This is a genomic window from Mucilaginibacter phyllosphaerae, assembly GCF_004378255.1.
GTDB classification, from domain to species: domain Bacteria; phylum Bacteroidota; class Bacteroidia; order Sphingobacteriales; family Sphingobacteriaceae; genus Mucilaginibacter; species Mucilaginibacter phyllosphaerae.
The window spans coordinates 57,672-115,342 of the sequence record NZ_SNQG01000001.1; the positions used below are offsets into that span (position 1 = coordinate 57,672).

Annotated in this window: 55 protein-coding genes (2 of these 55 cut by a window edge); 25 read left to right on the forward strand and 30 right to left on the reverse strand. The window is 42.4% G+C overall.

All coding sequences use genetic code 11. The features are described 5' to 3' along the window. The 4 genes from E2R65_RS00260 to msrB all read left to right on the forward strand — a co-directional run. On the forward strand, nt 1-1,588 hold the 3' portion of the coding sequence (locus tag E2R65_RS00260; protein ID WP_134334472.1) for a penicillin-binding protein 1A. It extends 740 nt beyond the left edge of the window; only the last 1,588 of its 2,328 coding nucleotides appear in the window; the start codon falls outside the window, past its left edge; its stop codon occupies nt 1,586-1,588. Between the two features lie 69 nt (nt 1,589-1,657). Next, a complete protein-coding gene (locus E2R65_RS00265; RefSeq protein ID WP_134334473.1) occupies nt 1,658-4,867 on the forward strand; it encodes a DPP IV N-terminal domain-containing protein in 3,210 nt (1,069 codons plus the stop codon). Between the two features lie 64 nt (nt 4,868-4,931). Then, nucleotides 4,932-6,077 (forward strand): thioredoxin-like domain-containing protein, encoded by a 1,146-nt coding sequence (locus E2R65_RS00270; protein ID WP_134334474.1) that lies wholly within the window; start codon nt 4,932-4,934, stop codon nt 6,075-6,077. Between the two features lie 66 nt (nt 6,078-6,143). After that, nucleotides 6,144-6,635: a peptide-methionine (R)-S-oxide reductase MsrB gene (msrB, locus tag E2R65_RS00275; RefSeq protein ID WP_229704583.1), complete on the forward strand. Its 492-nt coding sequence runs from the start codon at nt 6,144-6,146 to the stop codon at nt 6,633-6,635. Here msrB and E2R65_RS00280 read toward each other — a convergent pair. Beyond that, nucleotides 6,625-6,987, reverse strand: coding sequence for a GIY-YIG nuclease family protein (locus E2R65_RS00280; protein WP_134334475.1), 363 nt, complete (start codon nt 6,985-6,987; stop codon nt 6,625-6,627). The genes msrB and E2R65_RS00280 overlap by 11 nt on opposite strands. Before the next feature lie 85 nt (nt 6,988-7,072). Between E2R65_RS00280 and E2R65_RS00285 the strand changes: the two genes are divergently transcribed. The 7 genes from E2R65_RS00285 to E2R65_RS00315 all read left to right on the forward strand — a co-directional run bounded on the left by E2R65_RS00285 (nt 7,073) and on the right by E2R65_RS00315 (nt 12,612). Continuing rightward, a complete protein-coding gene (locus tag E2R65_RS00285; RefSeq protein WP_134334476.1) occupies nt 7,073-7,849 on the forward strand; it encodes an XRE family transcriptional regulator in 777 nt (258 codons plus the stop codon). Between the two features lie 73 nt (nt 7,850-7,922). After that, complete coding sequence (locus E2R65_RS00290) at nt 7,923-8,273, forward strand: periplasmic heavy metal sensor (protein WP_134334477.1); 351 nt, start codon at nt 7,923-7,925, stop codon at nt 8,271-8,273. A 97-nt stretch (nt 8,274-8,370) separates the two neighbouring features. Beyond that, on the forward strand, nt 8,371-9,477 hold the full coding sequence (locus tag E2R65_RS00295) for an aminotransferase class I/II-fold pyridoxal phosphate-dependent enzyme (protein ID WP_229704584.1): 1,107 nt from the start codon (nt 8,371-8,373) through the stop codon (nt 9,475-9,477). Further along, entirely contained in the window at nt 9,470-10,081 is a 612-nt protein-coding gene (bioD, locus tag E2R65_RS00300) for a dethiobiotin synthase (protein ID WP_134334479.1), read from the forward strand. Before E2R65_RS00295 ends, bioD begins: the two co-directional genes overlap by 8 nt. A gap of 45 nt (nt 10,082-10,126) precedes the next feature. Beyond that, complete coding sequence (locus tag E2R65_RS00305; protein ID WP_134334480.1) at nt 10,127-11,026, forward strand: 3-hydroxybutyryl-CoA dehydrogenase; 900 nt, start codon at nt 10,127-10,129, stop codon at nt 11,024-11,026. Nucleotides 11,027-11,130: 104 nt separating this feature from the next. Beyond that, nucleotides 11,131-11,424 carry a YXWGXW repeat-containing protein gene (locus tag E2R65_RS00310; RefSeq protein WP_134334481.1) on the forward strand — a complete coding sequence of 98 codons (294 nt, stop codon included), beginning with the start codon at nt 11,131-11,133 and terminating at the stop codon, nt 11,422-11,424. A 132-nt stretch (nt 11,425-11,556) separates the two neighbouring features. Next, nucleotides 11,557-12,612, forward strand: a complete 1,056-nt coding sequence (locus E2R65_RS00315) for a proline iminopeptidase-family hydrolase (protein WP_134334482.1) — start codon at nt 11,557-11,559, stop codon at nt 12,610-12,612. On the opposite strand, the gene E2R65_RS00320 is transcribed toward E2R65_RS00315, so the two are convergent. The 10 genes from E2R65_RS00320 to E2R65_RS00365 form a co-directional block, all read right to left on the reverse strand. Then, nucleotides 12,602-13,330 carry a phytanoyl-CoA dioxygenase family protein gene (locus E2R65_RS00320; protein WP_134334483.1) on the reverse strand — a complete coding sequence of 243 codons (729 nt, stop codon included), beginning with the start codon at nt 13,328-13,330 and terminating at the stop codon, nt 12,602-12,604. The two genes, E2R65_RS00315 and E2R65_RS00320, sit on opposite strands and share 11 nt — an antisense overlap. A 64-nt stretch (nt 13,331-13,394) precedes the next feature. Further along, entirely contained in the window at nt 13,395-15,884 is a 2,490-nt protein-coding gene (gene ccsA / locus E2R65_RS00325) for a cytochrome c biogenesis protein CcsA (RefSeq protein WP_134334484.1), read from the reverse strand. Nucleotides 15,885-15,896: 12 nt separating this feature from the next. Next, entirely contained in the window at nt 15,897-16,310 is a 414-nt protein-coding gene (locus E2R65_RS00330; RefSeq protein WP_134334485.1) for a cytochrome c maturation protein CcmE domain-containing protein, read from the reverse strand. Nucleotides 16,311-16,468: 158 nt separating this feature from the next. Beyond that, a complete protein-coding gene (locus tag E2R65_RS00335; RefSeq protein WP_134334486.1) occupies nt 16,469-16,657 on the reverse strand; it encodes a winged helix-turn-helix domain-containing protein in 189 nt (62 codons plus the stop codon). Between the two features lie 503 nt (nt 16,658-17,160). Then, complete coding sequence (locus E2R65_RS00340) at nt 17,161-17,886, reverse strand: XAC2610-related protein (protein ID WP_134334487.1); 726 nt, start codon at nt 17,884-17,886, stop codon at nt 17,161-17,163. A 144-nt stretch (nt 17,887-18,030) separates the two neighbouring features. Then, nucleotides 18,031-19,467 carry a Glu/Leu/Phe/Val family dehydrogenase gene (locus tag E2R65_RS00345; protein WP_134334488.1) on the reverse strand — a complete coding sequence of 479 codons (1,437 nt, stop codon included), beginning with the start codon at nt 19,465-19,467 and terminating at the stop codon, nt 18,031-18,033. A 157-nt stretch (nt 19,468-19,624) separates the two neighbouring features. Beyond that, the gene (locus E2R65_RS00350) at nt 19,625-19,834 is read right to left on the reverse strand and encodes a CcmD family protein (protein WP_134335347.1); all 210 of its coding nucleotides are present in this window, start codon (nt 19,832-19,834) and stop codon (nt 19,625-19,627) included. A gap of 1 nt (nt 19,835) precedes the next feature. Then, entirely contained in the window at nt 19,836-20,510 is a 675-nt protein-coding gene (gene ccsA / locus E2R65_RS00355; RefSeq protein WP_134334489.1) for a cytochrome c biogenesis protein CcsA, read from the reverse strand. Between the two features lie 219 nt (nt 20,511-20,729). Beyond that, the gene (locus E2R65_RS00360; protein ID WP_134334490.1) at nt 20,730-21,935 is read right to left on the reverse strand and encodes a carboxypeptidase-like regulatory domain-containing protein; all 1,206 of its coding nucleotides are present in this window, start codon (nt 21,933-21,935) and stop codon (nt 20,730-20,732) included. Beyond that, a complete protein-coding gene (locus E2R65_RS00365) occupies nt 21,935-22,618 on the reverse strand; it encodes a heme exporter protein CcmB (RefSeq protein ID WP_134334491.1) in 684 nt (227 codons plus the stop codon). Before E2R65_RS00365 ends, E2R65_RS00360 begins: the two co-directional genes overlap by 1 nt. Before the next feature lie 78 nt (nt 22,619-22,696). Here E2R65_RS00365 and E2R65_RS00370 point away from each other — a divergent pair, with 78 nt between their 5' ends. Together E2R65_RS00370 and E2R65_RS00375 are read left to right on the forward strand one after the other, a co-directional pair. Then, nucleotides 22,697-23,509 (forward strand): SDR family NAD(P)-dependent oxidoreductase, encoded by an 813-nt coding sequence (locus E2R65_RS00370; RefSeq protein ID WP_134334492.1) that lies wholly within the window; start codon nt 22,697-22,699, stop codon nt 23,507-23,509. Nucleotides 23,510-23,511: 2 nt separating this feature from the next. After that, nucleotides 23,512-23,997 (forward strand): methylated-DNA--[protein]-cysteine S-methyltransferase, encoded by a 486-nt coding sequence (locus tag E2R65_RS00375; protein WP_134334493.1) that lies wholly within the window; start codon nt 23,512-23,514, stop codon nt 23,995-23,997. Here the strand turns inward: E2R65_RS00375 and E2R65_RS00380 are convergent. The 8 genes from E2R65_RS00380 to E2R65_RS00415 form a co-directional block, all read right to left on the reverse strand. Further along, nucleotides 23,981-25,927, reverse strand: coding sequence for a hybrid sensor histidine kinase/response regulator (locus E2R65_RS00380; protein ID WP_134334494.1), 1,947 nt, complete (start codon nt 25,925-25,927; stop codon nt 23,981-23,983). The two genes, E2R65_RS00375 and E2R65_RS00380, sit on opposite strands and share 17 nt — an antisense overlap. 23 nt (nt 25,928-25,950) lie before the next feature. Then, nucleotides 25,951-26,544: a chemotaxis protein CheB gene (locus E2R65_RS00385; RefSeq protein WP_158285182.1), complete on the reverse strand. Its 594-nt coding sequence runs from the start codon at nt 26,542-26,544 to the stop codon at nt 25,951-25,953. Then, nucleotides 26,534-27,370: a CheR family methyltransferase gene (locus E2R65_RS00390; protein ID WP_134334496.1), complete on the reverse strand. Its 837-nt coding sequence runs from the start codon at nt 27,368-27,370 to the stop codon at nt 26,534-26,536. The genes E2R65_RS00385 and E2R65_RS00390 overlap by 11 nt, the downstream gene beginning before the upstream one ends. Before the next feature lie 2 nt (nt 27,371-27,372). Then, nucleotides 27,373-30,810: a hybrid sensor histidine kinase/response regulator gene (locus E2R65_RS00395; protein ID WP_134334497.1), complete on the reverse strand. Its 3,438-nt coding sequence runs from the start codon at nt 30,808-30,810 to the stop codon at nt 27,373-27,375. 94 nt (nt 30,811-30,904) lie between these two features. Beyond that, complete coding sequence (locus tag E2R65_RS00400; RefSeq protein WP_134334498.1) at nt 30,905-31,321, reverse strand: hypothetical protein; 417 nt, start codon at nt 31,319-31,321, stop codon at nt 30,905-30,907. Between the two features lie 9 nt (nt 31,322-31,330). Beyond that, nucleotides 31,331-31,660, reverse strand: coding sequence for a gliding motility protein GldC (gene gldC, locus E2R65_RS00405; protein WP_134334499.1), 330 nt, complete (start codon nt 31,658-31,660; stop codon nt 31,331-31,333). 86 nt (nt 31,661-31,746) lie between these two features. Next, the gene (locus tag E2R65_RS00410) at nt 31,747-32,058 is read right to left on the reverse strand and encodes a hypothetical protein (RefSeq protein ID WP_134334500.1); all 312 of its coding nucleotides are present in this window, start codon (nt 32,056-32,058) and stop codon (nt 31,747-31,749) included. Next, nucleotides 32,018-33,382 (reverse strand): DEAD/DEAH box helicase, encoded by a 1,365-nt coding sequence (locus E2R65_RS00415; RefSeq protein WP_134334501.1) that lies wholly within the window; start codon nt 33,380-33,382, stop codon nt 32,018-32,020. Before E2R65_RS00415 ends, E2R65_RS00410 begins: the two co-directional genes overlap by 41 nt. 188 nt (nt 33,383-33,570) lie before the next feature. Here E2R65_RS00415 and E2R65_RS00420 point away from each other — a divergent pair, with 188 nt between their 5' ends. Together E2R65_RS00420 and E2R65_RS00425 are read left to right on the forward strand one after the other, a co-directional pair. Continuing rightward, a complete protein-coding gene (locus tag E2R65_RS00420) occupies nt 33,571-34,209 on the forward strand; it encodes an outer membrane beta-barrel protein (protein WP_134334502.1) in 639 nt (212 codons plus the stop codon). 104 nt (nt 34,210-34,313) lie between these two features. Further along, the gene (locus tag E2R65_RS00425; RefSeq protein WP_134334503.1) at nt 34,314-35,648 is read left to right on the forward strand and encodes a dihydroorotase; all 1,335 of its coding nucleotides are present in this window, start codon (nt 34,314-34,316) and stop codon (nt 35,646-35,648) included. A 19-nt stretch (nt 35,649-35,667) separates the two neighbouring features. Here E2R65_RS00425 and E2R65_RS00430 read toward each other — a convergent pair whose 3' ends face one another. Together E2R65_RS00430 and E2R65_RS00435 are read right to left on the reverse strand one after the other, a co-directional pair. Further along, complete coding sequence (locus E2R65_RS00430) at nt 35,668-36,093, reverse strand: SRPBCC family protein (protein WP_134334504.1); 426 nt, start codon at nt 36,091-36,093, stop codon at nt 35,668-35,670. 116 nt (nt 36,094-36,209) lie between these two features. Then, nucleotides 36,210-37,169, reverse strand: a complete 960-nt coding sequence (locus tag E2R65_RS00435) for a helix-turn-helix transcriptional regulator (protein ID WP_134334505.1) — start codon at nt 37,167-37,169, stop codon at nt 36,210-36,212. 51 nt (nt 37,170-37,220) lie between these two features. Between E2R65_RS00435 and E2R65_RS00440 the strand changes: the two genes are divergently transcribed. From E2R65_RS00440 to E2R65_RS00450, 3 genes are all read left to right on the forward strand, one after another. Further along, the gene (locus E2R65_RS00440; RefSeq protein ID WP_134334506.1) at nt 37,221-37,661 is read left to right on the forward strand and encodes a putative signal transducing protein; all 441 of its coding nucleotides are present in this window, start codon (nt 37,221-37,223) and stop codon (nt 37,659-37,661) included. Between the two features lie 147 nt (nt 37,662-37,808). After that, nucleotides 37,809-38,831, forward strand: a complete 1,023-nt coding sequence (locus E2R65_RS00445; protein WP_134334507.1) for a N(4)-(beta-N-acetylglucosaminyl)-L-asparaginase — start codon at nt 37,809-37,811, stop codon at nt 38,829-38,831. A 48-nt stretch (nt 38,832-38,879) separates the two neighbouring features. Then, complete coding sequence (locus tag E2R65_RS00450; protein WP_134334508.1) at nt 38,880-39,641, forward strand: copper homeostasis protein CutC; 762 nt, start codon at nt 38,880-38,882, stop codon at nt 39,639-39,641. A 38-nt stretch (nt 39,642-39,679) separates the two neighbouring features. Here the strand turns inward: E2R65_RS00450 and E2R65_RS00455 are convergent, their stop codons facing one another. Beyond that, nucleotides 39,680-42,496 carry a TolB family protein gene (locus E2R65_RS00455; protein WP_134334509.1) on the reverse strand — a complete coding sequence of 939 codons (2,817 nt, stop codon included), beginning with the start codon at nt 42,494-42,496 and terminating at the stop codon, nt 39,680-39,682. Between the two features lie 188 nt (nt 42,497-42,684). Between E2R65_RS00455 and hscA the strand changes: the two genes are divergently transcribed. Both hscA and E2R65_RS00465 read left to right on the forward strand, forming a co-directional pair. Continuing rightward, nucleotides 42,685-44,541, forward strand: a complete 1,857-nt coding sequence (gene hscA, locus E2R65_RS00460) for a Fe-S protein assembly chaperone HscA (RefSeq protein ID WP_134334510.1) — start codon at nt 42,685-42,687, stop codon at nt 44,539-44,541. Between the two features lie 102 nt (nt 44,542-44,643). After that, nucleotides 44,644-45,627, forward strand: a complete 984-nt coding sequence (locus tag E2R65_RS00465) for a hypothetical protein (RefSeq protein ID WP_221229848.1) — start codon at nt 44,644-44,646, stop codon at nt 45,625-45,627. An 83-nt stretch (nt 45,628-45,710) separates the two neighbouring features. On the opposite strand, the gene E2R65_RS00470 is transcribed toward E2R65_RS00465, so the two are convergent. Continuing rightward, a complete protein-coding gene (locus E2R65_RS00470; RefSeq protein ID WP_134334512.1) occupies nt 45,711-46,001 on the reverse strand; it encodes a hypothetical protein in 291 nt (96 codons plus the stop codon). Between the two features lie 92 nt (nt 46,002-46,093). Here E2R65_RS00470 and E2R65_RS00475 point away from each other — a divergent pair, with 92 nt between their 5' ends. Continuing rightward, on the forward strand, nt 46,094-47,242 hold the full coding sequence (locus tag E2R65_RS00475) for a tetratricopeptide repeat protein (protein WP_134334513.1): 1,149 nt from the start codon (nt 46,094-46,096) through the stop codon (nt 47,240-47,242). A gap of 52 nt (nt 47,243-47,294) precedes the next feature. On the opposite strand, the gene fucP is transcribed toward E2R65_RS00475, so the two are convergent. Beyond that, nucleotides 47,295-48,572, reverse strand: a complete 1,278-nt coding sequence (gene fucP, locus E2R65_RS00480; RefSeq protein ID WP_134334514.1) for an L-fucose:H+ symporter permease — start codon at nt 48,570-48,572, stop codon at nt 47,295-47,297. A gap of 221 nt (nt 48,573-48,793) precedes the next feature. Between fucP and E2R65_RS00485 the strand changes: the two genes are divergently transcribed. Further along, on the forward strand, nt 48,794-50,119 hold the full coding sequence (locus tag E2R65_RS00485; protein ID WP_134334515.1) for a DEAD/DEAH box helicase: 1,326 nt from the start codon (nt 48,794-48,796) through the stop codon (nt 50,117-50,119). A gap of 83 nt (nt 50,120-50,202) precedes the next feature. Here E2R65_RS00485 and E2R65_RS00490 read toward each other — a convergent pair whose 3' ends face one another. From E2R65_RS00490 to E2R65_RS00505, 4 genes are all read right to left on the reverse strand, one after another. Further along, nucleotides 50,203-50,430: a VF530 family protein gene (locus tag E2R65_RS00490; protein ID WP_134334516.1), complete on the reverse strand. Its 228-nt coding sequence runs from the start codon at nt 50,428-50,430 to the stop codon at nt 50,203-50,205. 34 nt (nt 50,431-50,464) lie between these two features. Further along, nucleotides 50,465-51,124 carry a beta/alpha barrel domain-containing protein gene (locus E2R65_RS00495; RefSeq protein ID WP_134334517.1) on the reverse strand — a complete coding sequence of 220 codons (660 nt, stop codon included), beginning with the start codon at nt 51,122-51,124 and terminating at the stop codon, nt 50,465-50,467. Then, on the reverse strand, nt 51,117-52,160 hold the full coding sequence (locus tag E2R65_RS00500) for a sugar kinase (RefSeq protein WP_134334518.1): 1,044 nt from the start codon (nt 52,158-52,160) through the stop codon (nt 51,117-51,119). Before E2R65_RS00500 ends, E2R65_RS00495 begins: the two co-directional genes overlap by 8 nt. A gap of 172 nt (nt 52,161-52,332) precedes the next feature. Beyond that, entirely contained in the window at nt 52,333-52,806 is a 474-nt protein-coding gene (locus E2R65_RS00505) for a DUF4920 domain-containing protein (protein ID WP_134334519.1), read from the reverse strand. Nucleotides 52,807-52,942: 136 nt separating this feature from the next. Here E2R65_RS00505 and E2R65_RS00510 point away from each other — a divergent pair, with 136 nt between their 5' ends. Both E2R65_RS00510 and E2R65_RS00515 read left to right on the forward strand, forming a co-directional pair. Beyond that, nucleotides 52,943-53,398 carry a DUF4268 domain-containing protein gene (locus E2R65_RS00510; protein WP_134334520.1) on the forward strand — a complete coding sequence of 152 codons (456 nt, stop codon included), beginning with the start codon at nt 52,943-52,945 and terminating at the stop codon, nt 53,396-53,398. Nucleotides 53,399-53,447: 49 nt separating this feature from the next. Next, nucleotides 53,448-54,650 (forward strand): DUF763 domain-containing protein, encoded by a 1,203-nt coding sequence (locus E2R65_RS00515; protein WP_134334521.1) that lies wholly within the window; start codon nt 53,448-53,450, stop codon nt 54,648-54,650. Here E2R65_RS00515 and E2R65_RS00520 read toward each other — a convergent pair. Then, nucleotides 54,642-55,163: a DUF4142 domain-containing protein gene (locus E2R65_RS00520; protein ID WP_134334522.1), complete on the reverse strand. Its 522-nt coding sequence runs from the start codon at nt 55,161-55,163 to the stop codon at nt 54,642-54,644. The genes E2R65_RS00515 and E2R65_RS00520 overlap by 9 nt on opposite strands. A gap of 251 nt (nt 55,164-55,414) precedes the next feature. Between E2R65_RS00520 and E2R65_RS00525 the strand changes: the two genes are divergently transcribed. Beyond that, nucleotides 55,415-56,104, forward strand: coding sequence for a peptidoglycan-binding protein (locus tag E2R65_RS00525; protein ID WP_134334523.1), 690 nt, complete (start codon nt 55,415-55,417; stop codon nt 56,102-56,104). Between the two features lie 27 nt (nt 56,105-56,131). On the opposite strand, the gene E2R65_RS00530 is transcribed toward E2R65_RS00525, so the two are convergent. Continuing rightward, on the reverse strand, nt 56,132-57,671 hold the 3' portion of the coding sequence (locus E2R65_RS00530) for a phosphoenolpyruvate carboxylase (RefSeq protein WP_134334524.1). 1,034 nt of this gene lie beyond the right edge of the window; 1,540 of the gene's 2,574 nt are visible here — the last part of the coding sequence; the start codon falls outside the window, past its right edge; its stop codon occupies nt 56,132-56,134.

Genomic DNA, 57,671 nt, shown 5'->3' on the forward strand with positions numbered 1-57,671 from the left:
ATATGGTTATCTTAAACAGGCAGATTATCAGGCAGAGAGCCATAAACCTATCGGCTTAGACCTGAGTTATATCGACAACACCGGCTCGGGTGATTCGTATATACGCCACGCGGTTGAGAAGTGGCTGGATAAATGGTGCAAACAAAACGATTATGACTTGTATGAAGATGGTTTAAAGATTTATACCACCATTGATTCTAAACTACAGCAATACGCCGAAGAAGCCGTTGCACAGAAGATGAAGATGCTGCAAAAACGCTTTAACAATGTATGGGGTAATAAAAACCCCTGGCGGGATAGCAAGGGCGTAGAGATAAAAGATTTTTTGCTGAAGGCAGAACAACGTTTGCCTATTTATAAATTACTAAGCAAAAAGTATAAAGGTGATACTACCGGGATCAATAATTATTTTGAGAAAAAGAAACGCATGAGTGTGTTTACCTGGAATGGAGATAAGGATACAACCTTCTCCAGCGTAGATTCCATAAAATATTACACCAGGATACTGAATACCGGGATGATGACGATGGAGCCATCTACCGGTAAAATTAAAGTTTGGGTAGGCGGCATCGATCATAAGTACTTTAATTACGACCACGTAAACCAGGCCAAACGCCAGGCAGGGTCTACCTTTAAACCATTTGCTTATGTAACGGCCTTAGATAATGGCTTTACCCCCTGTGATAAGTTTACCGATAAGCCCGTAACTATAAAGTATAAAGACAATGGCAAGGATGATGTATGGGAGCCTAAAAATGCCGATTTCCATTTTTCGTACCGCGAAATGTCTTTACGATGGGCTATGGGCAAGTCTGTAAATTCTATTACGGCACAGGTAACCGAGCATGTAGGCTGGGATAAGATCGTAGAATATGCGCACAAGATAGGTATCGAAAGTCCGCTAAAATCCGTACCATCGGTATCCTTAGGTTCCAATGATGTATCGGTATTTGAAATGGTACGCGCATACAGCACCTTTTTAAACAAAGGCGAAAAGGTTGACCCGCTTCTGGTAACAAAAATTACCGATCAGAAAGGTGATGTGATACAAGAATTTGCGCTGAAGGCCGAGCGTGTTTTGAGCGAAGAAACCGCGTGGCTGATGCTCTATATGTTTCGCGGTGGTATGGAAGAACCGGGCGGCACCTCGCAGGCCCTTTGGGAATACCCGGGCCTTTGGAAGAAAAACAACCAGATTGGTGGCAAAACTGGCACCTCATCAGATTATGTGGACGGTTGGTACATGGGGATCACTAAAGACCTGGTAACAGGCATTTGGGTTGGTGCCGACGACCGCAGTGTACACTTTACTACATCAGCAACCGGCGAAGGATCGCATACTGCCCTGCCCATTTTTGGCGCATTTATGGAAAAGGTTTATGCCGACCCGAATTCGGGCTATACTTACGGCCCGTTCCCAAAACCCTGGGTAAAAATCACTAAACAATATATGTGCCCTTCACCTGTAATAAGGGAAGATACCTCATCAACTGATAGCCTGATGGAAATGCCTATGGATACAACCGCTGCCCCAACAACAGCACCTGCACCCGAAGCTACACCCGAAAGCCCGCCAACCAATAAATAAATAAGGCAACCAATTTTGCTTGTAAAACGTATTTAATATAAATTAGCAACATTGTGTAAACCGCTATGTATGAATAAACGTTTCCTTTGCAGCTTATCTATAAAGTATCCTTTTATATTAGTGGGCCTTATAATTGCCCTGCTTTTTAATCAGCAGGCTAAAGCCCAGTATTTTGGGCAAAATAAGGTACGGTATAAAAAATTAAATTTTAAGGTTTACAAAACCCCGCATTTCGAGATCTACTACTATCTTAAAAACGATAGCCTTATTAAACGTTTTGCGCAGGAAAGCGAATTATGGTACACCCTGCACCAGCAGGTTTTCAGGGATACGTTTAATAAGCCCAACCCTATTATACTATATGCTAATCATCCGGATTTTCAGCAAACCACCGCTATAGACGGAGAGATTAGCGTTGGTACCGGCGGTATTACCGAAGGTTTGAAAAACCGGGTGGTAATGCCCGTTATGGAAACCAACCAAACCACCCGCCACGTTTTAGGGCACGAATTGGTGCATGCGTTTCAATACCATACTTTACTTGGCCGCGATTCTGGAAATGCTGAAAATATTGGCAACCTACCCCTGTGGATGATAGAGGGAATGGCCGAATACCTCTCGCTTGGTAAAAAAGATGCCTATACGGCCATGTGGATGCGGGATGCCTATCTTAACCAGGATATCCCTACAGTAAAAGCCTTAACAGAAAGCTACAAGTATTTTCCCTACCGTTATGGCGAAGCATTCTGGTCGTTTTTAGGTTCAACTTATGGGGATACTATTATTGTTCCATTTTTTAAGAACGTAGCGCGCTTTGGTTTAGATTACGGCATCAGGCGTACTTTAGGTTATGATGATAAAACGCTGTCGCGCCTTTGGCAAAACTCTATCGAAAACACATACAAACCTTTACTTAAGGATACCCTGCAAACACCCGTTGGCAGGCGCATTATAGATGCTAAAATTGGCGGCGACCTTACCGTTGCACCATCTGTTAGCCCGGATGGCAGATATCTGGCCTTCCTGTCGTCCAAAAGCCTTTTCAGCATTGATCTTTACCTGGCAGATGCTCAAACCGGCCGTATTATTAAAGAGCTCACCAGCAAAACATCAAACACCCATATTGATGAATTTAATTTTATCGAGTCGGCAGGCACCTGGTCGCCGGATGGTAAAAAATTTGCGTTCAGTGTATTTAGCAAAGGCCGTAACCGCATGCTGGTGGTAAATGTACCGGATGGCCGTGTAGTTGATGATGTTTCTATGGGTAAGGCAGAGCAGTTTAGTAACCTTACCTGGTCGCCGGATGGTAAGCAGGTTGCTTTCCAGGGCTTATCCGAAGGGCAAAGCGACTTATACGCGTATAACTTCGAATCAAAAAAAGTTACACAGCTTACCAATGATAAGTATTCTGATTATCAGCCCAATTTTTCTAAAGATGGCAAACACCTGATTTTTGCGAGTGACCGGGCAACATATGATACCCGTTTATCGCAGGATATCACCTTTAACTTAGCCGAACTTGATTTAGCTACAGGAAAAATCACTAATATTAAGGTATTTGACGGGGCGAACAATCTTAACCCCCAGTATTCATCGGATGGTACACAGATCTATTTTCTCTCTAACAGAGATGGCTTCCGTAACCTGTACCGCTATACGCCGGCAAACGGAAAAACCGAGCAGATGACAGATCTGTTCACCGGGATCTGCGGTATTACAGAATATTCGCCGGCCTTAAGCTTATCGGCCAATAATGATGTGGTTTACTCCTACTACCGCGCCCAAAAGTACGCCATTTACAACGCCAAAACATCAGAATTTAAACCAGTTGCGGTAGATGGCGCCAAAACTAACTTTACCGCAGCCATGCTGCCGCCTTTACGCGCCGTTGGGGTAGATCTGATCAATAATAACCTGAATAACTATTTAGCCTATAGCAAAATCCCTTTAGATTCTATAAAAGCTATCCCCTACAAACCCAAATTTAAATTAGATGCTTTAGGCAGCACCGGCGTAGGCATTGGCGTTAGCACATACGGCACAGGCCTGTCAAGCGGCATTCAGGGTATTTTTAGCGATATACTGGGCCGCAACCAGATCTATGCCGGAGCCGCGGTTAATGGCGAGATATATGATTTTGGAGCGGCGGTAACTTTCATAAATCAGCAGGGCCGTTGGAATTTCGGGTTAGGTGTATCGCACATCCCCTACCAATTTGGCGGTTACAGCACCGTAGCCACTATCTTTACCCAGCCAGATAAGACAACCGTACCCGCCTATGAAGACAGGCTGGATATTATCCGCGCTTTTGAAGATAAGATCGCTGCATTTACATCCTACCCGCTATCACGTATCAACCGAATCGAATTTGGTACATCAGCCTCTTATTACTCTTACCGGGTAGACAGGTACAGCACCATTTACAGATACGATGCCAACAATAACTTCATAGGGCTTGATTCCAGGAAACGGCATATACCCATTAGTGAATACCTTGCCGACCCTAATAACCAGGGTTACAACTTAAGATCATTTGGCGTATTTGCATTTAACACCGCATTTGTTGGCGATAACGCTGTATTTGGTATTGCCGCGCCCTTAAAAGGTTTCCGTTACCGGTTTGATGCACAGTATAACCTGGGTACATACACTTATTTTGCCCCAACGATAGATGTACGTAAATATATTCGTTTGGCGCCGGTAACTTTTGCAGGCCGCTTTTACGGCTACGGCCGATTTGGCGACTCTAATGTTGGCTTATACCCGCTGTATGTTGGTTATCCATTCCTGATCCGCGGTTATGAAGCACAAAGTTTTTATAATTCGCGCAATATTTCAAAAAATGGCTTTACGATAGATCAGCTTTCGGGCAGCCGTATTGCTGTAGCTAATTTTGAAATGCGCCTGCCGTTTACCGGGCCCGAAAAACTGGCGGCCATCAAATCAAAGTTTCTGTTTACAGACCTTAACCTGTTTTTTGATGCCGGCCTGGCCTGGAATAAAGGCAGCCAGATAAAATTCCAGAGCGGACCGGACGCTATTGGCAAAGCACCCATTCTGGATGCAAACGGCAACCCGGCAATTGACGCGAACGGCAATCAGCAAATGCAAACAGTTTACAACCCCAATCAGCGGGTACCGGCATTAAGCGCAGGCGTATCTTTAAGGGTAAACTTGTTTGGCGCTTTGATACTGGAGCCTTACTATGCCATACCTTTTAACCGTACCGATGTAAGAAAGCCCGTATTTGGTTTAGCCTTTGCGCAGGGATGGTAAGGTAGTTAGAAGCTAAGGGTTGATGTAAATTGTGTACTGCGCCTTCATATAATAGTACAGATATATGCAACGCATTTTTATATACTTATTACTAAGTTTTTTAATATCTTCAACATACGATGCTGTCGCCCAATATAAATTTCAAATTAATGGGCACATCACTAATTCATCCCCTTCACTTAAATTCTCCAAACACTATTTTAAAAATGGCGATACAGTTTTTTTACAATTTATAAATTTAAAAAAAGTAGACACTGCCATAGTAAAAAACACTTCTTTTAAATTTTCAGATGACTTGCCTTATCCTTCAATAGCTATGGTAGAGCATAAGCATGGAGGTTCCCTGATATTACTAGATAACAGTGTATATAATTTTGAATTAAAAATTGATACTGTTAAAGGCGTTTATGAGCCGGAAGTTAAAACCCAATCAAACTTTTTTAATCTTAAAAAGAAATTCGATAAGATAAAAACCAATCTTTACAACAACAGAAATAACTATAGTAATTTGCTTAACAAGAGTAAAAACGCCGATAGCATACTGTTTTACAATACCGAAATTAAAGTAATAGATAAAGATATAGCTGCAGCTTATAAAAAATTCGCGTCCGAAAATCCAAATAGTTATTTAACGGCATATTTAATACCAGCTGCACCAAACTTTTCTTACGATGGTTATATTGATACGTATAACACATTGTCTGATGAAATCAAAAGAAGTTTTTACGGCAAAAATTTCAAGGATCTGTTAAAGGCATCACAAAGCATACAAAGTGTTAATAAAAACGAAGATAAAGTAAACTTGCCAACTATATTAGCTATTGATACAAGCTATAAAAAAGTAACTATTGATACGGTTTTTTTCAAAAAACATAAATACACGTTGATTGAGTTTGGAGCAAGCTGGTGCATTCCCTGTAAAAAAATGAATAAAGAACTAAGGCAAAAATTACCAGCATTAAAAAATAAAGACATGGTGATTATAGAGTTTTCCTTAGACAATACATTTTCTGCATGGAAAAAAGGCGTTGAAACTGACAAATTAAATTGGTTACAAGTTAGTGACCTTAAAGCAACCAATTCTCCTATAGCAAAATTCCTGAACATAACAGCAGTCCCCACTAACGTTATTGTAAATTCGGAAGGCTTGATTATTAAAAAAGATGTTTATGGGCAAGACTTAGATGACTTTTTAAAATCAATCAATTAATACCTCAAGCCAATAAATCAGACTTAATATTGACATCCATGGCGCTGTAGTATTCGTAATTTAGGTATGATGAAAAGATCGATCTTAGCAATACTGATAATCAGCATATTTGCAGCCTGGGGCTGTGATAACAGCAACGGGCAAACAAAAGCCACACAACAGAAAAGAAGGTTAGATAAACCTGCTGCGGAATGGAAACAAAAACTTACGGCCAACCAATACGAGATTATGGTGAACCGTGGCACCGAACCACCTTATAAAAACGCTTATTACAATAATCACCAAAAAGGTGTTTATGTAAGCGCTGCCACCGGCGAGGTGTTGTTCAGTTCTGACGATAAGTTTGACAGCGGCACAGGCTGGCCAAGTTTTGTAAAAGCAGTAGACCCAAACAAGGTTGAAATTGTAAGAGATAACAGCTTTGGTATGACCCGCGACGAGGTTGTTGAAAAAAGCACAGGCCTGCACCTGGGCCACGTATTTGATGACGGCCCTGCAGACAGGGGCGGCAAAAGATACTGCATGAACTCCGGCGCTTTAATTTTTGTTAAAAAGTAACCGCCCTGCGTGCTGCTTGTATAGAAGGCCTGCCATAAATGGCGGGCCTTACTCTTACCCCGCTTTCGTAGTTTAAGCCTGCGGTAAGGTCAACCCAATCCGGGTTTACTGGGCGTATCATCTTTTCTTTTTGCGGGCGTGTAAATGTACTAACGGTTTTAAAACGTTCCATAGCCTGCTCCTCGGTATTTATCTCTTCAAAGTAAACCAGGCGGTTCAATTGTTGTGCGCTATCAAAAAACAAAGTAGGCATGTCGCTATAAAACTTTAAAGTTTTAAGCAAGTCTGTGCACATACCTACATGTAAATTTTTCCTGTTTCTGTCTGTAATAATATAAACGAACCTTTTCATTTGATAAAAAAATTTGCTGGTTAAAAAATAATTACTAATTTTATGAGCATAAAAATACTAACTATTTTAGCAATTCCAAATATTTATGGCAAATATTTCACAAAATATTAAGTTTCTTAGAAAAAAGAAAGGTTTAACCCAGCAGCAATTTGCTGACCAGGTGGGCATAAAACGTTCATTAGTAGGCGCATACGAAGAAGAACGTGCCGAACCAAAGTACGATCTACTAAAACAATTAGCAATATTTTTTGACGTTTCAATTGATGATTTCATCAACGAAACCATAGATGAAAAGTGGGCACCCAAGCCAAAAGGCAATCCGGCAAACCTCAGGGTACTAAGCATTTCGGTTGATAAAGAAGATAACGAGAACATTGAAATGGTGCCTTTAAAGGCCAGCGCAGGTTATTTAAACGGCTACGCAGATCCTGAATATGTTGGGCAATTGCCGAAACTTTATCTGCCCATGTTTAAGCAGGGCACTTACCGTGGTTTCGAGATTAAAGGCGATTCTATGCTGCCCCTGCAATCGGGTACTATTATAATAGGTGAATACCAGGAGAACTGGGCCGATGTAAAAATTGGCGAAACCTATGTTATCATCTCTAAAAATGATGGCGTTGTTTATAAACGCGCCGGCAATAAATATAAGGAAGGCCGCAACCTTAAACTGATATCAGATAACCCTGTTTACGACCCTTATGAGGTAAACGCTGAGGATGTACTGGAAATTTGGAAGGCTAAAGCTTACATATCCACCCATCTGCCTATGCCAACTCCCGAACCTACTATGGAAAGCCTGACCAGTATGATGGCACAGATGCAGCGCTCGATAGCTAACTTAAACAACGGCAACAATTAAGTTACATAGCATTAGGTTAAACCTTTCACCGTTATCTTTATCATAACATCAATTAAACTAAAAAACAAAAGAAATGAAAAAGATGATGATGATCTGCCTGTTCCTGTTAGGGATCTCGGCAGTAAGTTTTGCACAAGGCGGTGGCCGCCAAAGAATGAGCCCTGAAGACAGGGCAAAAGCTTTAAAAGAGAGCCTTAAACTAACTGACGACCAGACCACAAAAGTTACTGCAATTTTTCAGGCACAGGCCAAATCAATGGATAGCCTGCGCAATGCAGGCGGCGACATGAGGAGCCAGATGCGCCCGATGATGCAGGCAACTAATGAAAAAGTAAAATCAATTTTAACACCAGAGCAGGCAGCTGCATGGCAAAAAGAAATGGATGAAAGGCGTGCCCGCATGCAAAACGGCGGTGGCCAATAAATAGTAATGCTATTACTAAATAAATGAAGCGGCTATAGGCCGCTTTTTTTATTTTAGCCGGATGTTTGGGGAGCAATTAATACCATCAGAAAAATACATGCAAAACAAGCTTGACGAGCGTAAAGTTCAAGGCAATTACCGCCGGCTGCGCACCCAAAGCAACCTGGTAGACTTTTGCTCTAACGATTACCTCGGTTTTGCCCGCTCCCCTATCTTAAGAGGCACTATTCAAAAAGAAACAGATAGCTATCCGCTCAGTTTAAATGGTGCGACCGGGTCGCGGCTGATATCGGGCAATATTACCTACATCGAAGAACTGGAACAGCAAATAGCCGGATTTCATCAAAGTGAAGCAGCATTGTTATTTAATTCGGGATATGATGCCAACCTGGGTTTATTTTCTTCGTTGCCGCAAAAAGGCGATACCATTATACTGGATGAATTGATCCATGCATCGATCATTGACGGTGCGCGCTTAAGCTATGCTAACCGATACACATTCAGACATAACAACTTAGAAAGCCTGGAGGGCAAGCTAAAGCAGGCCAAAGGCATTTGCTATGTAGTGATAGAAAGTGTTTACTCTATGGATGGCGACAGCCCCCCTATCGCAGCGATATTAAAATTAACCCAACAATACGGCGCACATTTAATTGCCGACGAAGCGCATGCCTTTGGCCTGTACCCTGCCGGTTTAATACCGCACCTGGGCTTGCAAGATCAATTGTTTGCCCGGATAGTTACCTTCGGCAAAGCATTAGGCTGCCACGGGGCCGTTGTATTAGGCAGTAGTTTATTACGCCGGTACCTTATAAACTTTGCACGATCGTTTATTTATACTACTGCGGCGCCATTCCATCAACTGGCAAGTGTTAAAATGGCTTACCAGTTATTGCAAAAGTCGACCGCACAGATAAACGCACTGCATCAAAACATAGCTTTGTTTAAACATGGAATTCAACAAAACAGCGCGCCTTGTTTACTGCAAAGCGATAGCGCTATACAATGCTTGTTATTAAATAGCAACGAAAAGGCTAAACATGCAGCACAACATCTGCAAAATGCCGGGCTGGATATACGCGCAATATTAAGCCCAACAGTAGCGCAGGGGGCAGAACGCATCCGTATCTGCCTTCATTCCTATAACACGCATCAAGAAATCAATTTACTTACATCAACCATAAATAAGTTTACCCATGTATAAACCACTGTTTGTAACCGGCATTGGCACAGATGTTGGCAAAACACTGATAGCGGCCATACTGGTAGAAAAACTAAAGTGCGATTACTGGAAACCCGTACAAGCCGGCGACCTGGAAAACTCTGATACCATTAAAGTGCAGGCACTGGTATCTAATACAAGTTCCGTTTTTCATCCTGAAGCTTACAGGTTAACACAACCCTACTCGCCGCATAAATCCGCGATGCTTGACGGCGTTGTAATTGATGAAAAATCAATCGTTGCACCAAAAACAAACAACCGTTTACTAATAGAGGGTGCAGGTGGCTTAATGGTTCCGTTGAACGATCATTTCCTGGTTATCGACTTGATTGAGCAACTGGGTGCCGAAGTGATACTGGTTTCGCAAAACTACCTGGGCAGCATTAACCACACCTTACTCTCAATAGAAGCATTAAAGCAACGTAAAATTGCTATTAAAGGTATTATATTTAATGGTGACGAGAATGCATCAAGCGAAGATTATATCGTCAATTACGCTCAAATTAAACATTTAGGCCGCATACCAAAGTTGCCAACCATGTATAAAAAAACAATTGCTAACGCAGGGACCTATATTTCCCTTTAATTTGCAGCAGATTCCAACTCCAACAGTAATATAACCAATTATACTATGAAAAATATCACCGTTATAGGATCCGGTACGATGGGTAATGGCATTGCCCATACTTTTGCACAAAATGGTTTTAATGTATCGCTTGTAGATATCAGCGATGCCGCCCTGCAAAAAGCCCTGCAAACAATTAATACTAATCTGGACCGCCAAATAAAAAAAGGCGCTATTGATGAAGCTGCTAAAAAGGCTACACTGCATAACATAAATACTTATACCAATATTGCTGAAGGTGCAGCCAATGCCGACCTGGTTGTAGAAGCGGCTACCGAAAACCGAGACCTGAAATTAAAAATTTTTAAACAACTGAGTGAGGTTTGCAAGCCGGGGGTAATACTGGCATCCAACACCTCATCTATATCCATTACAGAGATCGCATCTGTAACAGCCAATCCGGCCAACGTAATAGGTATGCACTTTATGAACCCGGTGCCCATTATGAAACTGGTGGAGGTAATACGTGGTTATGCCACCACGAATGCCGTAACTGACACCATCATGCAGCTATCGCGCCAGTTGGGTAAAGATCCGGTTGAGGTGAACGATTACCCCGGCTTTGTAGCTAACCGTATATTAATGCCTATGATAAACGAAGCTATATATACGCTTTTTGAAGGTGTAGCCGGCGTAAACGAAATTGATACGGTGATGAAACTGGGTATGGCCCACCCAATGGGGCCCCTGCAACTGGCTGATTTTATTGGACTGGATGTTTGCCTGGCCATACTAAAAGTATTGCATAATGGTTTCGGGAACCCTAAATATGCCCCTTGCCCGCTATTAATAAATATGGTAACTGCAGGGCACCTGGGTGTTAAAAACGCAAACGGTTTTTATAAATACACCGCTGGCAGTAAAGATTTGGTTGTAGCTGATAAATTTAATCCGTCGGTTGCTTAATGGAAACCTTTTTTTGCCTGTAATACATGGGAACTTGTTTTGTTAAAGCAGGGTTAAACCTTTGTAATTTCCATCTGTCATATCACTTATAAAACAAATTACAGATGAAAACACTATCAAAATTTGGAATATTGACTGCTTTAGCTGGCTCCCTTTTCCTGGCATCCTGTGCAAGCGAAGGTTATGTAGTAGAACAACCCGTTGAGCCTGTTTACACACGGCCAATTGCGCCTTATGCCAATGCTTATTGGGTACCCGGCGAATGGGTTTACCGCGGCAACCGTTACGTTTACAGAAACGGCTATTACACCCGGGCCCGCGCAAACCGCGTTTATGTACATGGCAACTGGTATCGCGGCTCAAGGGGATACGCCTGGAGAAAAGGGCACTGGAGATAAGAAGTTTAAACTTATAGAAAAAATAAAAAGTCCTTATCAGCTGATCTGATAAGGACTTTTTATTGAACGCGCACCAGCATAAACTGTTTGAAATTTATCCCTATCTTTCGGTATCTAAATAACCCCTTCATCATGAAGAAATTGATCTTCTGCATTCTTACTCTTTCAAACCTGTTATTCGCCTGCAAACAGGCAGATAAACCGGCTACTAATACAACTACCGGCCTTTCGGCATACTTAACAGATACTACAACGGGAGTTAAAACCGGCGGAATCCAGATGGTGCAGATCAGCACACCAAAAGGAAAGTTTAACGTATGGACAAAAAAGATTGGTAACAACCCTAAAATGAAACTTTTGCTGCTGAACGGCGGCCCGGGTGCTACGCACGAATATTTTGAGTGTATGGAAAGTTTTTTACCTAAGGAAGGCATCGAAATAATTTATTATGACCAACTGGGCTGCGGTAACTCTGACAATCCTAAAGATACATCTATGTGGAGCCTGCCGCGCTATGTGGAAGAAGTAGAGCAGGTTAGGCAGGCTTTAAAGTTGGATAAGGATAACTTTTACCTGCTTGGCCATTCCTGGGGCGGGATACTGGCTGCTGAATATGCCTTTAAATACCAGGATCATTTAAAAGGCTTGATTATTTCTAACATGATGATGAGCTGCCCCGCGTACGGTAAATATGCCGTAGAGGTATTGGCCAGGCAGTTTGACCCTAAAGTATTGGCGCGTATCCGTGCCATAGAGGCTAAAGGTGATTTTGCCAACCCGGAATATATGGGCCTGCTGATGCCGAATTTTTATGTAAAGCACATCTGCCGTATCCCGCTTGATCAATGGCCCGAGCCTTTAAACCGCTCTTTCGGTAAAATGAACCAGTCGCTATATGTAACAATGCAGGGGCCAAGCGAATTTGGTATTGCAGGTAAATTGCTAAAGTGGGATCGTACGCAAGATCTGCCTAAGTTATCTGTACCTGTACTAAGCATTGGCGGCGAATACGACACGATGGATCCCAAACACATGCAATGGATAGCAACCAGGGTACAAAACGGTACATCATTATATTGCCCTAAAGGCAGCCATATGAGCATGTACGATGATCAGGAAGTCTATATGGCCGGGCTTACAAAATTCATAAAAGGTGTAGATGCCGGTAATAAGAAGGTTAAATTGTAAATACCATCTGTTTTTCGGCCCATTTCAACCCTTTCGGCAATTCAGTATTACTAAATTCAATATGGATAACCTTGCGCGTTTTATTATTGGTAGTGCGGTTAGAAGCATGTAGCAATAAAGGCCTCATAAACATAATGCCTCCTGCATTAACATTACAGGTATGTTCGGTTTCTTTTTGCCAATCAATGGTTTCGGGGCGATAAATTCCTTTTAGATGTGACCCGGATATAACTTTTAAAGCACCATTGCCTTCACCTGTATCGTCAAGATGAATACAAATAGTAAAGTTATTCTCTAAAATATTTATCGGCGGTTGTACAGTGAATTGATTCTGTTTAACCGTCCAGGGGCCGTAACCGGGTGTGTCAGTTTTCTTATCTACAGATATGGTGAGATCCTGATGCCATGCTACAAACCAATTCGATTTTTGAGGCTTATCAAAATAAATAGATTTTACCGTAAAGTATCTGTCACCAAACAATTCATTAATGATACCTTTTAACTTATCATTAAACAATATCTGCTTTACTGCAGGGATCTCTTTAAGGAATTGCCTGATGGCAAATAGGTTATCTGTTTTGCGAAAAGTAGCATTAGAAGTGTCGGCTTTAGCTATTTCAATCAGTATAGCATCGATCTCTTCTTTAGTGTAAACTTCATTAATAATGCCATAACCATCCTTATAAAGCCTGGCTTTATTGTTTACATTATTTATCATGCTTTTAAAGTCAAAGAGCGTAGAGTTAATGCGCTATGCTCTTTTTTAATTATATCAATACCATTTACCTTTTCTGTTGTATTTTAACTTTTGCAGTCGCTACCTCAACCTCTTTGTTTCTTCTCAGTATCGACATAAAGAAGCCAAGAATCATGATAATGGTACCGGCCCACAAGAAATTGATATAAGGGAACTCAATGGCCTTCATCACAATGAACTTTTTCTTGCTTTCGGGCTGCTGGTAAACCATTATTTCTACCTTACCGTCTGCAGGGGTTTTACCGGGGATAATTTTGGTAAAACGCAGTTTTAATCCGGGTTCTTCCAGTTTTTTGCCAAAATCAAATACCGCACGGCCCTTTATCATGTAAACGGGTTCGGTTTGGTAGGTTTTACCATGGCTAATCACTTCCAGCTGTGCGCCTACGGCTATATCTTTATCAGTAAGGGGTATATTATGCAGCGTTGCATTCTTGTTTAAACCTTTTAGTACAATAATACCTTCGCGGTAGGTCATGGTATCACCAATAGCAATTTCATGGGCTACGGGGGCATCATATTCTTTATCCTCAGCTTCTGCATGTGATGCTTCCTGCTCTTGCGGGGCAGTACTGATCACGTTAGTCATGGTGATGTGGGTGTACAGGTCATGGAACAGGTAGTGCCTGGTATCCGGTGATGACGACATCCCCCCCTGCGACTGGATCACATTGGGCCTCAGCCGGAAGGTTTCGGTCACTTTTCCATCCTTTACCCGCTGATAATCGATATTGAACAAGTGCTGTGCGCCTTCTACAGTATTCCCCTTAAAGGTAACCATGTATCCACCCATTTTAACAGGCTCGTTACGGTAAAGCAAAATATTTTCTTTAGGATTTTCTTCTTTAGCAAACTCGGTGCTGTATTGCTCGCCGGTTAAGTTTTCTGATATTACCTTTTGCGTACCTGCAGATAATAAGGCACCAACCAATAACAAGCCAAAGCCAATGTGCGCTACCGCAGATCCGGCCAGTTTGTATTTGCCTTTAAGAGAATCGGCCAGGATCTTTCCGTTACCTACAATAGTGTAGATAGAGCACAGCATCACAATGATGAATACAAAATGCAGCTTATAAAAGCCGGTAGCGTAAACGATCAGCCCGGTGATCAGTGCGGCAAATACCAGGTAAATAAGCGTGGTGATAAAGAAACGGGCAGTATCGGTTTTTTTATATTTCAGGAATTGGGTAAAGCCGCTTAATAAGGCAATAACCACCGCAAACGATGCCTGTATCACATTATAATGCTTAACCGGATCTGTAGGCGGGGCAAGCTTGGTGCCAAACATCAGGTTCCACACCGGTACGGAGGTTACGATGATCAGGTGAAAGCAAGAAAGCCCCAGGAATACCGAACCTACAAACATCCAAAATTCGCGCGAATAGGTTTCTTCATCCTTTTTGGTTATCGGCAGTTCTTTCCACCGGCTAACCAGCAGGTATATGGTTATCGCTAAAAATATCATTACACCAATTACCAGTTGCCAAAACAGCCCCAAATCGGTAAAGGCATGTACAGATGATTCGCCCAATACACCGCTTCTTGCAAGGAAAGAGGAATACCAAACCAGCACAAAAGCAATAAGTGTTAAAAAGGTTGCTGTAAAATAAGAGTGGCCGGTATTCTTAAAAACGATAAGCACGTGCACTGCCGCAACCAATATCAGCCAGGGAAAAATAGACGCATTTTCTACAGGATCCCACGCCCAAAAACCACCAAAATTCAACGATTCATAGGCCCAAAAAGACCCCATTACTACCCCGGTACCTAATATCATGCATCCAAACAATGCATAAGGTATGGCAGCGCTTACCCACTCTTTATACCGCCTTTGCCATAGCCCGGCAACTGCATATGCAAAAGGTACAACCAGCGATGCCGTACCTAAAAACAACACCGGCGGATGGATGATCATCCAGTAATTTTGCAGCGAGGGGTTCATGCCCTTGCCATCTTTTATAAAATCAAGGTAATTGGGGTTTTGAAAAATTGGCCCTTCGATAGCATTGCGCAGTAACAAAAACGGCGAACTGCCTATATGCATACTGCCTATTTGCAGGCCAAGCAGCATAGTGCCCAATACTACCTGGGTTAAAGCCATAACAGTCATTACCGGTTTTTCCCAGGTTTTGGCTTTCCAGATCAGGATGTTGCCTAAAACGGCTGTCCAGAAGATCCAAAGCAAAAAGCCGCCCTCCTGCCCGTTCCAAAAGCCCGAGATCAGGTAATAAACCGGCAGCTCGCGCGAGGTGTACGACCAGGCGTAATGATATTCAAAATAATGATTATACAGGATATTAAACAGGCAAACGCCCATCCCGATGATGGCCACAGTATTTAACCGGTAACCCAAACGGCCCAGTTTAAGCCAGGAATTATCGCTTTTGGGGGCGGTTTCCTGCGTAGCAAAAAAGTAACAGATGAATGAAAAGAGAGCGGAGCCAAATGCAAGTACGACAAAAAACTGGCCCAAATCACCCGGTAAAAGGTGTTCGCCTTTAAAAACTTTATCCATTAAAAAATCTAATTATAAATTGGCGCTCTTTTGCGCTTTCGCCTCAGTAACATTCAGTTTATCATCGGTGTATTTAGACGGGCATTTCATCAAAATTTTTGATGCATGAAATTCATTGCCCTTCATCTGGCCGGTAAGTACAATTTGCTCCGAGCGCTCAAAGTCCTGCGGTTTGGTACCGGTAAAAACAACCTTGCATTCTTCGCCCTTATTATCCTTCATGTAAAACGAAAAATAGTTGGCATCCTTGGTGGCATCGTAAAACAACTCTTTACTTTTGTTTAAATGGCCCACTACATGCAGTTCGCTTTTGGTGGTTTTGGCGTCATTAAATGAGCCATAAGTACTTGTATTTGAATAGGTACTAATAATTACCGCAATAGCAACTGCAATAACAACAATACCTATGATGGCGCTTTTCTTCATTTTTTGAGTTTAGCTGTAAACAGTTTACAAAAATACAAAACGCAAAGCTAAATACGTTTATTACAAGGGATATATGTTATTTAGAATTATTATCAATAATAACTTAGAGGATGCATAATGCTGGCCGCTTTGTAAATCTTAAAAAATAACACACTAAACTACCATACCAGTTTGTAACTAATGCCCCTTACGTTAATGATCTGAATAGTAGGATCGGCTTGCAAATGCCGCCTTAATTTGGTCATGAATACGTCTGGGCTGCGTGCATTAAAAAAGCTTTCGTCGCACCAGATATTAACCAGTAAAGTTTTACGGGGTACAACTTCGTGATGGTTTTTACAAAGCATTTTTATAACACAGGGTACCCAATTTGATCACGATAAAAACCGGGCACAGGCAGGGTTGTATTATATGGCTTATCAATTCCCTGCCCGTCAGTTTTTAAATAATATTTACAACCCTGTGTTCAGTATCCCAACTATCAATGGTATCTAACCTGATACTTACCCCCCGGTGCGGATAACCGCTTTGTTAATAATACTCTTAACGAGTCGAAATAATCGCGTTTACAGCTATCTAACGCACGCTGCATTACAAGGTCAACATTTCCGTCAAATTGTTTTTTTTTAGCTTGTAAGCGTTGAAAATCCAGTACACCCGGAATACAATAATGCCGGCTAACGCCATGGCTGCGAGTAGAAATACAATCTTAAGTTTAGTTTCATGCTGGTTTACTTACTTAAGCTAAAGGTAATGTGCCCGCAAGTAATCACGAGGATCTGTTAACATTAGTTAACGTAAAATAAGGATGAGTAAGGGAATTACGGCATGTAAGTTATGGGAAGCATTATTATAAAAACAACCTGTAATTTTTATACCAGTAACTTTGTATAAAACCCCATTTATAATCTTTGTAATTGTTAATGACATTTATAGATAGCCGGCGTATTTCGGTTACTTTTTTACCGCGCTTTTTATAAATATATACGCCATCTTTAATATCGCTATCGGCACATTCGTAGCCTTCAATAGTACCAATTTTTACAGGCTTATAATTATCAATGTAAAACAGGTCGCTTGTCCAGTTCATATCTGCGCATCCACTGCGATGGTAAGAATAGTAATACCTGGTGTTAGCTATGGCCATGGGCGCCGGGAAGGACTCAAAGCCAATAACTTCCTGATAGGTTTTTTTAGCTTTATTGTACAGCAGTAAACCTCTGATGCCCGGCACATTCTCTGAATGTACTATCCAGATATCTTTGTAGCCATCATTGTTAAAATCCTTAAACTTTGCGTTGCTTATATAAGACGAATCCCTGAAAATAGTATCGTTTTTTGAATTGAACACATACAAACCAACCTGCATGGTTCTCTGAATTGTATAATGCCGGCCATCCACAACATCGCTGGTTATATCAAGTATGGTATCAACAACTTTGGGTACAGGTATTATTTTACTGATTATAGCCTTATGCATTACTGTTTTAGCTTTCACTACTTTTTTATCGCCGCTTTCTTTTTGTTTATACAAGATAATCAGCATCATAAAAACCAGAAAAAAAGCCTTTGGCATAGCAATAAATTTGGCATCAATATAAATTAATTATGCAATAGTATGATCAGTAAAAAGAATTTAAACTAAAAGAGCGCCTTTCGGGCGCTCCTTTATAAATATTGAAATTTTACTGATCTCTGATCTCGATTCGCTAATCACCGATCACGGCCAAACACCAAGGTTTTGGTAAGATACCGCTATTTTGTTGATAGCGCCAACCATGGCTGCATTACGCAGGGTACCGATGGCAGGGTTACTTTTATAGATCTCGCGAATCTCGTGGTAAGAGCGGATCATAGTATCTTCCAGACCGGAATTTACCAGTTCTAATTCTGATGCGCCTTTAACGATAGTTGCACGCTGTATCGGCGTCAATGGCACGCCGGTAATGCCTTCTACCATGTTAACCAGGTTAAGGTTAGAGTTCTCCTCAAATCTGCGGTTGATACGGCCAAATGCTACGTGGCTCAGGTTTTTCAACCACTCAAAGTATGATACGGTTACACCGCCTGCGTTGGCATACATATCCGGGATGATCATACCTCCTGCTTTATAAAATGCTTCTTCAGCCTCAGGAGAGGTTGGACCGTTTGCACCTTCGGCAATAATTTTTGCTTTAATGCTGCCGATATTTTGGGCAGTTATCTGATTTTCTAAGGCGGCAGGTACTAAAATATCACATGGCTGCTCCAGGCCGTCCATGGTGTTTTTAAATTCCTGTTTAGCACCTGCGTAACCCAGGATAGAACCGGTTGATTTACGATGCTGAAATACAGCCTCCACATCTAAGCCATCTTCGTTATAAATAGCCCCTTCAAACTCGCAAAGGCCAACTATAACCGCACCAAATTCTGATAAGAACTTAGCCGAATAGTAGCCCACATTACCCAAACCCTGCACAATTACCTTTTTGCCAGACAGGCCTGCAGTTAAGCCTATCTTTTGCATGTCTTCGCCAACGCTAACACATTCGCGTACGGCTATAGCCACACCACGGCCGGTAGCCTCGCGGCGGCCGGCTATACCGTGTAAAGAGATTGGTTTACCCGTAACCGCGCCTAAGGCATCCAGCTGGCCGGGGTTCATGGTAGCATAGGTATCGGCTATCCAGCCCATTTCGCGCTCGCCAGATCCATAATCTGGTGCAGGCACATCAATACTTGGGCCTATAAAATTCTTTTTGATCAGCTCTACCGTGTAACGGCGGGTAATATTTTCCAACTCGCCTACAGAGTAACTTTTCGGGTTGATTTTGATACCGCCTTTTGCACCGCCAAAAGGCACGTTTACAATGGCACATTTATAGGTCATTAAGGCGGCAAGCGCCATAACCTCGTCCTCGTTTACCATTTCGCTGTAGCGGATACCGCCTTTGGTTGGCGACTGGTGGTGCGAGTGCTCTACGCGCCAGGCATCAATAACTTCAAAGCTGTTGCCCTTGCGTATCGGGAAACGGAAACGATAAACACTGTTACATGATTTTATCTGGTCTAATAAACCTGCATCGTGTTTGGTGAATTGCGCCGCATGATCAAAGTTTTTACAAACATCACTAAAAAAGTGAGTCTCCTGATCTGCAGTCGGATTATTGATATTCATAATTTAGAATTGGATAAATAATTAATTCCTTAAAAAAGTGCACAAATTTGGTATATTTTTTATCAATAATGCAAATTTAAAAAGTTAGTGTATCCGTAACACATCATACTGCTATGGTTTAAAACATGGTTTAAACCGTATATGCCACGCTTTTGATCTAATTTTCCTTCTCTAATTTTTTCAATCTTCTGTCAATACTGAACAGGTAAACGGCCAGGCCGGCAAAAATGATGCAAATGGTAGCGATCACCACATATATTTTGCCCGAACTCCGTAATACATCTGCCATTTCTACCGGCTGTGCCTGTTGCGCAGAAGCAATTGCAAAGCAAAAAAGTAAAGGCAATAAAAAAGCAAGTTTCTTCATATTAATTAATGGCATTCTTTTTATTTTCTATTAAACGGATGCGGTACCTAACGGTAGCTATCCATAGGGCAATAAAGCTCCAGCCCAGCATGGCGGGGTAAAAAGCCAGTTTCATACCGTTATCCAGATCGTACCGGCCAAACGCTGGGTTACCGCCGCTGCCGGGGTGCAGGGAGTCTGTCATTCGTGGTAAAACAAATATCAGCACAATCATCACCGGGAAAGCAAAAATGTTGTATATGGCCGATATTTTGGCGCGCTTTTGTTCCTCATCTATCGAGTTACGCAACACCAGGTAGGCACAATAAAGTAAAAAAGCTATGGCAGCACTGTTTTGTTTAGAGTCGCCGCTCCAGAATTCGCCCCAGGCGTATTGAGCCCACAGCATCCCTGTTAACAGCCCCAGGGTGTAAAACATTAAACCGGTATTTACACACTCAACAGCAGCCAGGTCATGCTCTTCTTTACCGCTGCGCAGATATTTAATGCTGTAATATACAGATACTACAAAAACAGTCAGCATCCCCATCCACATAGGTACGTGGAAATACAAATTCCTTATCGTTTCATGAATTATTGGCAACCGCGGAACGCGAAATAACAAGCCGGTGATAAAGGTTGAAAATACCAGTAATACTGCTATTACTTTCCACCATGTTTGATAAATGAATTTCATATTTAAATTATGCGGCAAAGTTAATAATTAGTAGAGTTGATTTGTACACCCTGCGTCATTATTAGCAATGTTTCATCAGGCGCGCATATCAGTTATGATTGTTATTTGAATAGGTTTATGGAATTAGAAGTTTTATAGCGAACAAGCTTAAGCTATTACCGGAAGTTTACTTAATAAGCCAATAACAGCGAAGCCAATGTGACTTAAGGGCCAAGCTTGCTATGGTGTTGGCTCGTAATCAACCGGCAGCAGGTTGGCCAGTTTGGCTTTTGACCAGGTACCCTCATAAAGCGGGCTTTCTGCTACTACGGTACCGTTCATATCAAAAATGGTGTAGGGGCCATAAAGGGTTACTACGCTGGTTTCAAAGTTTTCCATATCCAGCGGGCGGTAAAGATCTTTAAAGTCCTCAGTTTCGTGCTTTTTGGTATAAACTACATACAGGTAGTTTGGAAAGGTAAGTGCAAATAAACCCTCCTGCGGTGTTTTTCTTAAAACATCATAGGCATTTAAAGCAGGCTTGGTAAGATGCTCTTTGTACCATTTAGACATATTCTCCTGCTGCAGCCAGTAGTTCATCGAATCGCGGTTAACCATCCTGAATTGCTTTAACTTTTTCTGGATCAGTTCTTCGGGTGCACGGTTGGGATCGATAGCACGGCTAAAATCATAGATCTCGAACCCCTCCTGCTTTAAAAGATTTTTGTATAGCGATCGATAAAAATGTTGTGCCGAACCGTAATACGCATCGTTACGCTTGGCTTGCCACTTTTGCTTTTGCGCATTGCTGCCGGGTAACTCCTCAAATAAAGCACGGCCGGAATAGGTGATGGTGCGGGTGATGTTGTTGCTGCTAAAATTCTTGAGTAAAAACTTAGTACGATAACCCAGCGCCTCATTCTCTACTACTAAAAATTCATCGCCCGATGCCTCAAGCGTTTGTGTGCGGCGGGTAAACGAAAGGTTTAAGATACGTGGGTTTATCACCTTGCACTGTTTAGCATTTTCGTTAGTTCCTATAAAATCCTTTTTAAACTGTTCATAGTTCTTTTTCCAGTCGGCATTGCTGCTGATAACTACCTCGCGCATCATTAGTATTTTGGGCGTGAGCGAAATACTGAGCTTTATAGGCTGGTTGCCCACCAAAACCTTCTGCGTGTATTCTTCAAAGCCTATTACAGATACGATCAGGTCATACTGCCCCGGTTTTACGCCGCGCAGGCTAAAGGTGCCGTCATCTTCGGTAGCGGTACCAAACGTGGCATTGTTTAAAAATACGCTGGCTTTGGGCACCCCGTTATTAGTTGCCGAACTGATAACTTTGCCTGTAATATTTTGCGCGTTTGCGGCAGCAGCAAGCATCAGCGGTAAAAACATACACCAAAGGCGCATTAATAAACGGTTGGGGTAGTGTTTTGAAAGCATTAGTCGCGCCACAGGAATGGGAAAAGTATTAATGAAGACGCTATTACAATTACATTTATTGCTAACAACACACCAATGTTACCAAAGCTAAGGCTGCGGTCTATCCCATCCATAGCGCTTTTACTTACTTTTACCAACAGCAGTATCACCGGGATGATCACCGGAAAGCTTAAAATGGCCATTAGCGTACCATTATTGCCAGCTTTGGATGCAATGGCAGATATCATGGTGAACACGGTAGAAAAGCTTACAGCGCCCAGTAATACCGTAATAAAGTAAAACAACAGATCGCCCAGCGGATTAGGGAAAAATAGTTTATAAACCAGTAAAGCCAGGATGCTTAACAGCCCCATCAGCAAAATATTATAAATAGTTTTAGACAGGATGATAGCCTGCGGATGCGCGATAGAATAATAATATAACAGGCGGGCCTTACTTTCCTGTAAAAAGCTTTTGGCTATGGCATTTACCGATGCAAACAGCATAATGATCCAAAAAAGAATATTCCAAACAATGGGGTATCCCTGGCTGTCTTTAAAACCCGGGTTTAAGTTAAAAGAGATGTAGCAAACAAATACGGTAGCAACAATATAAAGCAGGATACCGTTAAACGCATATTTTGAGCGCCACTCCAGGATGATCTCTTTTTTTAAAAGTTCGATAGTTTGCCCTGCCAGTTTCATATTGCAAATAAAGCTAAAAGTATGGAAGTTAGGAAGGGGGACTTTCCAACTTCCCGACTAAAAGAATAACTTAGCGGCATGAAAAATCTGGCTTTAAATAATCAATGGGTATTGATAACCGGCGCATCCAGCGGGCTTGGGCAGGAAATGGCCAGGCAACTGGCCGGTTTACATAAAGCCAACCTGATTATTGCCGCCCGCCGTGCCGATAAACTGAATGAGCTAAAAGCCGAGCTGGAAAAAAATTCGGGCGTCAGGGTAAAAGTTATTGTGGCAGATCTTTCTATCCCCCAGGAGGCCGACCGGGTAATTGCCGAAAGCATCGCAGATGATAATTTATACGGCGCTATTTTAAACGCCGGCGTTACCTATTTTGGCCGCCACACCCAATTACCCTGGGATAGCTTTGAAAGCATCCTTAAAACCAATGTTGTAGGTGTGGTACGCATGACAAATAACCTGGTGAAGTATTTTGAACAGCCGGGCAAGGAAGGCAGCATAATGCTGGTATCCAGTATGGCGGGATTTTTCCCGGTGCCTTATCAGGCGGCTTACTCGGCAACCAAAGCATTTATTACCGCATTTGGTAACGCATTGCATAACGAACTCACCAACCCCAAATTTTCTATTACGGTATTTGCCCCCGGCGGTATTGCCACCGAGATGACCGACAATAGCAAATTCAACGAATTGAAAGGCTGGCTGATGCCGGTTAGCGAAGCCGCCAAAGAAGGAATCCACGCATTTATTACCCGTAAATACAATTATGTGCCGGGCTTGCTTAACCGTGTAGGTAACGTATTCATGAATTTTTTACCATCAAAATTTATTAGCGGTAAAATGAGCAAAGTATATTTAAAATCGCTTAATAAATCAGCACAGCAAGAGTAACAATGGCACAGGTTTATTACCGCACACCGGTGGGCATAGCCCTGATTGCAGAAGATAACGGGTATATCTGCAAGGTATCCATTTGCGACGGGGAAGCGGACGAAACCACTATGGATCTGCCGGTACTGAAAGAGGCCATTAAACAGCTTGCCGAATATTTTGCAGGCGACCGTAAACTGTTTAACCTGCCGCTTAAACAGCCCGGTTCTGATTTTCAGCAGCAGGTATGGCAGCAATTGCTTCACATTCCATACGGCAGTACCATCACCTACCAACAGCAATCGCATCTCATGAAAAATCCGCTGGCTATACGCGCAATTGCAGCAGCCAACGGAAAAAATAATTTATGGGTGATAGTGCCCTGTCACCGTGTAATTGGCAGCAACGGCAGTTTAACAGGTTATGCCGGCGGGTTATGGCGTAAGCAATGGCTGCTGGAGCATGAGGCACGTATAGCCGGTACCGGCCAAATTAAACTTGCTTTTTAACGCCTGGTTTCTTTTTAATGAGCTTTAACATTTTAGCATGCAGCTGGTGCGATTCAAACGGTTTAGAAAGCACATCATTCATGCCTGCGGATATGGCTTCTAACTGCTCATGCTCAAATGCTGATGCAGAAAGCGATATAATAGGCACACTGCGCATCGGCTCATCCAGTTCCATACGGATAATGCGGGCTGCCTGATAGCCGTTTAAGCCCGGCATATGGGTATCCATCAGCACAATATCAAAATCTGACTTTCGAAGTAACTCAACGGCTTTGCTACCATTATCGGCCACCTCAAAATCAATATTCCAGTCTTTCAACATTTTTGATAACATAAACTGGTTTATCAGATTATCCTCAGCTACCAAAACGCGGGTATTTACAAATGGTGCCAGCTTTTTGCCCGGTTTTACAACACGTTCTTCAACAGGCTTGCTTGATATATTAAACCAGTTGGTAAAATTAAATACACTGCCCTGCCCCGGTTTGCTGCTTACGGTAAGGTCGCCGCCCTTAAGTTCTATCAGGTTTTTCACGATGGTTAAACCCAGGCCCGTACCACCATATTTGCTGGCGGTATCGTCTTCGGCCTGCTCAAACGATTCAAATATCTTCGAAAGCCGGTCTGCCGGGATACCTAAGCCGGTATCTTCTACACTAAACTTTAGTTTGGCTTTATTATCCAGCTTTTGCAGTACAGATACCGTAAGCTTAACGTGTCCTCTTTCGGTAAATTTTATAGCATTGCTTAACAGGTTCATCAATATCTGATTTAACCGCAAAGAATCTACCATGATCGTTTCGGGCACATCATTATCTACCTCTAATAAAAACTCAATATTTTTTTCATCAGCATTAAACTTAAGCAGGCCAAATACTGAATTTACGATACTTTTGAGGTTGTTTGGCGTACGGACGATGCTAAACTTGCCGGCCTCTATTTTGGATATATCCAGCACATCGTTTATCACACCCAGTAACGACCGGGATGAGGTTTCCAGCATATCCAACAAATTAACCTGTTGTTCGGTTACCGGGGTTTTACGCATCAGGTTACTTAAACCAATAATGCCATTTACAGGTGTGCGCAACTCATGGCTCATATTAGCCAAAAATGTTTCTTTAACTTTTCTACCCAGTTCTGCCGCCTCTTTTGATTTGATAAGTTGCATCTGATAGCTTTTTTGCGGCGAACTATCGCTTATATTGATAAATATAGTTTTGTTACGGTAGGATGCGCGGCATTCTACCCATATTACATGTTTATCAAAAGTATTAAACTGAAACTCAAAAACAGTAAAGCTGCGATTATCCTTAATGATCTCGCCAAGCTTTTTACGAAAGTCTGCCTTATCGGCATCAATGGCTAAATCTATTATGCTTTTCCCAAAAACTTCTGCTTGCTTGTATCCTAAAATGGTTTCAACCGCGGGGTTAATTGTTTTAATCCGCAGGTTATCTGCATCTACAGAGCAAATAATATCAGCGCTGTTTTTAATTACAATAGCAAAGTTTTGCAGTTCTTCATTCTTATGCCTGATCTCTTCCTGACTGCGTGCCAATTGTATAAAGGCATCCACCTTGGCCGATGTTATATATGGATCGAGCGGCTTATACAAATAATCTACCGCGCCGGCACCAAAGCCCTTAACAGCATATTTGGCATCTTTAGATATGGCAGTAACAAATATTACCAGTATATCTTTGGTACGCGGGTTTGATTTCAGCATCTCTACCAGTTCAAAGCCATCCATTTCGGGCATCTGAACATCAACAAGTGCTATAGATATTGGGGTATCCCATGCAATTTTAAGTGCATCGTTGGGCGACGTTGTGCTAAACAACCGTATATCATCGCGTTTAAGCAACGCTTCGAGTGCAATAATATTTTCCTCTCTGTCGTCAACAATAAGGATATTGATTGGGATCATCTAATTTTTAGTAAGGGTATCGGTCAAGCATTGCTTTCAAGCAGTTCAAATATTTCTGTTGTTCGTAAAACATACTCCGCAGCATTGATATCAATAGCAGATTGCGGCATTTCAACCATCTCTGCATCCTGCGGATCCTGGGCTATGGTTAAAGCACCTTCGCGGCGTAATTTTAATAACCCCTCGGCCCCATCCTGATTAGCGCCCGAAAATAGTACAGCTGTAACATGCTGTTTGTAAACTTCGGCAACACTTTCAAAAGTTACATCTATAGATGGTTTTGAATACCACACCGGCTCGGATACATCAAGACTAAAAAAGCCTTCATTTTCAACCAGCGTATGATAGTTTGCCGGGGCGATGTATATCGTATTTTCCCTTATCGGCTCTTTGTCACTTATAGCTGTTAACAACATACGGCTATTTTCAGAAAACAGTTTTTCTATTTCGCTGAAAAAATTTTTTTTGCGGTGGATTACGATGATAACCGATTTACCCAGATTTTTAGGCAGTATTTTAACCAGCCGGAACAGCAACTTAAACGACCCGGCAGAACCGCCCAGCAGCAGTATTTTAGACTGTGCCCATTGTTGCCTTATATGATCGTTAAGCGCCAATTTTTTGGTATATGTTTTCCTTTTGATTAATGACCTTGAATTTTTTCCGGAAAGCTTCTGATCGGATCGTTTCTTTATTACCCAGGCAAAGGTAACCTAAGGGACAAAGGCTTTTGTAAAACAGATCGAGGATCTTGTACTGCAGTTCGGTTTCAAAATAGATAAACACGTTACGGCACGAGATCATCTGAAACTCGTTAAAACCCGTATCCGAAATAAGATTGTGCACAGAAAACAGGGTGTTTTGCTTTAACTCGCTGTGAATAGCGGCAGCATCATACATAATGGTAAAATGATCTGTAAGGGAGCCGGGCAGCCCTGCAAACTGGTAATTTTCTGCGTAGCTTTTTATTTTACGCAGGCTGTAAATACCTTTACGGGCCTCGTTCAATACCTCGGTATTGATATCGGTACCATATATAAAAGATTTTTTACCCAGGTTTTCTTCATTCAGCAAAATGGCCAGCGAATAAACCTCTTCTCCGGATGAACAGCCAGCACACCAGATCTTTACATGCTGATAGGTAGAAAGGTAAGGAACAACCTGGTTTTTAAGCGCTTTATAAAAAGGAGGATCGCGAAACATTTCGGTTACGTTAACCGTGATCTCTTCTAAAAATTCCTGAAAAAAAGAATGGTTATTTACCAACACATGCTTCAGATCATAAAACTCCAGTTTTTTTAGCATCATGATACGGGCCAGCCGGCGCTTAAACGACGCTTCGGTATAATCGCTAAAATCAAACCCATGGATCTTTTTTACAATATCTATCAGTTCGTTAAGCTGCGTACTTGTTATGGCGTCTTTTGTTACGGTTCCCTTCATAATTAGCTATCCAGCCAAAGTTGCATCAATGCAATTAATCTGTCTATATCAACAGGCTTGGTGATATAATCATTAGCGCCTGCTGCTATACATTTTTCGCGGTCGTCCTTCATGGCTTTTGCGGTTAGGGCTATAACAGGCAATTTTGCCCATTTGTTTTGCTTACGGATATGCCTTGTAGCTTCGTAACCATCCATTTTAGGCATCATAATATCCATCAGCACAATATCAATATCGGTTACCTCTTCCAGTTTGGCTATGGCTTCTTCCCCATCGTTGGCAATCACCACATTTAGGTCATAACTTTCAAGCGCACTGCTCAGGGCAAAAATGTTGCGCATATCATCATCAACAATAAGCACTTTTTTGCCTTTTATAGTTTCTTTGCCTTTAGTGATATTTTTGCCTTTAACAGGTGCGCCCGGGGCGGTTGACTTAGGCCCGCTCTCGCTGATCTTGTTCAGGAAAAGGTTTACTTCGTCTATCAGCCTGTCAGACGATTTGCTTGTTTTTACCACCATCGCATTGGCGTATTGCATCAGCCTGTTAACCGATGTTTTATCCAGCTCCATAGCGGTGTTGATAATAACCGGCAGCGAAATAAATTTATCTATTTCTTTTATTTTATCCAGCAGGTCCAGCCCCGATATATCGGGCAGGTTAAGATCCAGTATTACACACTGGTACTCTTTTTCATACAGCATCCGGAAAGCCGATTCGCCATCAAATGCCTGGTCTACCGTTATGCCCTGGCTTTGCATCAGATCCTTAAGTGCCTGGCTTTGTGCCTTGTGGTCTTCTACCAGTAGTATTTGGGTAAATTTTGTACCATTATTAGCCATAATATCAGCAAACAGCTTATCCAGCGTTTCGGTATTTACCGGTTTTTTTAAAAAGCTGATGGCACCTTCTTTACGCACACGGTTAGCCGCAGCTTCGCCGGCGCTCATGAGGTGAACCGGGATATGCATGGTAGCCTCAGCCTGCTTTAATTCCTTCAATATCTGCCAGCCGTCTTTACCCGGCAGCATAATATCCAGTATCACGGCATCCGGCTGCTGCTCGGTAATTATTTCAACAGCGTTTGTACCCTCGTTAACCATTACAGATTTAAAACCATGGTCGCGGGCGTAATCCTGTAAAATATCTGCAAAGTTCTTATCATCCTCAACAATGATCACAAAAGGCTCGTGGTTAGGGTCGGTTGATTTTTTTACTACGGTATCTAAAAATGTTGTTGGCTGGTAGTTTTCTATTGTAGGCAGGGTTTCTTCTGCATTATCTACATGTTTAGCCTCAAACGGCAGCGTTAAAGTGAATTCGCTGCCCGCGCCCGGCTGGCTGGTTACGGTAATATTACCCCCCAGTAAGCTGGCCAGTTCGCGGCTGATAGATAAACCCAAACCTGTGCCGCCATATTTACGGCTGGTAGAGCCATCGGCCTGCTGAAATGCCTCAAAGATGATCTTCTGTTTTTCTGACGGGATACCAATGCCCGAATCTTTTATTTTAAAACTAATGGTATTTTCTCTCGGCCCGGCAACAGCCGCAATACTGATGGAGCCGTTCTCTGGCGTAAATTTAAATGCGTTGGAGAGCAGATTTTTAATTACCTGTTCTACCCTTACCTTATCAGTATAAATAGTTGGCGGTACACCGTTGTAACTGGTGCTGTAATTTATTTGCTTATTGCCGGCTACCTCTGCAAACAACGATTGCATGTCGCTCAGAATATCAGCTACTTTTACATTCTCGTTCTGCATATCCAGTTTGCCAGATTCTATTTTCGACAAGTCGAGGATATCATTGATCAGCGTGAGCAGATCGTTACCGGCGTTAAAGATCACGCTGGCGTATTTGATCTGATCTTCTGACAGGTTGAGCGGCTTATTATCTTTAAGTATGCGCGCCAACACCAATATACTGTTCAAAGGCGTGCGCAATTCGTGGCTCATATTGGCCAAAAACTCTGATTTGTACCTGCCTGTTGTTTCCAGCTCGTTGGCCTTGATACTGATGGATTGACGGGCTTCTTCAATAGCCTGGTTTTTTTCTTCCAGTAAACTTGCTTTCTCTTCCAGTTCGGCATTGATGGTGCGCAATTCTTCCTGTTGTACCCGCAGCTCTTCTTCTGATGCCTGCAACATTTCTGTTTTGTTCATCAGTTCCTCGTTGGTTACACGCATTTCCTCCTGCTGTGCTTCCAATTCTTCCGCCTGCTGCTGAGTTTCTTCGAACAGGTCATGCATAATAGTACGCGCCTGCGAAGTATTTACGGCTATGCCAATATCATTAGCAACCAATAAGATGTATTCTTTTATCTGGTCGGTAATTTCACTACGGAAACCAAGCTCTATCACTCCTTTTAATTTCTTATCAAAAAAGAAAGGCACAATAAACGTTTCGATCAGTTCATCCTCTAAAATTGATGTGCCTAACAGCAGCCTATCATTCAGTTTGCCCTTAACAACAGCAGCCCTTTCGTCCTTAGCGGCCTGCCCTATCCACCCCTCAGAGATACGGATGGTTTGTTTTAACATCGCGGGATCATTAAACGCATAAGATGCGTATAATTCAAGCCGCTCTTCGTTATCATCAAATAAATATAGCGTACCGGTAAGGGCATTGGCATACTGGCTTACCTCGGTTAAAATATTTTCAGAAAGTTCTTTTTCGCTTTGCTGGCCCTGCATTCTTTCGTTGAGGTTACCGCTGCCGGTTAGCAACCAATTTTTAGACTCATTCTCTACAAGTACTTTTTCCAGTTGCAGATTGGCTACACGCACTTCTTCCTCAATTTTTTTCTGGCGGGCAAAAGTTGCCTGGATGTAGTAAAACATAATTACTACAATAAGCACAAACACCATGCAGCCGATAACAATAACAATAACAGCCCGTTCTGATGCCCGTTCTGACGCGGCCTTACGTTCTTCAAGCAGGTTGTTCTCGGTATCTATAACTCGTTTGTTAATATCACGGATGCTATCCATGTTGCCTTTTCCGTTCAAAAACATGTGCCGGGCAACCATATAATCAAGGCCCTTTGCTTCGCGAGTATCTATATTGGTTTTCAGGATAACCAACTGGCGGTTAACAATTGTTTTTAATGAATCTATCCTTTTTAATTGTGCAGGGTTATCAACCACTAAATTAGACAGCTGCATTAAGCTTTCGGTAATTTTTGGTACCGCATCGTTATATGGGTCCAAAAACTGTTTATTATTGGTGGCGCCGTAACCACGCATACCGGTTTCGCCGTCAATTAAATATTGTAATAAGTTGTTTGAAGTTTTGATAACCTTTTGAGTGTGGTTTACCCAAACGGTATCATCTTCCAGCTGTTTAATACTATTAAAAGACAGCACGCCAACAATTAACACAAGCAAAATAGATATTGCAAAGCCTGCTAATACCTGGTTGCGAAAATTAAGCTTAAACATAAAAGTGCGATATGATTATATGTGGTACAAATATGTTAAAAATATCTGCACCAAAAATACTATTAACTAATAAACATACAGGTGGTAACGCTGCTTATTCACCCTGCGTGTAAACACGTTTTTTTGATGCCAGCGCACCTGCAACGGCCAGCCCTGCACCCGCAAACAATACATACCAGCCCCATTTAAACGCTATTTGCCTGGTTAAAAACCCGTTGATCCCCTTAAATGGTATAAAGCTGAAACTTGCCTTAATTTTTAGTATGGCAGCCACATAAAGTAACACCACCAAAACCAGTGCAGACCATGCGGCAATACGGGTTACTTTTGTTTGGTTAAGTACCGTACAGAGTATGCCAATAACGCCGGTTAGCATAATTACCATGCCGTAGGGTTGGTTTAGCTTGTAAACATTCCAGTTAACTAAATGAAACGGGCGCAGCATGGGGCAAAAGGTTGCCGCAATAAGTATAACAAAACCCAAAAGCGAGATAAGCGATGCGGGGCGCATAGATAAAAATTATTTTTTGATCTCCATTTTATCGGCAAAGTGGGCGCAGTAATCGCGCAGGTCTTCTACGATGTTCTTCTCGCCGGTGGCGCGTAAAAAAGTATCGCCCATGGTTTGCAGGGTTTCATAAAAAAAGCGCTTCATCTCATCAACCGGCATATCCTTTGTCCACAGGTCAATTTTAAGCGTATTCTGGTAGCTTTTATCCCAAAGGGATAACATCATGGCCTGTACCGGCAGGGCCTCTTTATTTTGCGAATCGGTTGATTCCCACAGGATATTTTCCGGAATGTTATTATCGTCGAGTTGAATGGTTAGCTTTATTTCAGCAGTTTTCATTTTTTGAATTAGTGGTTATTGAATTAGTGATTTAGCGATTTCTTCCTCTGCATATTTGCACATCTAAACCGGCACATCCGTAATAATTATTTAACAAGAAAAAATATGATCAGCACCAAAGTTATAAAGCTTAACTCTACAATCCATAGTTTTTTAGTTTCGGGGAAGAAATTACGAAAAATTATATCCAGCCATGACACTACAACCGCAAAAAGGATAAATATCCAGCCGATGGTACCGCTCCAGTGTTCATAAGGAGCGCCTGTTATTTTAGCACCGTTTATAAATATATAGCCTGCCAGTATAAAGAAAAAAGCCGTAGCAAAATTCAGCGGCGTTATCCTGAATTTTTTGGTATTAGAATCGTTTTTTTTTGCCAGATCGTTTTGCTCCGCCATATTGTTTAGCTGGTTTCTTATTAGCACTGTTGGGTTGTCGTTTTGCCTTTTCGGCATCAAATTTTTTATGCTGGTTAAGCGTTTTCTTTTCGTGGAAGGCACCTTTAAAATCGGGGTCTTCCTTACGCTTTTGCAAATCTATCTCCCGGGCCTGATCCTGCCTTTCCTCGTACGGTGTTTCTTCAATAAAAACACCGTCAGGAATGGAATGTACCGGGATAGTTTGCCTGATCAGCTTCTGGATCTTGTTGATATAATACTCTTCTGACGGCACAGCAAAGGTAATGGCCACACCCGAGTTATATGCCCTGCCCGTACGGCCAATACGATGCACATAATCTTCAATCACCACGGGCACATCAAAGTTTATTACGTGGCTTACATCACTTACATCAATACCGCGCGATGCCACATCTGTAGCTACCAGTATCTTTACCTCATCGTTTTTAAATGAGTTGATAGAATTTATCCGCGTGTTTTGCCCTTTGTTGGCGTGCAGTACCTTTACTTCCTTTTCGCCAAACTTACGCAGCAAAAACTTGTACACATCCTCTGCAGCCACGCGGGTTTTGCAAAATATCATCAGCTTTTTAATATCGCCCTCTTTATCAAGCAGGGTTTTAAGCAGGTTTATCTTGGTTTTTACGTTGGGTACATGGTACAATTGCTGGTCCACCGTTTCGGCAGTGGTGGCCTGCGGGGTAACTTCTATTACCGTTGGGAACTCCAGGAAATTATGCGACAGCTCCTGTATCTTATCAGACATGGTGGCCGAAAACAGCAGGTTCTGGCGTTTTACCGGCACTACCTCTAAAATGCGGTTTATCTGCGGCATAAAGCCCATATCCATCATTTTATCAGCCTCATCCAATACTAATGTATTAATAGTTTTGGTTACGATGTGTCCGGCTATATAAACATCCAGAAAACGGCCCGGTGTTGCCACAATAATATCTACCCCTTTATTAATATTCTCTATTTGTGTTTTAGGGCCGATGCCGCCGTAAAGCACCACTACACGTAAATCGGTATTTACTGCAAAGGCTTTAATGTTCTCTTCTATTTGCATGGCCAGTTCGCGCGTTGGCGATATGATCAAAGCCCGCGGGTTATCACCCTGGGCATATTTAAGCTTCATTAATACAGGCAGCACATAAGCAGCAGTTTTACCCGTGCCCGTTTGCGCTATACCCATTACATCCTGCCCGTTCATGATGGGCGGGATAGCTTTTTGCTGTATGGGCGTAGCTTCGGTATAACCGGCGTCGGCAATGGCATTTAATATTTGCCGGTTAAATTTAAAATCTTCAAAGGTTACAGCCATAGCCGCAAAGATAGGGTTTTGTTTTTAGTGGGCTGCCCCAAGTATAAAACTACTAAAGATAACAGCAGCCGTTTTCATTTTCGAACGCATTCTTCAATTATATCATTGGTCGATACATTTTGCTGTATCATCTATACATCATTGTGCGTATAAGTGTCAAAAATCATATTAGCCCCATATTTTAAAACATGAAAAAAATCTTACTTACCGCAATCACTTTAATTTTATTCGTTGGCGCATCATCTGCACAAATTGGCAAAGGCCATAAATACCTGGGCGGCAGTTTTAATTTTAGCTATGATGAAGATGGCACCACACAAAACTATATTTTTGATACCGGCATCTCTCAATATTCCAACTACAAAATTGTAAGCTTTAACATCAGCCCCGAATTTGGCTTTTTCCTGAATGATAAATGGGCTATCGGCATCCAGCCAGGTTATTCCAGAGTATCAGGCACCGAAACTACCAATTTCGCTTCAACATCATCAGCCGTAAGCAGTTACACTTATACCAACAAATACCATACAGATATTATTGGCCTGGCTGTTAACCTGCGTTATTACTACATGATAAACGATAAGTTTGGGATTTACCCGCAAATGGGCTTAAGCACAACTCACAATGCCGATAATTTAAACAACGGGCATTTATCTGCCTTCGCGGGGCCAAATGTTGTATTCTTTCCTTCGCCCAAAGTTGGTTTAAATATGGGCTTTGGTAACCTGAGCTATCAATACAGCTATTTAACAAAAGGCAGCTATTTTAACGCCAGCCTTAACAACAACTTTAATTTTGGTGTAAACTATTACTTCGGGAGTAAATAGAATTGGAGTCAAGAATCAGGAATTAATAAAAGGCTAAACCCCACAGTCTTCATTTCTGATTCTTGACTCTTCTTATCTTGACGCTAAAAACTATCTTTGCCCTTATGGCATCAATCATTATAAAAAACGCAACCATAGTTAACGAAGGCCGCCAGATGGCAGCAGATATCTTAATAAAAGATGGTTTTATTGAAAAGATTGACGGGCACATAAACACCAAAGCCGATAAAGAAATTAATGCCGAAGGGCTGCACCTTTTACCGGGTTGCATAGACGACCAGGTGCATTTTCGCGAGCCGGGTTTAACGCATAAGGGCAATATCGCAACAGAATCCCGCGCGGCTGTGGCTGGTGGTATCACATCTTTTATGGAGATGCCCAATACCGTACCCAACGCTTTAACCCAGCAGCTTTTACAGGATAAATATAATATAGCTGCCCAAAACTCCCCGGCCAACTACTCCTTTTTTATGGGTGCATCAAACGATAACCTGGACGAGGTTTTGTGTACCGATGCCAAAAATGTTTGCGGTGTAAAAGTTTTTATGGGTTCATCAACAGGGAATATGCTGGTAGATAACCCAACTACGCTGGAACAGCTTTTTGCCCGGTCGCCCATGCTGATAGCTACCCATTGCGAAGATGAGGCCACTATTAAAAGTAACCTGGAGCATTATAAACAATTACTTGGCGACAATATCCCGGTAAAGATGCATCCGGTTATCCGCAGTGCCGAGGCCTGTTATCTGTCATCATCTATGGCGGTTGAGCTGGCTAAAAAAAATAACACCCGCCTGCACATCCTGCATATATCTACCGCTAAAGAAACGCATCTGTTCAGCAATGATATACCGCTGGCTAACAAGCGCATAACCGCCGAAGCCTGCATACACCACTTATGGTTTACCGATGCTGATTACGAAGGAAAAGGCAACCTGATTAAATGGAACCCCGCCGTTAAAACAGAGGCCGACCGCGATGAAATATTAAAGGCTGTTTTAGATGGCCGGATAGATGTGATAGCTACAGACCATGCCCCGCATACCAGCGAAGAAAAGGCGCAATCCTATCTGCAGGCGCCAAGCGGCGGCCCGCTGGTGCAGCACGCTCTGCCCGCCATGCTGCAACTTTACCATCAGGGGAAAATAACGCTGGAACAGATCGCCGAAAAAATGGCGCATAACGTGGCCACCATCTTCCAGATAGAAAAACGTGGCTTTATCCGCGAAGGTTACTGGGCAGATATGGTGCTGGTAAACCTGAACAACCCATGGCAGGTAAACAAGGGCAATATCTTGTATAAATGCGGCTGGTCGCCGTTTGAGGGAAGCACTTTTAAAGCCAAAGTAATCAGTACCATTGTATCGGGCAATCTGGTTTACGAAAACGGGGATTTCATTAATGAAAAAAGCGGACAAAGGATGACCTTTACCCGCTAATTTAGTTTAAGTGTTAGGCTTATTTTTCTATCAGCTTTTTTAAGCCATCAAAAATCATATGCCAGTTTTGTTCGGAATGCTGTTTGGATGCTTCGTTTTTTACATTATTCTGGGTAATGGTTAATGTGGTAACATTGCAAGCTTCATCTAATTCGTAACTGATATCTGCATAATTTTCAGGCTTGTCTTCGGTGCCGGCCATACTGCTCCAATAGCTGTATTTTACATATTTGCCGGGCACAATTTCTTTAATAATACCTTTGTCTTGGTAGCTTTTACCATCCCATTCTCCGCTAAAGGTAATTGGGCTGCCTTCCTGCCAGTTGGATTTTAAAATGGTGCCGAAGAAATATTGCTTAACCATTTCAGGGTTGGTTAAGCCTTTCCAAACTTCAGCTTCAGGTGCATTAAATTCTACCTGTGTTGTTAGTGTTAATGTATTCATAGTTATATTTAATATAACCACAAAAAAAGAATGCGTTTTGACAACGGTATGTCAGCAGGAAAAGATTTTTTGCTGTTCGATTTTAATCCGGGATGATCACAGCAGGTTTTGAACAGTTACATTGGCACCGTCGCCATATTACGTTTTAAAATAGCTTCTGCAATTTCTGATACCTTGTCCTTTACCTTCTGCGGAGCCATAATCTCGGCATGGTCGCCAAACATCATCAGCCAGCGCACAAAACCCTCAATAGATACGGTAAGAAAGGTCATTTCTGTAAAATTGCCCGTTTGTTTTTCAGATACAAAGCCATGATAATATCGCTGTTCGTTAATAAAATTGATGATTTTGCTTTCCACTTTTATAACGATAGTTTCCAGCTGATGCTCTGATGCGGTTTGCGCAAGATAATCTTTAAGTGCAGGATGGTTACCTTCAAAAACAAGATCTGTTTCCTGTATCTGCAGAATCCTGTCGAGCCTGAAATCGCGGTAATCTTTACGCATACGGCAATAGGCTATCAGGTGCCAGTAGCTATCCAGGTAAAATATGCCTACGGCCTCTATATGGCGGTTAGTTTTGGTTTGGGTATAACCAGCCATGTAATCAATGCAAAGTATTTTTTTATGTGCTATGCCATTTAAGATAGTTTGGATATGATTGTTATTATTTACCCTGCGCTGTGTTTGGCTTTTAAGTACCTCTATACTGCCGTCTATACTTTCTAACAGATCTTTTTCGGTAGTTTTTAGTATCGCCCGCACCTTATCCATGGCCGACCGGTATTGCGCCGAGGTAGATGCATCGGTCATTTTTTCCATAAACTTTTCGGCAGTTAAAAATGCCGTAGCTTCTTCCCGGGTAAACATTACAGGAGGCAACCGATACCCCTCAACCAGGGAGTACCCCACACCTGCTTCGCCTATGATTGGCACTCCGGCTTCTTCTAACGAACGCACATCGCGGTAAATGGTACGCAGGCTTACATTAAATTTTGCTGCAATATCGCCAGCCTTTACTATACGGCGGGTTTGCAGCTGTATCAGTATGGCAGATATACGGTCTATGCGGTTCATTGCACCAAATTAACAAAAAACAAAGTACCTTAGTATATCTGTTATATAATTATGGAAGAACCAACGCAGGACAAGATCATAACGCTTGAGCAATATTACGACCCGATGCTGGCACATATTATGCGCACCAAGCTGGAGGATAATGATATTCCCTGCTTTATTGCCGATGATAACATTATATCTGCCAACCCCGTATTTAATAACGCAGTTGGAGGGATAAAACTAAAAATATTTGAACGCGACCTGCAACGCAGCCGCGAACTACTGGCACAACAAGGCAACCTGCACGAACAAGACCATTTTGAGATTGACGAAGAAACGCACGCCCCTGTTATTTGCCCTTATTGTGCATCCACAAATGTGCGCTATGGTGCTGCAACCGAAAGGAAAGCGCATTGGCTGATCACCTTAATATCTGCACTGCTATCAGTTTTACCATTTTACACCCGCAAAGCCTGGCATTGCTTTAATTGCCAAAGGGATTTTGAATGATGCATATGGTGTTTGCTTTTAAAAAGGCCTATCTTCCTGTCATTTCCTCTACAGCCCAGTTTCCGAACCAAAGTTAAGGCATGATACTTTTTGTATTAAAGCTGATACATTTATGCTTATTATTGCCCTATTATTATATTTATCCTCATGTATGATCGTCGCAAATTCCTTAAGCTAACGGCTGTAACCGCTTCTTTAGCAACATTATCAAAATATGCTGCTGCAAAAGCCACAGTTGTGCCAGTTGCTACCGCTGGTTTGCCCATTATCATATCTACCTGGGATTTTGGTGTGGCTGCTAACCAGGAAGCCTGGAAGATCCTTTCGAAAGGCGGCCGTGCATTAGATGCCATTGAGGCCGGTGCGCGCATACCAGAAGCAGACATGAAAAACCATACCGTTGGCCGTGCCGGCTACCCGGACAGGGATGGCCGTGTAACGCTGGATGCCTGTATTATGGATGAGTTTGGCAACTGCGGCTCGGTAGCTGCAATGGAGGATATTGCACACCCTATTTCGGTAGCGAGGCTGGTAATGGAAAAAACTCCGCACGTAATGCTGGTTGGTGATGGTGCTACACAATTTGCCGTTGAACAAGGCCTAAAAAGAGAAAAATTATTAACGCCCGAATCATACGCCGCCTGGAAAAAATGGCTTAAAACAGCCAAATATTCGCCGGTATTGAATATTGAGAACCAACAGCACCGCCCCGGCAGCAAATATAACCATGATACCATCGGCATGCTGGCCATTGATGCTAAAGGCAATATTAGCGGGGGCTGCACTACCAGCGGTATGGCCTTTAAACTTCACGGCCGTGTGGGCGACAGCCCCATTATTGGTGCCGGTTTATACGTAGATAATGAAGTTGGCGGCGCTACATCAACAGGTGTTGGCGAAGAAGTGATACGCAATGTAGGCAGCTTTTTAGTAGTTGAGCTGATGCGCCAGGGCTACTCGCCCGAGGATGCCTGTAAGGAAGCTGTTAACCGCATTATTAAAAAGAAACCAGAAACAGCTAAACAGATACAGGTTGGTTTTTTAGCCATTAATAAAAAGGGCGAATATGGCGCTTATGCTATTCAAGAAGGTTTTAGTTTTGCCGTATGCGATGATAAAAGGCAGGACTTGCTGATACCAGGAAAAAGCTTTTACAAAGAAAAAAAATAATATTACCCGTAATAAAAGGTTTGATAACCATACGCCTTGCTTTGCTATATGAATAGTAGACCACAACCTGTTACCCTTGAAGTTTGTTCTAATTCAGTTACATCGGCTGTTGCTGCACAGGATGGCGGCGCCGTAAGGATTGAACTTTGCGAAAACCTGGCAGAGGGTGGCACCACCCCCTCATACGGCCAGATCATATTGGCGCGTAAACACCTGCATATTAAACTTTATGTACTCATACGCCCCCGCCGCGGCGATTTTTTATATACCGACCTGGAATTTGAAGTAATGAAGGCCGATATCCGTACCTGCATTGAAGCGGGTTGCGATGGTGTAGTGATCGGCATGCTTAAAGCTGATGGCAATATAGATGTGGAACGCTGTACCGAACTGGTACGTATGGCACGCCAATGGGGATTAGGCGTTACTTTTCACCGTGCATTTGATATGTGTGCCGACCAATACGTTGCCCTTGAAGAGATCATTAGCATGGGTTGCGAACGCATCCTTACATCAGGGGGCAAAACAACGGCAATGGAAGGCGCAACAGTAATTAATCACCTGATAGAAAAAGCTGCAGGCCGCACTAGTATTATGCCGGGCAGCGGTATCACAGAAAGCAATGTTGCCGATCTGGTACACTTTACTGGTGCTAAAGAAGTCCATTCATCCGCCCGGATCAATATTACAGGCGGCATGCAATATAAAAACGACCATATATTGATGTCTAACAGCATTGCAGACGAATACAACCTGGATGTAACCAGCTCAGATAGAGTGAAGGCTATTATAAACGCGGCAAATTCTTGATTAGTGGAAACTACTTGTGTTATTGAATAACTCACTTATTAAAATACACTTACCGGCAGCACCAACTCTATCCTGTTATGGCCATTACCGCCGAATAGATCATTATCTAACAAATAACTATACCGCAGGCCAAACGACACCGATGCCTGGTTAAACCATTTGGTATCAAAAAACACGGCAGCACCTGCAGACCTGAATTTACCTTTAAAAGCACTTCCATCGCTGTAAAATCTTTCGGCATTGCCATTAGTTTGATCATAAAACAAGTTGCCGCGCAGGCGAAGAATGTATAATAAGTTAGCCATTCCGGCATCCGGGTAAGCGATCGGGAAATGATAGCTTACCGCAAATCTGTTCATATCATCAAGGCTGATAGCGCTGTAACCATAAGAAAACGGAAAATCGTTAGAATAGCCAATGGCATTATTTTGCCCCCGATGCTGGTACGCACCGCTTAATACCAGGCTGTGATTAGCGGATAAACCCGGAAAATACAAAGTGCTTACACCCAATATCTGCGTAGCATCCTGCCCCGAAACTGCGTTTTTATAGTTGATGCTGATGCTTTGTGCAAAATGCGGGTTGATGTGTTGCCTGGCCTGCTGTGTTTGATTGGTAAACCTGATGCTGCTGCTGAGATACGTATAGTGGCTGTCTTTATAAGTACTACGAAACGGATCCTGAATGGCATTGCCGCTGTAATACAAATTACTGGCTACCGTTAATCCTGTTAAATGCTTGCCTGCAGAAAAATTCAGGGGCACCTGTAAGCCTGCATGTATGGCCGTTTCATTGTAATACACATAGCCGCCATTAGCTATCCCCCGCCTGTCTAAAGTATAATCAGCGCCTGCAAGCAAGTATGGATATAAACCGCCATAAGCCGCTTCATAACCTATTTGTTTGTAGCCTTCATCCCGGTTATAATTGAAGGTAAGCTGGGACTGGAAGGTATTTAAAACATTGTTCCCAACAAGTTGCAAGGCATAATTAGGATCATCCAGCAACGGGAAGATACTGTGAAAATTAAACAGCCCGTGCAACTTACTATATTTTGTTACCGGCAAGCTATCGGGTTTTACAGCTGCCAGAATATTACTGGCGGTATCTTTATTTAAAACGCTGATACCCACATCGGGTAACGGTTTAAATGCCTGCTCATCAGCTACTGGTATAAATTTTATATCTGTAAGGTTAGCCTCATTTACCTGGTAACCAAAAGCGGTAAAGCCGGCCCATGCCAGTTTTTTAACACCTGTAGCAGGCTGGTAATAGCCGATAGAAGCATTTGGGGTTGCAGCATTAACCCGGTATAATTTATTTGAGCTGATAACCAAGGCAAACAATTTATCCTCAAGTCCTGATGTTTTTGTAAAGTAAACGGTATCTCCCTGCACTTGCGGAAAGGCTATCGGCTCGAAACTAAACGGCAGCAGGTATTTATTAGACCCCGATTTGATATCGATCAATGCCAGCGACATCTCGCCCTTGAAATTCCGGACGGCAGAAATTAGTTTATCATCACCATAAAACTTAGGGTAAGTATAAAACAGACCGGCATTATTTGGCAAAGCGCTTAACAGTTTGCCATTTTCATTCAGCAAATGCAACTCGCTTTTACCGGTTGTGGCAACCTGCACGGTTACTATAATTTTGCCATCGGCACTAAAAGCAGGCGAAAAATATCTTGTTTTACGGGTGATACGCCGTTCTTTACCGGTATTAATATCCAGCACGGTCAGTTCGTTATAATTACGAAAGCCCCAGCGCAGATCCGGGCGATAGCCGGCATAGATAATTTTGCCATTTTGATAACTAAAGTAATTATCATTATTAATGCCTTGTACAGCTATCGCTTTTTCCTGATTACCTGTTTTAATAATAAATTGCGGTACATGGTTATAGGCTGATCTTAAATATATAAGCGTGCTATCATTTACATACGCAGGAAACTCCCTGTCGGCTATAAAATGTTGTTTAGTAATATTAGGGGGGTCATCACTGATATCAAAACTAAAATCGGCTTTAAAATGATTTAAGGCGGCGTTTCTAAATTCGATGAAATTTTCGCCCGTATGATTTTTAATAGCGCCCTGCAAAGGATAAAAGCCTGTATGGAAAGCAGCGGCATCATGTGTAACATCTTTCCAAAAATCGTTACCATATTTCTGGCGGCCATAAGCTACCATCATATACCCCAGAGGGTAATGATTGGGCGTATAATCCAGATATGAGCCGTTACGCAATTTCATCCAGCTGTAATTTTTACCTGCTGCCCATAACGCCCTAAAGCCGTTAAAAAAATATGGAAGCCTTCCCCTGCCCTGTTTACTTACCAGGGTTTCGTTATAAACGGCGTCACCTTCAAAAAACCAGTCGGGTACCGATAGCGCGTTGCCCAGGGCCTGCCCTCCTTCGCCAAACAGGATACTTAACCCTCGAGATAGTCCTACATTAAAATTATTGTATTGCTGCACATGCCTAAACTCGTGAATGGCCAGCTGTTCTGGCCAGGGCAGGCTGCCTACCTCAAAGCTGTTTTGCCCTGCCGTTAAATAAAATTCGCTGCGGAAAGGCGCCAAACCCACATAAGCATTAGATATAGTAGTTTGGTTTTGCAGCACAATACTAACCTTACGCTGTTTGTAACCAATTGTAGGTTGTATGGCGCGGTTCATTTGCGCTATGGTTTGTGCCACCCGCAAAGCCACCGAATCCATCCCCTGCGAAAATATAACACGCGCCTGCGGAGTATTTACCTGCTGCCATTTTATGGATGGCGGGTTACCGCCAAACTGCTGTGCGTAAGTAAATGTGGTTGTAAAAAGTAGCAATGGCAACAGCAGGCGTTTCATTGGGATGAATGTAAATAAAATTGTATGAACTCCTATTAAACGAATAAGATGAATTAACAGAATTTGAACCTATTATTCTAAAAATCCTTCAATTCCAGTAATTCCGGTTCAGACAATTGTAAATCCGAAATCCAAATGACACTCCATCCCTTAAAACTAACTACATTTGCGCTTTGTGATTTATTACTATGGCTAAAGTTTCTATCAACCTGGCAACGGGTTCTATACAAAAAGAAGATATTATTGTAGGGATCGATTTGGGTACAACCAATTCATTGGTTGCATTTATTAATCCTGATAAAGAACCCCGGGTTATAAACGACGCCGGCAAAGGTGTATTAGTCCCATCGGTAGTGCATTTTGGCGCTACCGGCGATATCACCGTAGGTAACGAGGCCAAAGATTATTTAATTACCGACCCGCAGAACACCGTGTTTTCGGTTAAACGTTTACTGGGCCGTTCTTATGCCGATGTCAAAAATTATCAGAACTTTTTTTCGTACAAAATTATTGATGACGACTCCGAAAACCTGGTAAAAATTAAGGTTGGTGATAAGTTTTATAACCCTATCGAGCTATCGGGCCTGATATTAAAGGAACTGAAAGACCGTGCCGAACATGCCCTTAAAACACCGGTTACCCGTGCGGTAATAACCGTACCCGCATATTTTAACGATTCGCAGCGCCAGGCCACACGTGATGCCGGTAAACTGGCGGGCCTGGATGTTTTGCGCATTGTGAATGAGCCGACAGCTGCGAGCCTGGCTTATGGTATCGGCTTAAATCCCGAAGAAACCAAAACGATTGCGGTTTACGACCTGGGCGGTGGTACGTTTGATGTGTCTATCCTGCAGATCCAGAACGGAATATTTGAAGTGTTATCTACCAACGGCGATACCTTTTTAGGTGGTGATGATTTTGACCGCGCCATTGCTGATTACTGGATAGAGAAGAACAATATAGATAAAGATGAACTGGCCAATAACCGCGAACTGACGCAACAGCTACGCTTAAAAGCCGAAGAAGCCAAAAAGGCATTTGCCCACCAAAGTATTTTTAACGAAAAGATAGGCGATATTTGGTGCACTTTAGAACGCACCGCCTTTGAAGAACTGATATTACCAAAAGTACAACAAACTATTACGGCCTGCCAAAATGCACTGAAAGACGCCAAACTAACCACTGCAGATATTGATGAGGTAGTAATGGTTGGCGGCAGTACCCGCACGGCATTGGTTAAAAAGATGGTGGCTGAATTTTTTGGCCGCCCGGTGCATGATGGTATCAATCCGGATGAAGTGGTTGCTTTGGGCGCCGCCATACAGGCCGATGTACTGGCTGGTAATCGCAGCGATATTTTATTACTGGATGTTACCCCTTTATCATTAGGTATAGAAACGATGGGCGGTTTAATGGATACTATTATCCCGCGTAACTCCAAGATCCCTACAAAAGCGGGCCGCCAATACACCACCTCTAAAGACGGACAAGTAAATATGAAAATTGCTGTTTATCAGGGCGAACGCGACCTGATCAGCGAGAATCGCAAATTGGCCGAATTTGAATTAAAAGGCATCCCGGCTATGCCTGCGGGCTTCCCAAAGGTAGATATCAACTTCATACTAAATGCTGACGGCATCCTGAAAATACAGGCTATTGAACTGCGCAGCGGTGTTAAACAGGAGGTTGAAGTAAAACCGGCCTACGGCATTACAGATGACTTGGTTGAACAAATGCTGATGGATAGCATTACCCACGCAAAAGATGATGTAAGCGCCCGTATGCTGATAGAAGCTAAAACTGAGGCAGAGCAAATGATCTACACCGTTGAACGCTTTCTGGAGAAGAACGGCCAATTGCTAAACACCAAAGAAATAACCGAAACACATATACATTTAGAAGCACTTAAAGCTGCATTAAGCACAGGCGACAAAGACCTTTTACACGCCAAAATTGACACTTTAAACGACTTTACACGCCCCTTTGCCGAACGTGTGATGGATGTGGCTATCAGCACGGCGATGAAGGGAAAAAGTATAGAGTAACTATCAATCAGGATTAAAATTACGAATCTTAAAAATGATATTGCAGATGGTATAAACTCATCATCATAAAATTCATTAATTGTACAATCAAAAAAACAGCATTTGAAAAACATTTTACGAATTGCAGCCTCGCTTGCCTTTGCAGCAGCATCAATCTCTGCCTCTGCCCAAGCCATCCAACAGGATAGCACAGTTAAACCTACATTAGATACCGCCCGTTACGACTCATTAATGATTAGTTTGGCCAATGGTGATAAAACAGGTAAATGGCCGGTTAAAAATACTCCCTATCCAAAAGCAGGGGCGATATTGCCTTTTTACAGGGTGGTAGCTTATTATGGTAATATGTATTCTAAAAACATGGGCGTGCTGGGCGAATACGAGCCAACCCTGATGCGCAGTAAGTTAACGGCCGAGATTAAGAACTGGGAAGCGGCAGATCCGTCTACACCTGTAAAACCCGCATTACATTACATCTGTGTTACTGCCCAGGCAGATGCCGGGCGTAACGGATTGCATAGCCTGCGTATGCCTTTTAGCCAGATAGACAAGGTAATTGAAATGGCCAGGCCTATTAACGCTTTGATATTTTTAGATATCCAGGTTGGGCATAGTACGGTAGAAACAGAACTCCCCCTGTTAGAAAAGTATTTAAAAATGCCTAATGTGCATTTTGGCATCGACCCGGAATTTTCCATGAAGGAAGGCAGTGTGCCCGGCAAGCGCATAGGCACATTTGATGCTAAAGACATTAACTATGTAAGCAACTACCTGAGCAGCCTTTGTAAAAAATATAACCTGCCACCTAAAATATTTGTGGTACATCGTTTTACTAAACGCATGGTTACCAATTACCAGGATATAAAACTGAACAGCAATGTACAGTTTGTAATGGATATGGATGGATGGGGCGGCCCCGAACTAAAAAAAGGAACCTACAAATATTTTGTAGCGGGCGAACCGGTACAATTTACCGGCTTTAAATTATTTTACAAAAATGATATTAAGAATGCACCCAAACGGATGATGACGCCAAAAGAAGTTTTGAATTTAAAACCTGCCCCTATTTATATACAGTATCAGTAATCCGTATAAAGTAATAAACTAAAGAAAAACATACGACAACAAAAAAGCCCCTGATCGGGGCTTTTTTGTTGTAAAGCATAAAATTACAAGTTTTTTATCTCTTCCTGTTCTTTCAGGGCGGCGATATTATTTTTGTCGCTAAACTCTTCTGTCTGATTAGCAAAATCTTCCAGGATACTTGTTATCGTATCCAGGTTATCTGCAACACGCTGGTGCATGTCCGGCAGGTCTTTTTCCAGGCGTTTGTTGCCCAGGTCAATATTATCTACTTCTATTTTAGCTAATTTAGTTATAATAGCTGTTTGGCTGTTCTTCAAATCTTCTAATTCATGGACGATTTTCTCCATCAATTCAAATTTTCTTATCTTATCCATAGGTATCTTTAATTTATATATATAACCTATAGCCATAACAGTGCCAAAAGAATTAATTAGGATTTATCATTTATAACTAATAATTTAGTTATATGAAATCTATCGTTATACTGATAACTATTTCCATGCTATCTGCAAGCGTTTATGCACAGCAAACAGCTAAAATTGACGATGCCCTGCTATTAGATTACTACCAGAACCAGCGCTTTGCAGATGCCGCCGACTATCTGAAAAGGAACTATCCGGAACCGGTTAACAGCACCAAAGCGTTGGGGCAATTAGCATACACATCTAACATGGCGGGCCGCCTGGCCGATGCCGAAGCCTATTATCAGCGCATTTACAGTATCGATTCTACAAACACACCTGTGCTGTACAGCCTGGGTAGTTTAAACCTGCGCAGGGGCAATAACAGTAAAGCCGAATTATATTATAAACGCATCCTTGAGCGCGATACCACAAACTTTATGGTGTATAAACAAATGGCCACTATCAGCAATGATAAAGCTAATTTTGATGATGAGATCTATTATCTGCAAAAGGCCAATCATATTAATCCTGCCGAACCCGACGTGGCTGCTGACCTGAGTGATATTTATGTAAGCCTGAAGCTTAACGACCAGGCAGAAAAGGTACTAAACCTGGCCATAATTGCCGACCGACAAAACATTGTTTTACTAAACAGCCTGATGAAACTGCAATACGCTCAAAAGAAATGGCCCGAAACGATCAGTAATTGCCTTAAATTATTAGATTTTGGGGATCATTCGGGGCTGGTTTTAACCAAACTCGGTATAGCCTATTACAACACTAAAAACTACGATTGCAGCCTGTCCGCATTTATAGATATAGATGCGATGGCCCAAAATGAAACCAGCTACTACTATACAGCCCTGGCTTATAAGGCACTTAAAGACCAAAACATGGCTATTTTTTATCTGCAAAAAACCATCAAAGAAGCTATCTCCCCAAATACAGCCTCCTACTATGGCGAAATAGCAGATAGTAACGAAAAATTAAAAAGATATCAAAAAGCGGCAACTGCTTACCAAAAGAGCCTGCAGTTTGACCAAACGCCTGTGATATATTATGCGCTGGCTACCTTATACGATACCAGCTTAAACAACAGGCGCAGCGCTGTGTTATATTATAAAAAGTACCTGGCAGTTAAACCGCCTGCAGATAAGCAGAAAAACTATATTAATTACGCAAAAAGCAGGCTAACCGTATTAAACAAATAAGCCACCTTGCGGTGGCCTGCTTTAATTTTATAATGTAGGATGTATAAACTGCTTAATGCCCTGCCACGATCTCGATCTTTTTAACTTTAAGATTTTTGATTGCAAACCAAAGTATCATGGCAAAACAAACGCCCGGCACCAGGTAAGAGAACTGGATGTTTGTAGCATCAGACAGACGGCCCATTATTGGCGGTATTACCGCACCGCCTACAATCCCCATAATCACCAACGATGAACCCAGCTTGGTTTTTGAACCCAGATCACGGATACTAAGCGAGAATATAGTTGGGAACATGATAGACATGAAGAACCAAACTGCCATTAGCGTGTAAACTGCAATAGTACCCTGCAGGTTAATAGCTGCAACGATGAGTATAATATTGATAACAGAATAAGTAACCAGCAGCTTAACCGGATTAAAGAATTTCATAAGCAAGGTACCGGTGAACCTGCCCACCATAAAACCTAAAAAAGCCAGCGATAAATATAAAGATGCCGGCTTCTCTTCAAAACCTGCTACCTTTTCGCTAAAGCGGATAAAAAAACTGCTTACACATGCCTGGCCGCCTACATAAAAAAACTCGGCCAGCACACCAGACATGAGGTGCTTATTCTTCAACAAGTCCGAAATCTGTGAACCTAATGAACGGCGCCCGTCACCGGCTAATTCTACTTCTTCTTCGTTAACTTTCGGGAAGGCCGTGCGCCAAACCATCATGGCAACTAAAAATACCACAATGCTTATTACAACAAACGGTATTTGTACCGACGCTGCCTCGTGGTTTAAATGTGCGTTCAATTGTTCTGCAGACATGGCCTTCTCTTCGGCAGCGCTTAACGTTTTGCCCGACAGGATGAACATACCACCTAATAACGGTGCCAAAGTAGCTGCCAGCCCGTTAAACGACTGTGCAAAGTTAATACGCTGTGTGGCGCTTTTGGGATCGCCAATTAAGGTGATCAATGGGTTGGCTGCGGTCTCTAAAAAAGCCATTCCGGAGAATACCACAAACAACGCCCCTAAAAAGAATGCATAGTTACGTACCGCGGCTGCCGGATAAAACAGCATGGCCCCTATCGAAAACAGCAGCAGGCCAAATATAATGCCACCTTTATAGCCGTACTTTTTCATGAACTGTGCCGCCGGTATGGGCAATAAAAAATAGGCGATGTAGGATGCAGAGTCTATCAGCGAAGATTGAAAATCTGTAAGCTGGCAGGCTTTTTTTAAATGCGGTATAAGAATAGGGTTTAAATTTAGGGCAAATCCCCATAAAAAAAATAAGGATGTTATTAGCGCAACAGCAGCTAAACTTTTGTCTTTTGACATTGTGCGGGTTTAATATTTGATGAAAAATTGGTGCGCCAATATAAATTTTTTAATTCATTTACGGCTTATTTTTTGACGTGAATTTAGGCCATCAACTGTGCTGGCCTGTTTGCAGCGCCTGGTGGTTTATTATGCACCTAAAGTAAAGAAATGGCACTATATAGCATATTACCTTAAAACCGATATGCTTTTGGTATCTTTGCATTCTTTATATTTTTTAAATGGCCTGGGCAGAAAAATTTAAGCTGAATAAACAGCTGATAAAAACAGTTACCGAATTAGGGTTTACGCAACCTAAAGAAATACAGCAAAAAGCGCTTAACCGCATTATTGGCGGCCAGGATGTGATCGGTATCGGGCCCGAGGGTTGCGGAAAAACCACATTGCTGGTTTTAGCTACGCTTAACCGTTTTAAGCACAGCGCAGATGGTGTGCCAAAAGCTTTGATCTTAGCGCCCGACCAGGAGAAAGTATTTGAACTGCTTGCCCAGTTTGACAGGATAAACCGTAACAAAACCATCCGTATTGTTAGCCTGCATGCAGGCACTACTACCGAGCAGCAAATGGATGACCTGGCAGAAGGATCTGACATTGTAGTTGCCACGCCAGACAGAGCGCGGGCCATCTATTTAAAACTTGGATTGAACCTGAACAAGGTTGATTTTTTTGCAGTTGACGATGCGCAGCTTATTGTTAAAAAAGGCCTGCAACTACCCGTTGTTGAACTGGCAAACAGTATTGGCAAGGCGCAGCGCCTGGTGTTTACAGAAGTAATGCACGCCAAGCTCGAAAAAATGATAGCGCCATTTATGCAGCTGCCCGCAACGGTAGAGGTTGAGGAAATGCCGGATACACAGTTACCCGTACATCAGCAGATGCTGTACCACGTACCTAATTTTGGCACCAAGCTAAATCTGCTAAATTTATTTTTATATGATGAGGAACTGTTTACTAAAACCGTAGTATTCACCAACACGCGCCTCACCGCCGAAACCGTTTACAAAAGCCTGCAAAACAGGTTACGCAAAGCGGTAACGCTGATAAACCCTTTATCATTTGAGTATAACAAAGTAAATGATATAAACGAATTTAAAACAGATAGCAGCCTGCGCGTACTGATCATTGCTAATGAAGGCACAGAAGCTATTGATATAACCGGCATCCCTTTTATAATACACCTTGACCTGCCGGCCGAAAAAGAAGTATATATACAGCACATCCAAAACCATGCAGCTAATGCCGAAGATGAAACTTTAGCTTTAACCTTTGCCACCGACCTGGAGCTTGACCAGGTACGCCGCATTGAACACGCTACCGGCCAGAAAATGCAAAAAGCCGACTTGCCCGATGAACTGGTAATAGAAAAAGACCGCAAGCAAAAGGAAGAGGAAAAAGAACAGGCCAAAGCAAAAAAACATACCAAGCCGGATCCTAACCAATATGTACCCGGCGAGGCTTTCCACGAAAAGAAGCCGGAGAACTCAAAGACTTATAATTACAGTTCGGGTACAAAGGCCAAAATGAATATGAAAAAGAAACACGGTTAAAAATTGGGGTGTTTTAGCAGTAGCTTAAATGATCCTGTTCCGGCGGTTTCTTAACACGATCTCGAAAGTTTTTCAGTGTGAGCTTATTGCTTCATTTCTTTATAATATTCGATATACAGGTCTTCTACCTTTTTGCGTGCCCAAGGGGTTTTACGAAGAAATTTCAAGCTGGAATTAACGCTGGGATTATCTAAAAAACAATTGATACGGATACGATAACCCATTTCGCCCCAGCCTATATGTACCACTAAAGCGTTCAGTATGGCTTCCAGGGTTTTGCCGTGCAGCGGGTCTTTTGATTGTTGCTCCATATCGGCAATACTGTTATTTTAATTAAATCTTCGGTTATTTACTTAGCTGTACCAGTTCCAACGCCTTAAGCGTATCATTATATAACTGGGTGTACAGCCTTTTATCTAACACGTTACGGCTTATTAATTTACTGCCCATCCCTACCGCGCAAACACCCGATCTGAACCACTCTGCAATGTTGCCGGCCTCTATCTCTACCCCGCCGGTAGGTACAAATAATTGGCCGGGAAAAAGGTCGCGTATGGAGGCAATGAATGCCGGGCCTAATATATTAGCCGGGAATATTTTTATCAGTTTTGCTTTATACTGCTGGGCAATATGGATCTCGGTTGGGGTCATACAACCGGGGACCCACAGTTTGCCATAGTTATCAGCCACCAATGCTACCTCGTTATCTACAATGGGCGATACAATAAAATCGGCACCGGCTTCAACAAAGGCTTCGGCTTCTAAACCGGTTTTTATGGTACCTATACCCAGGTACACATCAGGCATATCCTTAGCTAACCTTTGCTTGATGTGGTAAAAATTACTTAATGCCTCTTTACCCCTGTTGGTATATTCTACAGCCCTTACACCTGCATTATACATCGTGCGAATGATCTCGAAACTCACTTCGGCATCTTCGTAAAAAAACAAGGGCAGCATCCCCTGCGATAAAATGGCGTCTAAAACTTTCTCTTTGTTATTCATACTTTATCGCTTTGGTAATTTCTTCAACAGTTTGCGTGGTGGCATCACTGGTTATAAAAAGTTTTTGGAATGCGGCAGCGGTAGCAAACTCCAGCGTTTGCTGTGCCGGTGTATTGTTGTAAAAGCCGTAGATAAGCCCGGCCATAAAACAATCCCCGGTACCTACTTTATCTACTTTTTGTTGCGTATTGTATTCCTGCGAGTTATAGAATTTACCATCGGTGTACAGGCAGGTATAATAGTCGATATCGTCCCGCTCATCAAAACGAAACGTGTTAGCTACTGCTTTACATTGCTGATATTGCTGCATGATCCTTTCTGATGAGGATAGCGCTTCTTTCAAATAAATACTCTTTTGGCCGGATTCATGAATATCACCCGATATGGCAATCCCCAGCATTTTTTCGGCAGCCCAGATGTTACCCATAATTACATCGCAATACTTTACCAGATGGGGCATAACATCCTGTGGCTGTTTACCGTATTGCCACAATTTAGAGCGGTAATTCAGATCTACCGATATGGTGATCCCTTTAGCCGAAGCGGCCTGTAATACCTCCAGGCATACATCAGCCACCTGCTGACTGATAGCCGGGCAGATGGCACTAAAATGGAACCAGCTTACACCATCCAGCACTTTGTCCCAATCTATCATCCGCGGTTTTAGATCGGCAAAGGCCGAGTTAGCTCTATCGTATATCAGGGCATCATGCTTCAGATCTTGCCCCTTGGTAAGAAAATACAACCCAAGCCTGTTACCATGATAATGGATAGCGGTGGTATCGATATTCTTTTGATCAAGATAGCTTACAATTTGGGCACACAAGCCATTACTGGGCAATGCGGTAAAATAGCCAGACGGTACATTCCACAGAGCCAGGGCCGTTGCCACATTCAGCTCTGCGCCGCCAACGTAAAATGGCAAAGTATTATTCTGCAGCCATTCACCACCCCCATCCGGGCAAATTCTTAACAGCAGTTCGCCAAAAGATAACACGGTGCCGCTTTTAAAATTTTGTGCTGATAAATTACTCATCAAGATCAATAATATGTTAGATAGATAGGATGGCTGAAATTATAAATTATAGCTTAAAACACCAATAAAAAAGCCTGTAATTTCTTACAGGCCTGTATATTTTGCCATTATCACTTATTATTTTTATCGTTCTTAAAAACTATACACAGGCAATTATTAAGTAAGCCAAAAATTATTTAACCACTAAAACGCCATCTGCCATAACAGAGATATCTTTTTTAGGTGTATTGATCATGGCAATCTCTTCTTTGCTTTTGCCGGCATCTGCAGCATAGTGTTTTAACCGCTCAACAGAAGTCTCCTTCACTTTGGCCCTACCCTCTATCACTACGGTTTTACCAACAATATTTTGCGGCATAAAATATTCGTAATCTGTAAACTGTACCATTATCGGCGAGCCTTTAGCCTGCTGAAGTTTCATAAAGCAGCCTTTCTTTTTACAAACCTCTACCACAGTGCCGGTAATTTTACCGGTGTAAACACTATCGGTGCTCAGGGTTTTATTCAGGGCATCGGTATTCAGGGCGTTATCGGCAGTAACTACCTTGCCGTAAGTTACACCAGGCTCGGCAGGTTTAATGTTGCTCTGTGCAAATGTTGCGGCAGTAAAACCAAGGCATAAGGCAAGCAAAATAAGTTTTTTCATATTAAGGTTTTAAAGATGTGTTATTACAAAAATAATATTTTATTTCGATTTGCTTACTACTTAACAACAAGGCCTGATATCGTCAGATAAAATAAATACCCGTTTACACTAAAACCTGATTAATTTTGCGCTTCATATGTACTCTAAAGAACAGGCATCACAACTAAAACAAGCATTCTGGACAGCCTTTGGGCTGTATATGGGCCCGGTGCTTTCTGCAGAAGGCTTGCGCACCAACTGGATCAACTATAAAACAGGCGTAAAACACATCTTTTTCAGGATGCAGGCCGATAACAAAATGGCTGTTATTGCGATTGAAATTGCCCATCCTGATACAGAGTTGCAGCAACTGTTTTTCGAACAATTCGCCACTTACAAAACCGTGCTTCACAATACGCTTGCTGAAGACTGGGAATGGCAGCTACATACCACCGATGATCATGGTAAAACAATCAGCCGAATCTACACGCAGATCTCCCCTGTCAGTATTTTTCAAAAGGAAGACTGGCCAAAGCTGATCTCTTTCTTTAAACCCCGAATTATAGCGCTTGATGAGTTTTGGGGCGATGCCAAAGCTGCCTTTGAGGTATAGATCTAAAAATCGCAATTCTAAATTCAAATAAATTACTAATTTTGTTAGCATGAAACGATCCGGGAGCGCCGACCTGCCGTTGCATTATGGCTACGTGCCTGTTTGGCTTGCCGAACGTATGGCAAAGCTGGGCCTGGCTGTAATGGAAACTATTGTGATGGATTATGGCAAAGACGAAGTTTTACGCCGCCTTAGCGATCCATTCTGGTTTCAGAGCCTGGGTGCCGTTATGGGGATGGATTGGCATTCATCGGGCATTACCACATCTGTGATGGGTGCTTTAAAACGTGCTATCAACCCGCATAGCCGCGAACTTGGCATTTACATTTGCGGCGGTAAAGGGAAACATTCTACCAAAACGCCACAGGAACTGATGGATGTATGCAACAGAACCGGACTTAACGGTAACTATCTGGTAAAATGCAGCAAGCTAAGTGCAAAAATAGATAACACAGCCATACAAGATGGCTTTCAGCTTTATACACATAACTTTATTTTGAGCGATACCGGCAAATGGGCCGTTGTGCAACAGGGAATGAGCGATGCCAGCAGCACAGCCCGCCGTTACCACTGGCATTCCGAACAGCTTACTTCTTTTGTGGAAGACCCGCATACGGCCATCCACGGGCATAACAACGGGGTTATATTAAATATGGCCGACAAGCTGGCCGACGCTTCGCGCAGGGGCGTTATGCAAATTGCGGCAGAACAGCCTCACCGGATGCTAAAAGAGATAAGCAAACTGGTAATGCCTGCCCACCATGATGTACAGGCTAAGGATATAGACCTGAAACGCCTGGGTGCGGTGCTGTGGCTGGCCCACGAAAAACAGCCTGACGATTTTGAGGATCTGTTATTGTTACAAGGCCTTGGCCCGCGTACCTTACAATCGTTAGCATTAGTAAGCGAAGTGATTCATGGTACACCATCGCGATTTAAAGATCCCGCTCGATTTTCTTTTGCGCATGGCGGCAAAGACGGTCACCCCTTCCCCGTACCTATAAAAGTTTATGATGAAACTATTGGTGTGTTACAAACTGCTATACACAAGGCAAAACTGGGCAATAATGAAAAAAGCGAGGCTATTAAACGCCTTACCAATATAGCACAGGCAGCCGAGAAGAATTTTACCCCAAACGCCAACTTTGATCAGGTGATAGAAAAAGAGAGGAATAAGTCCTGGAGATACGGCGGCCGTACCGTATTTGGTAAAGTTAAACCACCCGCACAAAAGCAATTAAGTTTATTTTAAACCGGTACAAATAGTATTAGCCTCTTTCAGATGCATTTGCAGCCTGGGTAAGTTTTTAGCGGCAAAGGCCTGCAATTTGGGATTGGCATTATTGCTGCCATCCTTAAAAAACTTAATACTTTGCTCGTGGTCGTGAACCATTATCTGTAAGTATTCCTTGTCAAAAGCATTGCCTGTTTTACCTGTTAGGCTGGCTAAATGCATTTTATGTTCACTGCTTAAACTATCTACTTTTTTAAACTTCCCTTTTGCAGCAATATCATCAAGCTCTTTAGCCGCTTGCTTATGATCAGCAATTATAGCTTTGGCAAAATCTGTAACATCATTATTTTTAGAATTTTTAAGTGCCAGTTCAGAAAAACTGATCTCTGCAGCGCCAGATTCTGCTGCTTCATTTACAAACGCCATTCCGTCGTCGTTAACTTTATTATAATTTTTACCTTTTCTGTCGCTGCAAGCCTGTAGGGCAAGCAATGCAAATAATGTTAATACTATCAGGGATCTTTTCATCATTAATGCTTCAGTTTATAAATAATTAACACAAATAACTATATACAGTTTCATTTTAAGCGCATTTATTCTTAACAGATAAGCTAAAGCAGCAACTAAATACAACCTGCACGAATAATATTAAAAAACGGGTGTTTTCACTCTTTTATATTCTGCTTTCTTTCCGGTGATTTACATATACTTTTTCGGGTGGGCATTAATGTGCTTGATAGTTACATACAAAGCGTTTCTAATCAAATTTCAACACTTAATATATGGAAAATTTAAAAACAGGCAGTAAAGGCAATCTGGTAACCTATCTGCAAAAAAAACTTGTCGTTTTAAACTATCCGGTAACTGTAAATGGCGATTTTGATCAGCTTACGGATGATACTGTTAAAAATTATCAGCGTAAAAAGGGGTTAACAGATGATGGCATTGTGGGTGGCAACACCTGGGTTATGGTCTACACAGATACAGAGCACCCCAGGGATGCCTTAAAACGAATAGAGCGACACAATGATATTAATCAACTGCACCCTATTGTGCGCAAAGCCGCCGTTAAGGTATTTGTACAATTACAAAGCGAAGGCATCCCTTTCAGGATCTACGAAGCCTACCGATTCCCCGAAAGGCAGGCTGACCTGTATGCACAAGGCCGCACCAAACCCGGCCCTATAGTTACTTATGCACAACCCTGGTCATCCTATCATCAATACGGCTTGGCTATAGATTTTGTATTATTTGAAAATGGCGAATGGAGTTGGAATGACGCCGGCAGTAAAGCCAAATTGTGGAGCAAAATGCATGAACTGGGCACACAGGAAGGTTTAATGCGGCTGGGATTTGAAACACCGCATTTGCAAATTATGGGCACCAGCTCCAGCGCGCTACGCAGTGGAGTGTACCCTGCCGGCGGCGATAAACTGTGGTATAACAACTTCATGTCGGCCCTGGGTAAGTAAACCTGCCCAAGGCCAACATAGGTTAATTTAAGCTAAATTCCTGCCGGCATTTACAATACCGTAAACTGTGCGCACAACCAGCTTGTTGTAAATACCCGTCATTTCTTCGTCTTGCGTTTGGTTTAGGCATTGCAGCGCGTAGTGCTGTACAATAACCAGCGGCAATACAATTTTTTCGCGAATGGCAATAGAGCGCCTGTCTACCGGGAATTCTTCCATCAGCACTTTTGTGCCTGTAAGTTCCAGCAACATTTGGCGGGTTAATTCGTATTCTGCTTTAAGGCCCTTCCAAAAAGCACCAAACTTTTTATCCTTTTCCATATAGGCGGTAACCCTAAAGTCAGATTTGGTCATTGACATCATGCAGTTATCCAGCATGGTTTTAAAAAAACCCGAATTTTGATAAAGCTCTTTCACCTCTTCCCAATTACCATTCTCCTTCATTTTTTTAAGGGACGAACCTACACCATAAAAGCCAGGAATATTTTGTTTTAACTGGCTCCATGAGGTTACAAAGCTAATAGCGCGCAGATCCTCCAGTTTAAGTTTGGCATCTGCATTACGCTTAGTTGGGCGGCTGCTGATGTTTATCTGCGATAATAATTTAAGCGGGCTGTACTGCTCTAAGTATTCAACAAAAAGCGGATGCTCGCGCAGGGCCAGGAACAATTTATGGCTTTCTTCGGCCATTTCGGCAATGAGTGTTTTATGCCTGCTATCTAATAGATCGTTATGGTTTGGATGCAGGGCGCTGATGATACCTGCGTTGATCAATTGCTCGGTGTTAAACCTGGCTGTTTCGACAGATCCATATTGCGAACTTACCGTTTGCCCCTGTATGGTCAGCTGGATATGCTCGTTAGCTATCTCTTTACCCATTGATGCGTAAAAGCGGTGCGTTTTACCACCACCACGCGCCGGCGGGCCACCCCTGCCATCAAAAAACGCCAATTGTATGCCGTATTTACGGGCCATGGCAGTCAATTCAACTTTAGCTTTATAGATGCTCCAATTGGCCATCAGGTAACCGCCATCCTTAGTGCTATCACTAAAGCCAAGCATAATGGTTTGTTTATTACCACGTTTTTTTAAATGTGCTTTGTAGAATGGATGGGTGTATAATTTCTCCATCACATCGCTGGCATGTTTAAGATCATTTACGGTCTCAAACAGCGGCATAAAATCAACGCTTAATTTATCCTTTTCCCAGCCGCTCCACAAAAACAAAGCTATCAGCTGCAAAATATCTGATGCCTGCTGGCAGTTACTGATAATGAAGCGCTGGCAACCCTTTTCGCCATTACTGTGCTGTATCTGTTTCATCAGCCTGATGGTATCCAGCGTATCACGGGTAAGGCTATCTGCGGTTGCGGGGCATTTAAAGTCGGCCTGGTTAAAGGGCAGGCTTTTAATTTTAGCTACCTCATCCATATCTGCATAATTTTTAGGTACGCCTGTATAAACTTTTTCGGTAGTGTATTTAAATACATCGCGTAATACACGGCTATCCTGCCTGATATCCAGTGTGGCAAAGTATGAGCCAAACAGGTTTACTTTTTGGATCAGG

Excerpts from the sequence above, each read along its gene's own strand:
- E2R65_RS00340 (WP_134334487.1), bottom strand. The coding sequence starts at position 17,886 with ATGCCAAAGGCTTTTTTTCTGGTTTTTATGATGCTGATTATCTTGTAT.
- E2R65_RS00395 (WP_134334497.1), bottom strand. The coding sequence starts at position 30,810 with ATGTTTAAGCTTAATTTTCGCAACCAGGTATTAGCAGGCTTTGCAATA.
- msrB (WP_229704583.1), top strand. The coding sequence starts at position 6,144 with ATGATGAAAAGATCGATCTTAGCAATACTGATAATCAGCATATTTGCA.
- E2R65_RS00265 (WP_134334473.1), top strand. The coding sequence starts at position 1,658 with ATGAATAAACGTTTCCTTTGCAGCTTATCTATAAAGTATCCTTTTATA.
- E2R65_RS00285 (WP_134334476.1), top strand. The coding sequence starts at position 7,073 with ATGGCAAATATTTCACAAAATATTAAGTTTCTTAGAAAAAAGAAAGGT.
- E2R65_RS00495 (WP_134334517.1), bottom strand. The coding sequence starts at position 51,124 with ATGAATAACAAAGAGAAAGTTTTAGACGCCATTTTATCGCAGGGGATG.
- E2R65_RS00515 (WP_134334521.1), top strand. The coding sequence starts at position 53,448 with ATGAAACGATCCGGGAGCGCCGACCTGCCGTTGCATTATGGCTACGTG.
- E2R65_RS00310 (WP_134334481.1), top strand. The coding sequence starts at position 11,131 with ATGAAAACACTATCAAAATTTGGAATATTGACTGCTTTAGCTGGCTCC.
- E2R65_RS00400 (WP_134334498.1), bottom strand. The coding sequence starts at position 31,321 with ATGCGCCCCGCATCGCTTATCTCGCTTTTGGGTTTTGTTATACTTATT.
- E2R65_RS00470 (WP_134334512.1), bottom strand. The coding sequence starts at position 46,001 with ATGGATAAGATAAGAAAATTTGAATTGATGGAGAAAATCGTCCATGAA.
- E2R65_RS00390 (WP_134334496.1), bottom strand. The coding sequence starts at position 27,370 with ATGAAGGGAACCGTAACAAAAGACGCCATAACAAGTACGCAGCTTAAC.
- E2R65_RS00425 (WP_134334503.1), top strand. The coding sequence starts at position 34,314 with ATGGCATCAATCATTATAAAAAACGCAACCATAGTTAACGAAGGCCGC.
- E2R65_RS00430 (WP_134334504.1), bottom strand. The coding sequence starts at position 36,093 with ATGAATACATTAACACTAACAACACAGGTAGAATTTAATGCACCTGAA.
- E2R65_RS00435 (WP_134334505.1), bottom strand. The coding sequence starts at position 37,169 with ATGAACCGCATAGACCGTATATCTGCCATACTGATACAGCTGCAAACC.
- E2R65_RS00305 (WP_134334480.1), top strand. The coding sequence starts at position 10,127 with ATGAAAAATATCACCGTTATAGGATCCGGTACGATGGGTAATGGCATT.
- E2R65_RS00505 (WP_134334519.1), bottom strand. The coding sequence starts at position 52,806 with ATGAAAAAACTTATTTTGCTTGCCTTATGCCTTGGTTTTACTGCCGCA.
- E2R65_RS00410 (WP_134334500.1), bottom strand. The coding sequence starts at position 32,058 with ATGGCGGAGCAAAACGATCTGGCAAAAAAAAACGATTCTAATACCAAA.
- fucP (WP_134334514.1), bottom strand. The coding sequence starts at position 48,572 with ATGTCAAAAGACAAAAGTTTAGCTGCTGTTGCGCTAATAACATCCTTA.
- E2R65_RS00525 (WP_134334523.1), top strand. The coding sequence starts at position 55,415 with ATGGAAAATTTAAAAACAGGCAGTAAAGGCAATCTGGTAACCTATCTG.
- E2R65_RS00380 (WP_134334494.1), bottom strand. The coding sequence starts at position 25,927 with ATGATCCCAATCAATATCCTTATTGTTGACGACAGAGAGGAAAATATT.
- E2R65_RS00315 (WP_134334482.1), top strand. The coding sequence starts at position 11,557 with ATGAAGAAATTGATCTTCTGCATTCTTACTCTTTCAAACCTGTTATTC.
- bioD (WP_134334479.1), top strand. The coding sequence starts at position 9,470 with ATGTATAAACCACTGTTTGTAACCGGCATTGGCACAGATGTTGGCAAA.
- E2R65_RS00360 (WP_134334490.1), bottom strand. The coding sequence starts at position 21,935 with ATGCTTTCAAAACACTACCCCAACCGTTTATTAATGCGCCTTTGGTGT.
- E2R65_RS00320 (WP_134334483.1), bottom strand. The coding sequence starts at position 13,330 with ATGATAAATAATGTAAACAATAAAGCCAGGCTTTATAAGGATGGTTAT.
- E2R65_RS00455 (WP_134334509.1), bottom strand. The coding sequence starts at position 42,496 with ATGAAACGCCTGCTGTTGCCATTGCTACTTTTTACAACCACATTTACT.
- gldC (WP_134334499.1), bottom strand. The coding sequence starts at position 31,660 with ATGAAAACTGCTGAAATAAAGCTAACCATTCAACTCGACGATAATAAC.
- E2R65_RS00445 (WP_134334507.1), top strand. The coding sequence starts at position 37,809 with ATGTATGATCGTCGCAAATTCCTTAAGCTAACGGCTGTAACCGCTTCT.
- E2R65_RS00420 (WP_134334502.1), top strand. The coding sequence starts at position 33,571 with ATGAAAAAAATCTTACTTACCGCAATCACTTTAATTTTATTCGTTGGC.
- E2R65_RS00290 (WP_134334477.1), top strand. The coding sequence starts at position 7,923 with ATGAAAAAGATGATGATGATCTGCCTGTTCCTGTTAGGGATCTCGGCA.
- E2R65_RS00365 (WP_134334491.1), bottom strand. The coding sequence starts at position 22,618 with ATGAAACTGGCAGGGCAAACTATCGAACTTTTAAAAAAAGAGATCATC.
- E2R65_RS00350 (WP_134335347.1), bottom strand. The coding sequence starts at position 19,834 with ATGAAGAAACTTGCTTTTTTATTGCCTTTACTTTTTTGCTTTGCAATT.
- E2R65_RS00485 (WP_134334515.1), top strand. The coding sequence starts at position 48,794 with ATGGCCTGGGCAGAAAAATTTAAGCTGAATAAACAGCTGATAAAAACA.
- E2R65_RS00270 (WP_134334474.1), top strand. The coding sequence starts at position 4,932 with ATGCAACGCATTTTTATATACTTATTACTAAGTTTTTTAATATCTTCA.
- E2R65_RS00450 (WP_134334508.1), top strand. The coding sequence starts at position 38,880 with ATGAATAGTAGACCACAACCTGTTACCCTTGAAGTTTGTTCTAATTCA.
- E2R65_RS00330 (WP_134334485.1), bottom strand. The coding sequence starts at position 16,310 with ATGAAGAAAAGCGCCATCATAGGTATTGTTGTTATTGCAGTTGCTATT.
- E2R65_RS00295 (WP_229704584.1), top strand. The coding sequence starts at position 8,371 with ATGCAAAACAAGCTTGACGAGCGTAAAGTTCAAGGCAATTACCGCCGG.
- E2R65_RS00415 (WP_134334501.1), bottom strand. The coding sequence starts at position 33,382 with ATGGCTGTAACCTTTGAAGATTTTAAATTTAACCGGCAAATATTAAAT.
- E2R65_RS00335 (WP_134334486.1), bottom strand. The coding sequence starts at position 16,657 with ATGCTTTGTAAAAACCATCACGAAGTTGTACCCCGTAAAACTTTACTG.
- E2R65_RS00440 (WP_134334506.1), top strand. The coding sequence starts at position 37,221 with ATGGAAGAACCAACGCAGGACAAGATCATAACGCTTGAGCAATATTAC.
- E2R65_RS00370 (WP_134334492.1), top strand. The coding sequence starts at position 22,697 with ATGAAAAATCTGGCTTTAAATAATCAATGGGTATTGATAACCGGCGCA.
- E2R65_RS00490 (WP_134334516.1), bottom strand. The coding sequence starts at position 50,430 with ATGGAGCAACAATCAAAAGACCCGCTGCACGGCAAAACCCTGGAAGCC.
- ccsA (WP_134334489.1), bottom strand. The coding sequence starts at position 20,510 with ATGAAATTCATTTATCAAACATGGTGGAAAGTAATAGCAGTATTACTG.
- ccsA (WP_134334484.1), bottom strand. The coding sequence starts at position 15,884 with ATGGATAAAGTTTTTAAAGGCGAACACCTTTTACCGGGTGATTTGGGC.
- hscA (WP_134334510.1), top strand. The coding sequence starts at position 42,685 with ATGGCTAAAGTTTCTATCAACCTGGCAACGGGTTCTATACAAAAAGAA.
- E2R65_RS00475 (WP_134334513.1), top strand. The coding sequence starts at position 46,094 with ATGAAATCTATCGTTATACTGATAACTATTTCCATGCTATCTGCAAGC.
- E2R65_RS00520 (WP_134334522.1), bottom strand. The coding sequence starts at position 55,163 with ATGATGAAAAGATCCCTGATAGTATTAACATTATTTGCATTGCTTGCC.
- E2R65_RS00345 (WP_134334488.1), bottom strand. The coding sequence starts at position 19,467 with ATGAATATCAATAATCCGACTGCAGATCAGGAGACTCACTTTTTTAGT.
- E2R65_RS00500 (WP_134334518.1), bottom strand. The coding sequence starts at position 52,160 with ATGAGTAATTTATCAGCACAAAATTTTAAAAGCGGCACCGTGTTATCT.
- E2R65_RS00510 (WP_134334520.1), top strand. The coding sequence starts at position 52,943 with ATGTACTCTAAAGAACAGGCATCACAACTAAAACAAGCATTCTGGACA.
- E2R65_RS00280 (WP_134334475.1), bottom strand. The coding sequence starts at position 6,987 with ATGAAAAGGTTCGTTTATATTATTACAGACAGAAACAGGAAAAATTTA.
- E2R65_RS00375 (WP_134334493.1), top strand. The coding sequence starts at position 23,512 with ATGGCACAGGTTTATTACCGCACACCGGTGGGCATAGCCCTGATTGCA.